We start from the raw sequence: 56,726 nt of genomic DNA on the forward strand, positions 1-56,726 counted from the left end.
GAAAGCGCTTCCGAAAGCTGCTCGAGATAATGAAGACCGGCCACCGCGCCGTTGATCTTGGAAAGAGCCACGGCCCGGTTGAGCGAAACGACCGGGGTCGGTTGAACCTGTTCAAGGGCGGCATAGAGGCGCTCGATTTCACGCCAGTCTGTCTGTTCCGGCTTTGGCGCGGCACAGTGGACCGCCGCAATCGCCGCCTGAATCTGATACGGGCCCGGGCGCCCGCGTCTCAGTGCCTTTTCGATCAGCACCTTCCCTTCTGCCACTTCCTGCCGGTTCCACAGGCTTTGGTCCTGTTCCTCGAGCGGGGTGAGTTGTCCTTCGGGATCCAGGCGCGCGGCCCGGCGGGAATGCTGAAACAGACAAAGCGCAAGCAGGCCCATGACCTCGGCCTGCGACGGGAACAATGCCAGCAGCAATCTTGCGAGCCGGATGGCCTCGTCGCACAATTCGATGCGGATATGCTCCTCGCCGCCGCTTGCCGAATAGCCCTCGTTGAAGAGCAGATAGGTCATGGTGCAGACTGCGTCGAGCCGGGCCGACCGCTCCTGCAGGCTTGGCGTATCAAGACGCTCCGCGACGGAGGCCGCCTTCTTCTTTGCCCGGGTGATGCGCTGCTCCATGGTCTTCGGCTTGACGACGAATGCCCGCGCGATCTTGTCCACGGAGAACCCGCCAACCACTTTCAGCGAAAGCGCCAGTTGATCCTGCAGCGTCAGGTCGGGATGGCAGCACATGAACATGAGCCGCAAAACATCGTCACGCAGTTCCGACATGTCGATCTGGTCCGCGAGCGCCATTTCGGCATCCTCGCCGTCGGCAGGACCATCCGGCAGCTTGTCGCTCAGCACCACGCGCTTGTCCCGCCGCAAGCGATCAATCGTGGCATTGCGCCCGGTCAGGATCAGCCATGCTGTCGGATCGGACGGCACACCCTTCGCCGGCCAGCGCTCAATCGCCCGCATGCAGGCTTCCTGAAAGGCTTCTTCCGCAACGTCCAGATCCGAGAACTGTCGTGTCAGGGCCGCCAGGGCCCGCGGACGCGCTACGGCAAAATGCGCCGCCAACGCGCTGGTTGCCGGCATCGGCTTAATGTGACTCTTCCTCTTCGGCGATTGTACCGCCGCCCCAGCCTACCGGACGCACTTCATAGGCGGCGACACCCTGCGGCAGTTTCTTCGCCTGCTCGATCGCATCATCCATGCTTGCGCATTCGAGAATATAGAGGCCGAGCAGTTGTTCCTTCGTTTCCGCGAAAGGGCCGTCCAGCACCAGGACGCTGTCCCCGCGTTTCCTGACCGTCATCGCGGCCGATGTCTCCATCAGCTTGGCGACAGCACCCAGTGTGCCCTTCTCGCCATGCTCGGCCTGGAGCTGCCTGTGATGGTCCATGGCCGCATCCTGTTCGTCCGGCGGCAGACGTTCGAAAAATCCCTCATTGGCGTAGATCAGAATTGCGTATTGCATGACTTACTCCCGGTTCATCTGTCCTATCCAGAACGAACGCATCTGCACAAATCCGACATCACCCTCAGATTGAACGCGCTATCGGCCAAAAAGCAACCCAGGGAAACACGGCAGATGACATTCCGATCACGCCTTGCTGCCGATTGATAGCAAAGCCGTGAGGGATACTGTCCACGCAAACGCGTTGCCATAGGTAACGTTCCAGACCGCAGGAACGTGACTGCGGCAATACTTCGAGAGCGAGACAAATACGGGAGGATTACCCATGAAACGTATAGTATTGGCACTATGTATTGCGTCAGTCAGTTTTCCGGCCCTGGCCATCAACCGCTATGACGTGCAGACCATGAGCTGCGCGGCGGTTCAGCAGGCAGTCGATCGCGATGGTGCGGCGATCCTTCGATGGCAGTCGAAGCGCAATCCCTCACTTCCCATCTACGACCGCTACGTGCGCAACACCTTGTTCTGCGACAAGGGCAAAGTCCCGAAGCGGGCCTATGTGCCGACGAGGGACACATCCCAGTGCCAGGTCAAGAGATGTGTCGATGGGACCTTCGATCGGTCGTTCGGCGATTGATGAAAACGACGGTACGGCGGAAAATCCTGAGCATCATGCCTTGAATACGCCCCATTCATTCATGGCAATCGGACTCCGCCGTACTTACATACAACTGGCTATTACCGGGCGCGCGGTGATCACAGGGAGAAAACACGATATGAAAAGCGTTCTATTGGCCCTTTGCATCGTTTCGGTCAGCTTTCCCGCGCTGGCAATCAACCGATACAATGTACAGTCGATGAGTTGCGCGGCGGTGCAACAGGCCGTCAAACGGGACGGTGCGGCCATCCTGCGCTGGCAGTCGGCACGAAAGCCGACTCTGCCGATCTACGACCGTTACGTTCGCAACGGTCTATATTGCGATCCGAACGAATATGCCAAACGCGCCTATGTTCCTTCACAGAACCGGGCGAACTGCATGGTCTACAAATGCGCCGACATCAGCGACAACCTTCTGTTTGACGACTGAGGAATGTGATCCGGTCAAACGGAATGAATCGGGCCCGGCGGCTACGTCGGGCCTTTGACGAGCGGCCCGCCGCCTCAGTATGGGTCGCACGCCGAATTTGATTGTGGGAGGATGCCATGAAGAGACTGATCCTGCCTCTGGCGGCTTTGATGGCCGCAACGCCGGCAGGCGCCGTTCAGACCTACGACATTGGCAATATGAGTTGCAGCCAGGTCCAGGCCATTGTGCAGCGGGACGGCGTCGCGCAATTGCGCTACAACTCGAAAAGCAACCCCTCGGTCCCGATCTACAACAGATACGTGGCCGGAAGCACCCATTGCGGCTCCCGCTCGATCGCAAACCTGGCGACCGTACCCACACGCGACAATCCCTCCTGCCGGGTCAAGATCTGTAAACGTTTCGGCGATCGATAGAACAGGTCCGGCCGCCCTTGCGGTTGCAAACAACGGCAAAGCCGGTATCAGTCCTCCGGAACACATGGAATCGGAGGGGCCAATGACATCACCGGACACCGCGACACCGACGGGCGACCTCACTTTGCGTACTTTGGCCATGCCCGGCGATGCGAATGCGGCGGGCGATATTTTCGGCGGCTGGGTGATGGCGCAGATGGATCTTGCCTGCGGCATCCGTGCCGCCGAACACGCAGGCGGCCGTGTTGTCACCGCCGCCGTGAACGAGATGGTATTTGAAAAACCCATGCATGTGGGCGACACGCTGTGCGTCTATACCCACATCGAGAAGATCGGCCGCACCTCCATGACGCTGGTGGTCGAAGCCTGGGCACAGCGTTACTTGCGCCCGCTCCGCGAGAAAGTCATCGTCGGCCGGTTCGTCATGGTCGCCCTCGACAAAGACGGCAAACCGACGCCGATACGCGATATTCAATGAGCGCCGGTAGCAGGAATTGAACCATGTTCATACAAGTCGTCACGATCCTGCTGCCGATATTTGCCATCATGGGGCTCGGATACATATCGGGCAGGCTCGGTATCCTCGGCGACAACAGCGCGCCGGTCCTGAACCGTTTCGTGACGCATTTTTCGCTACCACTCCTGCTGTTCGGCGCTTTGGCCAGTTCACCGCTCGACAAGACCTTCAACCTGGCGTTCGTCGTGTCGTTGGCCACGGCCGCTGTCGTCTGTTTTGTGCTGCCCATTTTGCTCTCGCGGCAGAACCTGAACTTCCAGCAAAGGACGATGCACGGTCTCGGCGCATCCTTTTCCAATGCCAGCTTTGTCGGGATCCCGCTGCTCACGCCCATTGTCGGCACGCTGGCGCTCCCGGCGGTTGGTGTTGCGAATATCATCTTGTTGACGATACTGGCGATCACGGTCCTGGTCCTTGAACTTGCGCGCAGCGGCAATGGCCATCTTCTTGCGGCATTTCAAACGGCGCTTGTGCACACGTTCAAGAACCCCATCATCTTTGCCATGATATGCGGCGTCGCCTATTCGCTGAGCGGATTGCCGCTTCCCGGCTGGCTCCACCGGACCACGCATATCGTCGGTGTGGCGACGCCGGCCGTGGCGCTCTTCGCCATGGGCGAGGCTCTCGTCAAGTCGCGTCTGGCGGGCCTTGGCAAGGTCGGTTTTCTTGCCCTGATCAAACTTGTCGCAATGCCGCTCATCACTATGGGCATTCTGTTGCTGTTCCCGGATGTCGAGCCTGAATGGGCGGTGTCGGCGGTTCTGACAGCAGCGCTTTCAACAGCGATTCTCGATTACATCGTGGCCACCGAGTACCGCGAGAATGCCCGGGAAGCGTCAGACCTCGTCTTGTTGACGACGCTCCTCTCGGCGGTAACGCTGCCGGTCTTCATCATCCTGAGCTTGCGGATCTGGCCGGTCGCATGAAGCGGCCGAACGGCCGGATGTCGAGCCATCCTGCATAACCGCGTGATCCTCGCGGCGTGGGACTGCGGAAGAAAACGGCCAGGATTGCGAGGCCAAAAGTACAGAAGGCCATATATTGCGCGATTTCGAATATGGTCTGCAACTGTGACTGCGTCGTCAGAAGTTCCGCGACATAGGCCATCTTGGTATCATAGCTGACATCGCCCAGATCGTTGAGATACTGCTGCAGCGCGGGGTTCCCGGGGCTGATCTCACCGACATGCCGAGTCCAGTTGGCGAGCTGTCCGTTGTAATAAAGGGTCCCGACTGCGGTTGTTCCGAAGGAAAAGCCAAGGGTCTTGGTCAGATTGAAAAGACCGGCGCCTTCATCGCGTTTCTCGGGAGAAAGGTTTGCGAAGGCACGCGCGGCAAGAACGGGGAAGACCAGCATCATCCCGAACACGATCATCACGCCGGGCGGAACAGCCTCCCATTTGCCGATATTCTCATCCAGCCGGCTGAACCAGTACCATCCCGATCCCATGATGAGGCACGCAAGGATGTAACTTTGCCTGAATGACAGGAACGCCTGCAAGCGGCCGGCAACGAAACTGCCAGTGACCCCACCGGCGCCGTAACAGCCGATCACCACGCCTGCCGTCGATGCCTGCCACCCGAGACCGTCGACAAACAGTTGCGGCGCAAGGATCATCAGAGCCAGGAACGTGCTGCCCATGGCCGTAACCACCAGGCAACACAGTGTGAAATTGAGATCGGCGAACAGCCCGATATCGATGATATGCCGCTGGCCCAGATAAACACCCCGCCCGATGATGACCAATCCCGCAACGAAGGAAATCAGAAACAGGTACACGATCGTTTGCGAACTGAACCAGTCGAGCTTGTCGCCCTGGTTGAGACCGATCTGCAGGGTCGAGAGCATTGCGACCAGAAATCCGAGGCCCAGCCAGTCGGTGCGCATCGGTATGTGCGGCGTGCGCCGCACAAAAGACAGGATGAGGATCACCGCAACGGCGCCGACCGGAACATTGACCCAGAAGTTCCACCGCCAATCAAGGTCCTGGGCCAGATAGCCGCCGAGCATGGGTCCGAGAGCCGGTCCACCCATGACACCGACGACCCAGAACGCCAGGATCTTGGCACGCTCTTCTTCCTCGACGGCGTCGATCAGCATGGCCTGTGACAGCGGGATAAGCGGTCCGGAAAAGAGCCCCTGGATGAAGCGGAAGGCGACGATCATGTCCAGATCCTGCGCAAGACCGCAGGCAACGGACGATACGACGAACCCGACAACCGCCGTCAGGATCAGCACCTTGCGCCCCAGCATGCGCGACAGGTGGCCGGTAATTCCGATGATGATGGCTTGCCCCACCGCGAACATGGTGACCACCCAGGTAACCTCATCAGTGGTGGCGTTCAGATTACCGGCCATATAGGGCAACGCGACCGTCACGATCGTCAGGTCGATGGACGCCATCAGGGAGATGAACAGCGTCGTCACGATGATCATGTTGCGGTGGAAGCCGGGCGGCAGCGGCTTGACCTGATGGGCAGGTTCCTGGGGCATCGGCGCTCCCTGCGGCCCTATTGAGACTGAGCCGGGGGCGGATCGTCGGTATTGACCTCGACCGCGGCGCTGGCGCCGATCCGATACGGGAACTCATCCTCCATTGCCGACAGGGAAATGCGGATCGGTATGCGCTGGGTGACCTTGACCCAATTGCCTGTCGTGTTCTGCGCCGGCAGAAGCGAGAAGGACGCGGACGAACTGAAGCCGATGCTCTCGACGACACCGTCAAAGGTCTTGTCGTCATACATGTCCAGCGTCACGGTCACCAGCTGTCCGGGCCTGATCCGGTCGACATTCGTCTCCTTGAAATTGGCATCGATCCACCACGTGCTGGTTTCGATGAACGGAAACAATTGATCGCCGGTGCTGACGACGTCGCCCTTGCGCAGTGCAAGATTGGTGACGTAACCGTCGGCCGGTGCGGCAATGGTCGACCACTGCTTGTTGAGCTTCGCCTGCGTCACCGCCGCCTCAGCCTGCTGGATCTGGGCCGTGATCGATTCCGGCGTTCCGTATTCCTTCTCGGCCACCGTCAGGTCGGCGAGCAGCGTGTCCAGCTTCGATTTGGCTTCGGCAAGGCTGTTTTCCACCTCAACGCCCTTCAGGACCGGCTCGACGCCGTCCCGGACCAGCGGTTTCGTCGCTTTTGACAATTGCTCTGCCGTTGAAACGAAAGCCCTTTGCTCGCTCACCTGTGCCTTCGCCGCGTCCACCCGCGCCTTTCCGGCCTCGATATCCTGGTGAACCAGCACAAGCGCCGCCTCGGCGGCACTGAGCTCCGCATCGTAGAGGCTCGAATCGATCGCGAACAGCTTGTCGCCTTCTTTCACGAACTGGTTGTCCTCGACGAACACCTCGGCAATCTCCCCGTCCACGCGCGGCGAGATCCACACATAGTTGGCGTTCACATAGGCATTGTCAGTGGCCGGATGATCCCGTTCGAAATTCCAGTAGATGTAGATTCCGAACAGCAGCAGGCCGCCCACGGCAAGCGCGCCGACAACGATAAGCCCCTCACGCAATCTGCTCGGGGATTTGTTCTCTTCGCCAGTCTCCGCCTTCTGACCCGGCTCCGCATTCATGAGCTGTACCCCCTAAAGCACGTGGCGGCCCTGCCCTTGGCCGCCCTGATTCCCGGTTGCGACAGAATTCCACATTATGGGCGCGCCGCATAATTGCAAATTGCGACGCCACAGTCCTGATTTTTCGCAACTGCCGGCTCTCCTGACAGAACACTGTCAGGATGGGCGTTATTCCGTGCGCGCAACCCTTTCCATTTTTGCTTTCACTCGCCATATTCGCTGCATGGCATCGGATGGAAGAAAGAAACCGGCACGCGGCTTCGAAGAAAAGCCGCAGGAGCCGCTAGAGGGCGTTCCCCTTTCGGGCAGTGTCGGCGAATGGGCCCGTGAAATAGCGGAGGAAGCCAGGAAGCCGCCGCAAAGGCAGAAGCGTGCCGGAAAGGCAACCGCCGGACGCACGGCCCGCGGTACGTCGATCGGCGGCAGCACGGATCCCAAGACAAGAGCCGCCGCCGGCCTTAACCCGGTGGCCGGTCTCGACATGTCGCTTGAAGAAGCCCAGAAGCTGAAACCCGGCTCGAAACCGCGAAAAGCGGGTGCATCGGAAGGATCGCCGGGCGTAACGGCAACGGTCGAGGCACTCAGCAAGCTGATCGAATCGGGCGATCCGCATTTCAGGGACGGCAAGGCCTGGGTGCCGCACCGGCCTGCGCGGCCAGAGAAGTCCGAGGGCGGCATCTCCATCCACATGAAGACCGATTTCGAACCGAGCGGGGACCAGCCGACGGCCATCGGCGACCTGGTGTCAGGGCTGACGGATGACGACCGCACACAGGTCCTGCTCGGCGTCACCGGCTCCGGCAAGACCTTCACCATGGCCAAGGTCATCGAGGAGACGCAGCGCCCCGCGCTGATCCTGGCGCCGAACAAGACCCTCGCGGCGCAGCTCTACGGCGAATTCAAGAATTTCTTTCCGGGCAACGCCGTCGAATATTTCGTCTCCTACTACGACTACTACCAGCCGGAAGCCTATGTGCCGCGCTCGGACACCTATATCGAGAAGGAATCCTCGATCAACGAACAGATCGACCGTATGCGCCACTCGGCGACGCGCGCCCTGATGGAGCGCGACGATGCGATCATCGTCGCGTCCGTCTCCTGCATCTACGGTATCGGTTCGGTCGAGACCTATACGGCCATGACCTTCCAGATGCAGATCGGCGACCGCATCGACCAGCGCCAGCTGCTCGCCGACCTCGTTGCGCAGCAATATCGGCGCTCCGACATGAATTTCGTGCGCGGCACGTTTCGCGTGCGTGGCGACACGATCGAAATCTTCCCGGCGCACCTTGAAGACCGCGCCTGGCGCGTGTCGCTGTTCGGCGACGAGATCGACGCCATCACCGAATTCGATCCGCTGACCGGGCATAAGACGGACGAGTTGAAAACCGTCAAGATCTACGCCAACTCGCACTATGTGACACCGCGCCCGACACTCAACCAGGCGATCAAGTCGATACGCCAGGAACTCGTCCAGCGTCTCGACGAACTGGAGCGCGCGGGCCGACTGCTTGAGGCGCAGCGACTCGAACAGCGCACGCGCTACGACCTGGAGATGCTGGAGGCGACCGGTTCCTGCCAGGGCATCGAGAACTACTCCCGCTATCTGACGGGTCGCGCGCCGGGCGAGCCGCCGCCGACCCTGTTCGAGTACATACCGGACAATGCGCTGATCTTCCTCGACGAGAGCCACGTCACGGTGCCTCAGATCGGCGCCATGTATCGCGGCGACTTCAGGCGCAAGGCGACGCTCGCCGAATACGGTTTCCGCCTGCCGTCCTGCATGGACAACCGTCCGCTGCGTTTCGAGGAATGGGACGCCATGCGTCCGCAGACGATTGCCGTCTCTGCAACGCCCGGCGGCTGGGAACTGGAGCAGTCCGGCGGCGTCTTTGCCGAACAGGTGATCCGTCCGACCGGCCTGATCGATCCGCCGGTCGAGGTACGCCCGGCCAAGAACCAGGTCGACGACGTGCTCGACGAGATCCGGCACACGACCCAGAAGAGCTACCGTACGCTGGTTACGGTTCTGACCAAGCGCATGGCCGAGGACCTGACCGAATATCTGCACGAACAGGGCGTGCGTGTGCGCTACATGCACTCCGATATCGACACGCTTGAGCGCATCGAGATCATCCGCGACCTGCGGCTCGGCGCCTTCGACGTGCTCGTCGGCATCAACCTGTTGCGTGAAGGCCTCGATATTCCCGAATGCGGCCTCGTCGCCATCCTCGACGCCGACAAGGAAGGCTTCCTGCGCTCCGAGACCTCGCTGGTGCAGACCATCGGCCGCGCCGCGCGCAATGTCGACGGCAAGGTGGTGCTCTACGCCGACACGGTGACCGGTTCCATGGACCGGGCGATGACCGAGACGAACCGGCGCCGCGAAAAGCAGATGGCCTGGAACGCAGAGCACGGTATCACCCCGGAAAGCGTCAAGGCGCAGATCGCCGATATCCTCGACAGCGTCTACGAACAGGACCACGTGCGCGCCGATATTTCCGGCTTCAAGGAAGACGGCGTGATGATCGGCAACAATCTCGCCGCCCATCTGGAAGACCTTGAGAAGAAGATGCGCGACGCCGCCGCCGATCTCGATTTCGAGGAAGCCGCCCGCTTGCGCGACGAGATCAAGCGCTTGCGCGATACGGAACTTGCCGTCATGGACGATCCGCTCGCCCGGCTGGAAAGCGACATGGACGCAAGCCCCAAGGCCCGGCGCGAGAAACAGAAGCAGCGTGGCCCGCTGCCGCGCAGCGAACGCGACGCGGGTTACTTCAAGAAGCCGACGCTCGACGATATGGGTCCGGGCACCGATATGGCCCGGCCGGTCGGATCGGACGACAAACCGGTCAAGCGCGGCAAGGTCGGTGCCGGTTCCTACGAGGAAGGCGGCGGCAAGCGGCGGCGCCAGATGACCCGCGGCAAGACCGGCAAACCGGGGCACTGAACGCCTATGCCCCAAGTACGCAGGAACGTGGTCATCGTCGGAGCCGGCTTTGGCGGATTGTCAGCCGCCAGGGAGCTGGCGAAAGCCCCGGTCAACATCACCATCATCGACCAGCAGAACCACCACCTGTTCCAGCCGCTCCTGTATCAGGTCGCAACCGCATCGCTGACGCCGGCGGAGATCGCCGTGCCCATTCGCCACGTCCTGCGCAGCCAGAACAACGCCCAGGTCATCATGGACCGGGTCGTCGGCGTCGACACGAAATCGCAGAACGTGACGACCGAGAGCGGCAGGACCGTGCCCTACGATACGCTGGTTGTCGCAACCGGCGCCCGGCACAGCTATTTCGGCAAGGACCAGTGGGCCGATCACGCGCCCGGCCTGAAGACGCTCAGCGACGCGCTGGCTCTGCGCGAGAAGATCCTCACCGCCTTCGAGAAGGCCGAGATCGTCGTCGACAGCGATCCCGAGGCGGCAAAGCGTTTCCAGACCTTCGTCGTGATCGGTGCCGGTCCCACCGGCGTCGAGATGGCCGGCGCCATCGCGGAGTTGGCCCAATCGGTCATGCGCGACTTTCGCAAGATCGACAAGGCAAACAACCGCATCATCCTTCTGGAAGGCGGTCCCCGCGTGCTCCCGTCCTTCGCACAAGACCTGTCGCAAAGGGCGGAAGCCGATCTCCAAGCGCTTGGCGTCGAGGTAAGGACCGGCACGATGGTGACCGACATCGTCGCAGGAAAAGTGACGACGGATCAGGACAGCATCGCCGCCGAAACCGTCATCTGGGCAGCAGGCGTGCAGGCTTCACCCGCGGGCAAATGGCTGTCGCTGCCGGTGACCGGAAGCGGGCATGTCCCTGTCGATGCGACACTGAGGCCGCAAGGTTTCGAGAACGTCTATGTCATCGGCGATACCGCCCGGCACGAGGCGGACGGAACCGCACTGCCCGGCATAGCACCCGTCGCCAAGCAGATGGGCATTTACGTGGGTCGCCGGCTGGCGGCGCTGGCGCGGGGACAAACACCATCGAAGCGCTTTCGCTATTCGGACGCCGGCGCGCTCGCCACGATCGGTCGCAACAGCGCCGTCGCCGATATCTACGGCATGAAGGTCAAGGGCTTTGCCGGCTGGCTCCTGTGGGGCGCTGCCCATGTCTATTTCCTGATCGGTTTCAAGAACCGGCTCTTCGTCATGCTGCACTGGCTGTGGCTTTACGTGACATGGCAGCGCGGCGTTCGCCTGATCATGCATCGCGAGCCCGACAGGCATGCTGAACGAACATCCTGACCGTCGAACTCCGCACCGCCGGCAAAAGCGCCGGCGGCACGGCTGGAGGTCGGGCAGTTAACGCGCCCGCACTTCTTCCGGCAAGAAGAAGAGATAATCGGCGTCCTCAGCGCCGGTGTGGCAGTCGTGGCAGAAGGTCATGGCATCGCTGCCCGCCCCTCCAGTCAGCCCGACGGTCTGACCGCCCGGCATCACCATTGCATAGCGCCAGTCGGCCGTTGCCGCGTTGAAGCCGCGCGTCATCTTTTCCATGATGAAAAGCGGCCCAAGCGAGGCCTGCCCCTTCGCGTCGACGACAAAACTGGCCTTGGCCGAAGTGGTGCCGATCGGAGCGCTGCCGATTTCTTCATATTTGGCATAGGCCTTGGCACCGATATCATTGGTGTAGTTCACCACGAAGCGGTTGCCGTGCGTGGCGCTTGGATACGGATACTTGGAGAAGTGAACGAAATTCTCCCACCGATTGACCGCCCAGTGCCCGCCGCCCTTGTAGCTTTTGACAAGCTCCGATTTCAGGCAGTCATAGAGTGCTGTGACTTCCTCCGGTCCGAGATCGAGGTCGTACGGATCGGCCGCTGCCGCGCTCGCACCGCAGGGATTGCAGGGGTTGCACGGATTGCATGCGGCCGCAGCACAGGGGTTGGCGGCCGCGCACGGGTTCTTGGCAGCGCAGGGATTGCACGCCGCAGCGGTCTTCTTGGCAGCGCAAGGATTGCATGCGCCGCAGGCAGCCTTGGCCGCGCACGGGTTACAAGGATTGCACGCAGCTTTGGCGGCACACGGATTGCAAGGATTGCAGGCCGATGCAGCCTTCGCGGCGCAGGGATTGCACAGCGCTGCCTGCTGCAGCCGCGGGACATAACATTCCGTCGCGGCTGATCCGGCACCTGCCGCGCAGGGATTGCACGGGTTACAGGGATTACAGGCGGCGGCCGCGCAAGGATTGCACGGATTACAGGCCGAAGCCTTTTGGGCTGCACAGGGATTGCAGGGGTTACAGACCGATGCTTTCTTGGCCGCACACGGATTGCACGGGTTGCAGGCGGCCGGCTTCTTTGCTGCGCACGGATTGGCCGCGCATGAAGCGGTGCTCGGTGTCGACAGGCCGGCCGATAAAAGCAGCGTCCCACCCGCCGCTCCCGCCAGCGCCAATGGCACCACGGCAACCGTCGTCAACAATTTGGATTTGATTGTCGCCATAAAACACTCCTCCGCCTTGCCGGTGTACAAGCGCCGGCTGGGTTTCTCCTCATCCGCAACCAAAGCTTAAGATGTGGCCGGTCACCCGCGTGTCACAATCGCTTGATCCCCCCGTCAACTATTCGAGAGGTTGAGTTTACCGCGAAGGCTTGACGTGACGATGAGCGGCGCGCCGGCAGCTCAGTTCCTGGCGATGCGGCGGCGCGCTTTTTTCAGTTCTGTCGTCTGCCGCTCGATGCTGATATCGACGATCGACGTGATCTCCAGTTCGCGGTCCTCGTAGATATCGCGATCCGGATGCTTTTCTTTCCAGGCGCCGAGTGTCACGTCCCGCTGCTTCAACAGGGCAACGACCTGAGGCCGGAAGAGCTGAATCAAGGCAGAGAGCGCCCGGTTTGTCGCAAGGCACGGATAGCTCTGTTCGACATCGAAACGGTCGATCATCTCGATGACGTCATCGCAGGCATAGAAGGTCTCGCCCGTCACCCAGCGATTGGTCGTGAACATGCCGATCGGAAGGCCCGGTCGGTTCATCGAGATCGCCACGATATGCGACAGCGCGTCCTTGCCGGACGGTCGCCCGGCATCGCCGGAATAAGGCGCCGGCCTTGTCTTGCGGGCCATGCCCTTGGCGCGCAGAAACGTATGGAAGTGGCCATGCTCGCCACTTTCGGGCCGGTGGGCGTGGTAATAATACTGCGCGTGCGATTCCGCATCGTAGACATCGCCCTTCGGATAGTGCTCCTCCTCGTAAAAGGTGCCCTGGTGGGCCAGGCACTGGCCGACGAGATTATGCCCCGATTTCTTCAAAAGCCTGAGGTTCTCGCGCACGGTATCGGCGGCCTCGGCCATGCGGTCGAGTTCCTGCGGCGACAGTTCTGAAAGAACCTTTGGCAGGTCGAACTTCAGCGGTGTGCTGTCCATGGGCATTGCGGGTCCGGTCCTTGTGCTGCGCGCAGCACCTGTTTGACCAAACTAGCCGTTCATCATCAAGTGGCAAGCAATAACAAGCGCTTGATCGGTCTCAACCGTCAGGCGACAAGCGGCTCGCGCGGCCGCACGGCGGCAAAGGCTTCCGCAATCACCGCGACACCGGCATCGTCGCGGCGCGCATCGTCGGAAAGGATCTGCCGGTAGCGCCGTGCGCCCGGCATCCCGTGGAAGAGCCCCACCATATGGCGGGTCACATGTATGAGCCGGCCGCCCTGCCCCATGGTGCGTTCGGCATAGGCCATCATGGCGTCCCGAACGGCAATCCAGCCGATTGCCGGTTCCGTGGCTCCGTAGAACAGCCGATCCACGTCGACCAGCAGGCCGGTATTGTGATAGGCGGCGCGCCCCAGCATGACGCCGTCCACCGGCCGCGACAGCTCCAGCGCATGATTCAGATCCTCAATTCCACCGTTTATGCCGATGAAATGATTTGGAAATTCCTGCTTCAATCGAAACACCCGATCATAGTCCAGCGGCGGAATATCACGGTTTTCCTTGGGACTCAGCCCCTGCAGCCAGGCCTTGCGCGCATGCACCCACAACGCATCCGCACCGGCGGCGAAAACACCCGCAGCCATTGTGCTCAGCGCCTCCTCGGGATCCTGATCATCGACGCCGATACGGCATTTGACTGTAACCGGAACCGGCAGAGCCGCCTTCATCGCGGCGACACAATCGGCGACCAGCGCCGGCTCGCGCATCAGGCAGGCGCCGAAACGGCCCGATTTCACCCGGTCCGACGGGCAGCCGACATTCAGATTGATCTCGTCATAGCCCATATCTGCCGCGATGCGGCCGGCGGCGACCAGCTTGTCCGGCTCGGAGCCGCCGAGCTGCAGCGCCACCGGATGCTCGACCGGATCGAAACCGATCAGCTTTTCCCGGTCGCCATGGATCACGGCATCGGCAACCACCATCTCCGTATAAAGCAGCGCCCGCCTGGTCAGCAGCCGGTGAAGGAAACGGCAATGCCTGTCCGTCCAATCCATCATGGGCGCGACGGCGAAGATTTTTTCTTTTTCTTTCAATGTCTTATGATACATTTCAACAAGGTCAAGAAGGAACAGCGTAGCCGATTGTGGTTCAGCTACGGATTAGTACCTGTTTTGATCCGTTAGTGCACGGATTTTGCGCGGAATATAGGCACAGCACAGCCCATGCGACCGCGGCACGCACCAAAGAAGGCAACTGGAGAGACCAAATTTGCTGACCTGGGTTCCGGTAAGCCGTCCACGCTGTCTGTTGGATTCCGGCTTAATTCGAACTCTTGAAGGAGAAGGATTAGAGCTGGAACAGAGACACATCTGAACAGATCATCGGAATGCCGCACGGCACGAGAGTTTAGTGGCTGAGCACCTGGTCCAGGAACTCCTTGGCGCGGTCGTTTTGCGGATTGGTAAAGAAGGTCTCGAGGTCATTCTGCTCGACAACCTGCCCGGCATCCATGAACACCACGCGGTCGGCGACCTTGCGGGCAAAACCCATTTCATGGGTCACGCAAACCATGGTCATGCCCTCGCCCGCCAGCGATACCATGACATCGAGCACCTCGCCGATCATTTCGGGATCGAGCGCCGAAGTCGGTTCATCGAACAGCATGATGTCCGGCTGCATGCAAAGCGACCTGGCAATCGCCACGCGTTGCTGCTGCCCGCCGGAAAGTTGCGCGGGATGCTTGTGCGCCTGATCGGCTATCTGGACCCGTGACAGATAAGCCATGGCCAGATCCACGGCCTCCGACGGCGTCGCCTTCCTGGTGCGGATCGGCGCCAGCGTGCAGTTTTCGAGAACGGTCATATGCGGAAACAGGTTGAAGTGCTGAAACACCATCGAGACCTTGCGGCGGACCGCATCCATGTTCGGAGACTCCGCCCAGATCTCCTCGCCGTCGATCTCGATCGTGCCGGACTGATGTTCCTCAAGCTGGTTGATTGTCCGGATCATGGTCGATTTGCCTGAGCCCGACGGCCCGCACACGACCATTTTTTCGCCTTTGGCCACCGACAATGTGACATCGCGCAGGGCATGGTGATTGCCGTAAAACTTGTTCACTTTGCGCATGGCTATGGCCGGAACGTCACCCATCGCATCGTTTCCTCATTCCTTGATTGCTGCCGTGACGATGATCTCGACCTTCAGCGCCTGCCGGGCGAGCTTCGCTTCGCCGCAGGCGCGGGCCGGAGCGTGCCCCTCCGGTACCCAGGCATCCCAGACAGCATTCATCTCGGCAAAATCCGCCATGTCCGCCAGCCAGACGATGGCCTGCAGAATGTGCTCGCGGTCCGAGCCCGCCTCCAGCAGGAGCGCGTCGACCCGCGCCAGGCAGTCCGCGGTCTGCTCGGCGACCGTCTCGCCGTCGCCGACCTGCCCGCACAGATAGGCAACGCCATTGTGCTTGACGATCTTGCTCATGCGCTGGCCGGTGTGCAGGCGTTCTATCATTTGTTCATCCTATCCTGTAAGACCGCGGGTCTTCAGCGCCGCGGCAATGTCTTCAAGGCTCGCGGGATCGTCGATCGTGGCCGGCATTTGCCAGTCCGCACCATCGGCGATCTTCTGCATGGTCCCGCGCACCACCTTGCCCGATCGTGTCTTTGGCAATCCGGGAACCGCCATTGCCGTTTTGAACGCGGCAACCGGCCCGATCTTTTCGCGCACCAGCGCCACCAGTTCCCGCTCAAGCTCCGATTCGCCGCGATCGACTCCGGCATTGGTAACGAAGAAGCCGATGGGCAACTGTCCTTTCAGCGCATCGGCCCTGCCGATAACGGCGCATTCGGCAATATCGGGATGGCCGGCAATGACTTCCTCCATGGCGCCGGTGGAGAGCCGGTGCCCGGCGACATTGATGATGTCGTCGGTGCGCGCCATGATAAAGACATAGCCGTCTTCGTCCATGATCCCGGCGTCGGATGTCGCATAATAACCGGGGAACTCGTCCAGATAGGCCTGACGGAAGCGCTCCTCGGCATTCCACAACATCGGAAAGCCGGATGGCGGCAGCGGAAGCCGGCAAACGATGTTGCCGAGCGTGCCGCGCGGCACCGGATGACCGGCATCGTCGAGCACGTCGATATCGTAGCCGGGCATGGGCACGCCCGGCGATCCGGGCTTGACCGGCATCAGACCGAGACCGACCGGATTGCCGGACATGGGCCAGCCCGTTTCGGTCTGCCACCAATGATCGACCACCGGCCGGTCCAGATTGGCCTGCGCCCACGCGATGGTCGCCGGATCGGAGCGCTCGCCAGCCAGAAACAGCGTGCGGAATGCGCTCAGGTCATAGTCGGCGATCAGCGCACCCTCCGGATCTTCCTTCTTGATGGCGCGAAAAGCAGTGGGCGCGGTGAAAAGTGCGACAACATTGTGGTCGGCGATAACCCGCCAGAACGCACCCGCATCGGGCGTGCCCACCGGTTTTCCCTCATACAGAACCGTGGCGCAGCCATGCAGCAGCGGCGCATAGCAGATATAGGAGTGGCCCACGACCCAACCCACATCGGACGCCGCCCAGAAGGCTTCGCCGGGCCGGACGCCGTAATGGTGTTCCATGGTCCATTTGAGCGCCACCATGTGGCCGCCATTGTCGCGCACGACACCCTTGGGCTGGCCGGTCGTGCCGGACGTATAAAGGATGTAGAGCGGGTCCGTGGCCAGGACCGGCACGCACTCGGTTCCGGCGCCGGTGGCAAGCGCCGCGCCGACCGCCTCGGCATAGTCGACATCGCGTCCGGGCACCATGTCGCAAGAAAGCGCGGCGCGTTGCAAGATCAGGCAGCCTCGCGGCTTGGCCGAGGCCATGTCGATGGCTTCATCGAGAAGCGGCTTGTAGGCGACAACACGGTTCGGCTCGATGCCGCAGGAGGCCGAGATGATGAATACGGGCGCCGCATCGTCGATGCGCGTCGCCAGTTCACGCGCCGCAAAGCCGCCAAAGACCACGGAATGGATCGCCCCCAGGCGCGCGCAGGCAAGCATGGCGAAGATCGCCTCGGGCACCATGGGCATGTAAATGATCACCCGGTCGCCCTTGCCCACCCCCTGCGCCCGAAGGACATGAGCGAGCGCGCTCACCTGCGCCAGAAGATCGTCATAGGAAAAGGTCGCAACGGTGTCGGTGACGGGGCTGTCGTAGATCAGCGCCGTCCGTGATCCGTGCCCTGCTTCCACATGCCGGTCGACACAGTTGAAGCACGTATTGCATACAGCGCCGGCAAACCAGCGCCCGTAAGCGCCCGCATCCGGGTCGAAGATCTTTTCAGCCGGCTCGATCCAGTCGACCGCCTTTGCCGCCCCGCCCCAGAAGGCAACCGGATCGGCTTTCCAGTCCGCATAGGTTTTCGAATAAAGCGATGTCATGACCGCCTCAGCATGTGTAGTTCATGCCGATGCGGCCGCCATCCACATAGATCGTCTCGCCGGTAACGTAACTGGCCTTCCTGCTGGAGAGGAACGCCACGACATCGCCGATCTCGCGGGGAGTCCCGACGCGCTTGAGCGGCGTACGCGACATGACCATTTTCATCGCTTCCGGGTTGGCGTTGACGCCGGCCATCATCTCGGTGTCGATGGAGCCCGGCCCCACCGCATTGACGCGGATATTGTGCGGCGCGAGCGCGAGCGCCGCAGCCTTGGTCAATTGCATGACCCCGCCCTTGGAGGCGCAATAGGCCGGAATTGCGGGGATTGCCACCTGTGCATTGATCGACGACATGTTGACGATGGCACCTTCGATCCCGGCCGCGATCATGGCGTTGGCCGCCCGCTGGATCGCCAGGAAGACCCCGCGCAGATTGATGTCCAGAACGCGTTGAAACGCGGCTAGATCATAGGAGAGAAAATCGCCCGGCATGGCGACGCCGGCATTGTTGACGAGGATTTCGACCGTCCCGTGCTCGGCCTCGATCCGGTCGAACATGGCGTTGATCTGGTCCATGTCGCCCATGTCGCAGACCATGCCGACGGTTCCGCGGCCGAGTTTTTCGGCGGCTGCCCGAACGCCATCGCCATTGATATCGGCAAGGATGATGCGCGCGCCGTCTTCCGCAAGGGCCTCGGCGCAGGCATAGCCGATGCCCTGTGCGGCGCCGGTGATCAACGCCAGTGGTTTTTCCGTCATCTGCGTCTTCCCCTAATCGTCATAGCCATAGTCGACCTTCGCCTGTTCCGGCGTGATCATGCCCGCTTCCAGATCGGCGGCGACTCGCGCCCGGTCGCGTCTTTTCGGATCGCCATAACCGCCCCCGCCCGGCAGGCTCAGCCGCAGGCGCTTCCCGTTGCGAACCAGTTGCCTGCCCTTGGCGTTCAAAGGCGTGCCGTCGGCCAACTCGACCCGACCCGCGCCGCCCGGCCCGCCGCCCGCGCGACCGCGCGCCGCGTTTTTCACCCGGTCGAACATGGCGTTGAACCAGAAATCATAGTCCGCGCGCGGCTCGATCTCGATCGTCTGCCCGAGCCCGCCGCGCAGCGCCCCTGCCCCGCCGGAGCCCTCGCGCAAATCCTTGCGCCAGACCGTGATGGGGCCGACATGTTCGGTGGCTTCCATGCTCATCGTCGAAACGCCGGAAGGAAACGCAGTGGCCGACAGGCCGTCGGCGCATGGCCGCGCGCCGGTGCCGCCGGAATTGAACATCAGCACCTCCCGGTTGGGCAGGCCGCTATCGGGATCGCTCGGCCGCGCGGATATCTGAATGTTCCAGAGCGCACTGGCGCCTTCAGCCGGCACCGTATCCGGCATCGCCTGATGCAACGCGCCAAGCACCACATCCGGCACAAGATGGCCCAGCACGTGGCGCACCGAAACCGGCGCCGGGCGTTTGGCGGCAAGGATCGAGCCCTCCGGCGCGGTGATCTCGAACGGCTCCAGCGAGCCGGTATTGTTGGGAACCCGTGGCGCGATGGCGCATTTCAACCCGTAGCAGGCATAGGCGCGCGTATAGACTTCCGGCACGTTGACGCCGAAACGGCTCATGCCCGATGTGCCCGCGAAATCGGCTTTCAGCCGGTCGCCCTCGACGGTTAGCGTCACCGCCATGGTCACCGGTGCGTCATAGCCGTCGACGTCCATTGTGTTGCGATAGGTCCCGGCGGGAACCGAGGCGATGGCCGCATGCGTCGCCTTTCGGCTGGTCTCGATGATGAAATCCGAAAGCCCGTCCAGATCGTCAATGCCGAACTCGTCCAGCATGGTCTGCAGCCGGCGGTCTCCGATCTCGTTGCAGGCGGCCAGCGAATACATGTCGCCCACCACCTGGTCGGGCTCGCGCACATTGGCCCGCACGATGCGCAACAGCACATCGCTGACCGTGCCGCGCTCGGCAAACTTCATGATCGGGACCAGCAGGCCTTCCTCATAGACCTCGTTGCCGTCGGGTCCGAATCCGCGCCCGCCAATATCGACCACATGCGCGGTGCAGGCAAAGAAGCCGATATGCAGCCCGCCCCGGAAGACCGGCGTGACCACGGTGAAATCGTGCAGATGGCCGGTTCCAAGCCAGGGATCGTTGGTGATGAAGACATCGCCCTCGAAAATGTTCTGCGCGCCGATCTCGCGCGCAAAATGCGTCACGCTTTCGGCCATCGCATTGACATGGCCGGGCGTGCCGGTCACGGCTTGCGCGATCATGCGGCCCCTGCGGTCGAACAGGCCCGCCGACAGATCGCCCGCCTCACGCACCGACGTTGAGAAGGCGGTGCGGATCAGCGTTGTCGCCTGCTCTTCGACCACGGCGATGAGCCGGTTCCACATGATCTGATAGTCGATGGATGTCGGTGCCATCGCTTCAGCCCTCCTTGCGCGTCAGCAACAGGCTGCCGTCACTCTGCCCGATGGCGCGAAATGCCGCTGTGACGATGGTCGAGGTTTCATCCTCGACGATCACCGCCGGACCCTCGACAACGACACCTGGCGCCATTGCCGAACGCTCAACCTCGCGCGCCTCAACGTCCTTGCGCTGTGCGGCGTCATAGAAACTGCGCTTCCGCCAGGGCGCCTCCGTGCCCGCTTCCGGTGATCGCCCGACCTCGGCCACCGGCGGCAAGACCGAGCCGACCACGAGCGACCAGTTGGTGATCTCGATGGAAAGACCGTCAATGGTCCGCCCGAACAGGGTCCGATAGGCAGCCTCGAACGCATCGGTTATCGGCGCGATATCGGCGGCCGTGAAGCGCCGGTGCTCCAGCGGCACCGGGATCTCCCAGCCCTGGCCGGAATAGCGCATGAAGGCTGTCAGCCGCGTCGCCGTCGCGGCATCGCGCGCACCTGCCTTCACAAAGGTCGTCGCCTCGCCTTCAAGCGCCTCCAGGGCGGCATTGACCGCATCGGCATCGAAAGCGTCAAGGCGCTGAAACAGGCCCTTTGTCGCCTCGTAGCTGAACGGCGCCTTCAAAAAGCCGATGGCCGAGCCGACACCGGCGCCCGGCGGGACGAGAAGCGCATCAATGCCCAGTTTCTCGCACAGGCGGCAGGCGTGCAGCGGCGCCCCGCCGCCGAAGGCAATCATGGTGAAATGCTCGATGTCGCGGCCGTTCTCCACCGTGTGGACCCGCGCCGCGTTGGCCATGTTTTCATCGACCATCTCCGTGATGCCGAAAGCGGCATCGCCGCCTGGCAGGTCGAGCGGCGTGGCGAGCCGGCTATCGACGGCAGCGGTGGCCGATGCGGTCGAAAGTGGAATGGCGCCACCGGCAAAATTGTCCGGATCCAGCCGTCCCAGAAGCAGATTGGCGTCCGTGACCGTCGGCTCCTCGCCGCCGCGCTGATAGCAGGCCGGTCCCGGTTCGGAGGCCGCCGAGCGCGGCCCCACCTGAATGCGGCCCATGGCGTCGATCGAAGCAATGGAGCCGCCGCCCGCGCCGATCTCGACCATTTCGACGACCGGTGTCGAAACCACCATTCCCGAGCCCTTCTTGAACCTGTAGGTCCGCGCCACTTCGAATGTGTTGGCCGTTTTAGGCTCACCGCCCTCGATCAGGCATATCTTGGCGGTGGTACCACCCATGTCGAACGACAACACCTTTTCGAGCCCGTGCATGCGGGCGAAGTCCGCGGCGAAGATCGCACCGCCCGCAGGCCCGGACTCCAGCAGGCGCACGGGTTGCTCGGCCGCCGTTTCCACCGAGATGAGCCCGCCGCCAGAATGCAGCATGAAGACCGGCGCGCCGATGCCGGCATCACGCAGCCGTGCAACCAGACGGCTCAGATAGACGGCGACCTGGGGCCGCACATAGGCGTTCGCAATGACCGTATTGAAGCGCGGCAGTTCGCGCATCTGCGGCGAAACGACCGAAGAGAGCGAAATCGACAGATCCGGCGCGTGCCGGCGCAGCGCCGCTTCCATCAACTGCTCGTGGCCATCGTTCGCGTAGGCATGCAGGAAGCCGATGGCAACGGCCTCGTAACCGGCGGAGGCGATACGCAAGGCCAGCGCTTCCGCCTCCTCCGGATCGAGCGCAAGCAGCACCTCGCCATCATGGCCGACACGTTCTGCGACCGTGAACCGATCCTTGCGGGGCACGAGCGGCTTGGGCAGTTCCAGATTGAGGTCATATTGCTCGAAGCGGTTTTCCGAGCGCATCTCGATCACATCGCGAAAGCCTTCGGTGGTTATGAAGGCCAGTTTCGCACCGCGCCGTTCGATGAGCGCATTTGTAACCAGCGTCGTGCCGTGAATGACCTGCCCGATGTCTTCAACGGCAACGCCTGCCGAAGCAGCGGCCCTCGCAATTCCGTCCAGGATCGCCCGTTCGGGTTCGGCGTAGTCGGTCAGCACCTTGGCGGTGGCAAGGCCGCCGGCATGCTCAAGCGCGACATCGGTGAAGGTGCCGCCGATATCGACACCGACCCGGAGCGAACGATCGACCATCGGCTCAGACGCTCCTGATAATCTGGTTGGCGGTAAATGCCATCTGGTAGAAGCGCGACATGAGCGGACCGTTCGAGACGGTGCTGACACCGCTCATGGGCAATGGAAGCGTGTCCGCTCCCTCGCCTGCCAAAAGGTCGGCCATGGCACGGCCGAAGATGGTGCCGGTGGTGATGCCGCGGCCATTGTAGCCGATCGGCGTATAGAGATTATCGGCCAGTTGATGGACGCGCGGCAAATGATCCGGCGTCATGGCAATGCGTCCGTGCCAGGCCTCCTCGAACGCCACCGGACCAAGCGACGGAAAGATGCGGGCGATCCGTTTCTTCGCCCATCGATGCGACAGGCCCTTGTTGAAACTGCCGATCACGGTACCCATCGAGCCGATGATCAACCGGTCATTGGCGTCCCGGCGCAGGCTGAACATGATCCTGCCCGTATCCCACAGCCCCTGGCGCTGCTGCAGGATATGCGCCGCGTCCGGACCGAGCGGCTTTGTTGCAAGCTGGAAGTAGTGGATCAGCGTGAAACTCCGCTTGAGGCCCGGCCACAATTCGTCGGTATAGGCATTTGTGCCCAAAACCACCGCCCTGGCCGACAGATCGCCGCGATCGGTCGAAACCCGCCAAAGGTCGACATCCCGCGCAAGCTTCGTGACCCTGGTGCCGGTGCTGATTTCGGCACCCGCGCCCCTTGCGGCACGGGCAAGGCCACGACAATAGCCCATCGGGTTGATCGTGCCGGCGCGGTGATCCACCAGGCCGCCGTGAAAGAAGTCCGATCCGATGAGCTTGCTGACCTCCTCGCGCGAGAGAAGATCAACAGGTTCGCCAAGACGGTCCCATTCCGCCTTCCGGCCGCTCAATTCGTTGAAGCCGGCCGGTCCGTGGGCGGCATGGATGGTTCCGGTGCGTGTCGCCTCGCAGCGGATCTGATGTTGCTCGATGAGGGAGAAAACATAGTCGGGCGCGCGGCTGAACTCGCTTACAAAACGACTGCCGTCTTCATCGCCCAGCACCTTGCGCACTTCCTGCGGCGGCAACCAGGCGGCGGCATTGACCAGGCCGACATTGCGTCCCGATCCGCCAAAGCCGACCTGCTCGGCTTCAAGCACATGGGCCGACAAACCCTTCTGCGCGCAATGAAGCGCGGTCGACAGGCCCGTATAACCGCCGCCGACAATGGCCACATCCACTGTACCCGCGGCGGTGAAGTCGCCTTGAAAGTCGCTTTCCTGCGATGATAGATCCCACAATGAGATCGCCCCGTCTCGCGACATGTGACTTGTGCTCCTGTCTCGCATCGGCATTTCGATGTGTCCGCAACTGTTGCCCTAAGGTGCCGTTTGTGTCAATATTCGAAATACATGTTTCATATATCAGAACAGTGACCCATGACCAAATTGAAGACAACGGCCGCCGCCATGGTCGAATCCGCCCGCGCGCGCATTAAGGAAATCGAGACGAAAGACCTCATCGGACGGTTGGACGATCCCGACCTGGTCATTGTCGACATCCGCGACATACGCGAGCGCCAGCGTTCGGGCTTCATCCCCGGCAGCTTCCATGCGCCACGCGGCATGATCGAATTCTGGGTCGACCCCGAAAGTCCCTACTTCAAGGAGGTCTTCGGCCAGGACAAGACCTTCGTCTTCCACTGCGCATCGGGCTGGCGGTCGGCCCTGACGGTCGCAACGCTCAATGACATGGGTTTCAAGGCAGCGCATTTGCGCGAAGGCTTTTCCACCTGGGCCGAACAGGGCGGTCCGGTGACGTTCCCGGAAAAGAAAGACTGACCGGCACCGCGCGCAGGTCAGAGCAGCTTCAGCCGCTGTGACACACTCTGGGCGGCATCGGCGACCAGCCCGCCAAGCCGCTCCTCGGTTCCATCCATCAGCTTGCGGCGGGGAATGGAGATACCGATTGCCGCAACGGCCTCACCCGCGGGCAGCGTGAGCGCAGCGCCGAAACTCAAGCCCCGTTCGCGAAACTCGCCGGTATCGAAGGCATAGCCGCGCTTGCGCGTCAGTGCGATGTCCGCGTCGAGCGCCTCGATATCCGTGATCGTCCGGTCGGTATAGCGCACCAGATTGTGTTTCACCGTATCGCGCAGCGTTCCGTAATTGGCAGCCAGAATGGCCTTGCCGGTCCCGACACAATGGATGGGCGCGCTGCCTCCGATCGGATTCCAGGACCGGATCGGGTCCGAACTGTCGATCTTGTCGATATAGACGATCTGCAGATGTTCGGGGACAGCCAGATAGATCACTTCCCCCGTCTCGTTGGCCAGATGCTGCATTGCGGGCCGGGAGACCTCGCGCAAATTGAGATTTTCGACGCCGGCCCGCCCGATCTGCCATGTTTTGAGCGTGGCCGAATAGGTTTTGTCCCGATTGTTTCTTACATAGCCGAGTGCGCAGAGCGTCTGCAGCAGGCGAAATGTGTTCGACTTGGTCAGGCCGAGTTCCTTGGACAGTTCCGTAACGCCTTTCCCACCGCGGTGCGCGGTGAGCGTTTCCAGGATCATAAGCCCCTTTGAAAGGGTGGAATCCAGTTTCGGCGCATCTGTCTTGCGCCCATCTACACTATCCGCCAAGAAATTCCCTCCCGATTCATCGATCCCCTTTTGCCACAAATGTCGGCGGATCGAAAACCGTCACCTCCGGAACCGGTTCGTCAAACCGGCGCATCTGCACAAGCGCGGAATGCGCGGCCGGTCCCTGCGCCAGGGATGACGTTCGCAAATCGTGGGTCAGAACATTGGGGTTGCCATGGCGATCGCGGTGATGCTCCGCATCGAAATCGGGGTCGTACCAGGCTCCGGTCCACAGAAAGACACAGCCCTTGGCGACATCATCGGTCACCCGCGCGCCGGCAAGACAGCGACCGCGCGCGTTGAACAGTTCGACCACATCACCATCGACGATGTCCCGGGCTGCAGCGTCATCGGGGTGCACCAGCACCGGCTCACGGCCCTCGATCTTCATGCTGCGACTGTAGGCGCCATTGTCGAGTTGGCTGTGCAGCCGCGTGCCCGGCTGACCGGAGATGAGGTACAGCGGATAGGCATCCGCCAGGCCGTCGGCGACATCGCGCGGCGCGCGCCACGTCGCATGACCCGGACAATCATCGAGGCCGAAACCGGCAATGGTCTCGCTGTAGATTTCGATCCGGCCGCTCGGCGTCGGCAGGGGGTTGGCGTCGGGATCGGCACGAAAATCGGCCAGAAAGACCTGCTCTGGCGACGGGTCGGGGACCTGGATCAAATCGCCGGAGATGAATGCGTCCCAGTCCGGCAATTCGACCCCGGTATCGGCACCGTTCCGGCGGGTAACCGCCCACATCGCGCGCAACCAGTCTTCGGTGGATTTGCCTTCGGTAAACGCCGCCCGGGTACCCAGCCGCGCGGCCAACTCGGCAAATGTCTCATATTCGCTGCGCGCCTCGCCCGGCGGCGGCACCAGCGCCGGCATGGGAATGAGCCCGTTGTCGGACTTGCCGCCGCCGAAGTCCAGGCGCTCCTGCGGCGCGGCAACCGGCAGGACGATGTCGGCATGGCGCGCGGTGGCGGTCCAGTTCATCTCGTTGACGATGATCGTCTCGGGCTTCTGGAACGCCGCGCGCAGCCGGTTGAGATCCTGATGGTGGTGGAACGGATTGCCGCCGGCCCACCAGACCATGCGAATGTCGGGAAAGATCCTTTCCGAACCGTCGAACCGGTAGCCGCCACCCGGATTGAGCAGCATCTCGCTTGTCATGGCGACGGGGATGAAGTCGTCCACCGGATTCCGGCCCTGTGGAAAGCTTCCCCAGGCGAACAGACGTTCCATATTGCCGATATTGCCGTTGACGCCGTAGCCGACCGTGTAACCGCCACCTGGCAGGCCGATCTGGCCAAGCATGGCGGCGAGCGTCACCGTCATCCATAGCGGCTGCTCCCCATAATCGGCCCGCTGCAAGCCGGCAGCAGTCGCAATCATCGTCCGGCCGCCCGCCATCCGGCGGGCAAGATCGCGAATGCGGTTGGCTGCAATGCCCGATTTTTGCTCGGCCCAGTCGGCATTTTTGGGCGTGCCGTCGGTCTCGCCGGTCAGGTAAGCGGCAAAGCGGTCGAAGCCGACCGTGTAGCGATCGAGAAACGCCCGGTCGTGCAAACCCTCAGCCAAAAGCGTATGCGCCAGACCCATCATCACGGCGGTATCGGAACCCGGCTGCGGGGACAACCATTCGGCGTTCAACTCCGGCATGCCGTCGCTGCGCAATGGGCTGAGGTTGACGAACCGGACGCCGGCATTCGCACAGGCGCGCAGATTGTCATAGCCCCGGTGGCGCGATAGTCCGCCATCGCTGACCTGCATGTTGCGCGGCGCGACACCGCCGAACATGACGACCAGATCGGCATGTTGTGCGATCACCGGCCATCGCGTCGCCTGAGCCACCTGTTCACGGTAGTTCATGACGATGTGCGGCATCAGAACCAGGGCGGCCTGATAGCTGTAATTGCCTTCTGAGCGCACAAAACCGCCAACGGTGTTCAAAAATCGTTTGAGCTGGCTTTGCGCGTGGTGGAACCGGCCGGCGCTGGCCCAGCCGTAGGAGCCGGCGAAGATGGCCTCGTTGCCGTAGACATTGCGCACCCGTTCGATCTCGACCGCCAGGCGGTCAAGCGCCTCGTCCCAGGACACCTCAACGAAAACATCCCTGCCGCGCTCGCCGCGCGGCGTACCCGGGTCACCTTCGAGCCAACCTTTGCGGATCGCCGGGCGCAGAATCCGCGCCCGCCCATTCAGACTGCCGGCGATATTGCCGTTGATCGCCGAGCCCGACGGATCATCCGGGTGGGCCGCGACGTCGACGATGCGACCGTCGTTCACGGAGACAATGCCCGGCCCCCAATGGCTGGATGTCAGATTCTTGACCATGTTTCCTGAGTTGATTGTATTGATATTCGGCACATTTATTCCGTATATTGACACAAAAGACGATGCCTGTCATCATCGATTCAAACTCGGGAGGGGACGTTGCCCTATGGCAGAAACCGATAGGGAAATCAAAGACTCTCTCGTTCGAGCAGGCCGGCCGGACCGGGTCGAGGGGCGCCACGTCAACATGCCGGTCGAGCTTGGCTCAACCATGGTGTTCGACACTCTGGCGGCATTCGAGGCTGCCCGCGCCGAGCGCTATCGGTCCGGCACACTCTATTACAATCGCTACGGCAACGCGGCCAGTTTCAAGCTGGAAACGGCACTGGCAACGCTTGAGGGCGCATCCGCCGTCACCTTGACCTCATCGGGTGTTGCGGCCATCACGCTGACCCTCATGGCGCTGACGGCGCCCGGCACCCACTTGCTCGTCGCCGACAATGTCTACGGCAACACGCGAGCCTTCTGCGACGGTGTTCTGGCCGGGCAGAATGTCGAGGTCGAATATTTCGATCCGATGATCGGCGGCCGGATTTCCGCGCTGTTCCGGCCCAATACGGCCGCGATCATGTTCGAGGCGCCGGGCTCAGGCACATTCGAGGTCTGCGACGCGCCGGCGATCGCCGAGGCCTGCAGGGCGCATGGCGTGACAAGCGTCTTCGACGGCACCTGGGCGACGCCGGTCTTCTGCCGGCCGCTGTCGCTCGGCGTCGATGTGCTCGTCTATTCCGCATCCAAATATATCAGCGGTCATTCCGACTGCATGCTGGGCGTTGTCGCATGTTCGGACGCCGATCTTGCGATGCGCATCCGCAAACACGTCATGGCCGTCGGCGACAAGACCGGCGGACAGGAGGTCATGCTCGTTCTGCGCGGCCTGCGCACGCTCGATGTACGCATGAAGGCGATCGACGCGGCAGGGCGGCGGATCGCCGACTGGTTCGCCGGACAACCGCAGGTCAAACGATTGCTTCACCCGGCCTTTGAGAGCTGCCCCGGCCACGAATTCTGGAAACGCGACTATAGCGGGGCGGCGGGCCTCTTCGGCGTCATCTTCCACCCCTGCGCGGATGATGATGTGCGGGCCTTTGTCGACGCGCTGCGCCATTTCGGCATCGGCGTGAGCTGGGGCGGTTATGAGAGCCTCGTCCTGCCGGTCAGGCCGGTGCGCACCGCGCAGCGGTGGGACGAGCCTGGGCCCCTGATCCGTTTCAACATCGGGCTTGAGGACACGCAAAGCCTGATCGATGACCTTGACGCGGCGCTGCCGCTGATGAACACCGGACTGGAGGCGTAATCATGCACAACCGGATCGACCACTTCGCCATCGGCGCCGCCAGTTTGGACCAGGGCGTTGCGGCCATGCGCGAGGCCCTGGGCGTCGAGGTGCCCGCAGGCTCGAAACATGACGCGATGAGCACCCATAATTGTGTCATGCAGGCCGGCAATGAGAGTTTCCTCGAGTTGATCGCCATCGACCCCGACGCCCCTGACCCGGGCCGGGTACGCTGGTTCACGCTCGATGATTCGGAGACGCGAACGCGCCTCGAAGAGCGACCGCGCGCGCTATGCTGGGTGGTCAACACCGACGATCTCGACGGCGTGCTGGCGGCCAGCCCGATCGACCTTGGCGAGGTGGTCGACTTCAGGCGCGGCGACCGCACATGGCGTCTGACCGTACCGCGTGACGGGTCGCTCCCCGAGGGCGGATTGGTCCCGGCCTTCATCGAATGGTCGCCCGGGCCGCACCCGTCAGCGGGGCAGCAGGATCTGGGCGTGCGGCTGAAGACCGTCAACCTGACTCACCCCGATCCGGGCAGGTTGCGCACCGTGTTCGAGACGCTTTCGATCGCCCATCTGGCGCAGATCGAGGAAGGCGACCGGGCGCTGGCCTTCACGCTGGAAACGCCGAACGGATTGGTGGTTATCGACTGACACCCTAAATCGTCAGCGGCGATCCACCTTCATGCGGTTTTTCAGATATTCGCCGTACTGGCCGAGCGAGAAGATGAAGACCCAGTAGATGAGGCCGACGAAGGCGTAGACCTCCAGGTAATAGGGCGCCCACTCGCCGGTACCGAAGGCGGCGCCTGCCGAGGCCAGCATCTCGAAGAAGCCGATGATGATGACGATGGCCGTCTCCTTGAAAGTGAGCACGACCATGTTGATGGTCGCCGGCAGCGCGTGACGGAACACCTGCGGCAGGACAATATCGAACAGGACCGTCCATTGGCTGAGGCCGAGCGCCTTTCCCGCCTCCCACTGGCCTTTCGGAATGGCCTGAAACCCGCCCCGGAAGACCTCGGCCTGATAACAGGCGAAGAAGAGCGCGAAGGCGAGGATGACGCGCCAGATCTTGTCGCCCTGCAGCCATTCCGGAAGCAGGATCGGCAGGATGACGGCGGCAGTGAAAAGCGTTGTCAGCAAAGGCAGAGACCGCACGAAATCGATGATCAGCGTCGCCGTCAGCCGCACCACCGGCATCTTCGACCGGCGCATCAGCGCAAGCCCCAAGCCCATCGGCATGCCGAGCAGGACGACGGAGGAGAACAGGAAAAGCGTCAGCGACAGGCCACCCCACTGGTCGGTTGTCACCTGCGGCAGGCCGATCAGGCTGCCTTCCATCAAGAGGTAATAGGCAGCGAAACCGACGATCCACAACGGGATCAGACGACGCGCCGACCAGAAGGCCGGCACGCAAGACAGGACCACGGTGGCGATGATCGAGATGCATGCGGCTGTCGATCGCCAGTGCTCTTCAAAGGGATAGAGGCCGAACAGGATCAGGCGGTGGCGCGCGTCGATCACGGACCAGCACGCCCCTGCCCCGTCGACCTTGCACTGATCCACCGCCTGTGCCGACCAGACCGCGCGCACCAACGCCCAGTCAACGGCAAGCCACAGAATGTAGAGCAGCAAACCGAAAACCATGACGGAAATGGCCGTGTCCGCCGGCGTCGCAAACGCCCGGCGTTGCAGCATCCGGATGAAGCGGCTCATGCGGCTGGGCGCTTTGACCATTTCCGTTGAGGTATCGGAGGCGCTGACGACAGCCATTCAGTGAGCCTTCAATTGCATGCGACGGTTGATAAGGTCGACCAATTGCGCCAAGGCGAAATTGATCAGCAGGAAGCAACCCATGAGAATGGCAATCAGTTCCAGCGTCTGGCCGGTCTGCGTCAACGAGGTCGAGACGATCATGAACAAGTCGCTGAAGCCGATCGCCACGCCGATCGTGGTCGCCTTCATGACGAAGATCCACTGATTGCCCAGGGGCGGCACGATGCTGCGCAGCGCCATCGGCAGCTTGATACGGCTCCATATCGTCCGGCCGCTGAGACCGAGCGCCTGGCCCGCCTCGATCAGGCCTTTCGGAACCTCCGCAAGGCCGCCGCGCACCACCTCGGCAATATAGGCCGAGCTGTAAAGCACGATGGCGACGATCATGGCGACGAGCTCGATGGTCATCTGCATGCCGCCCAAAAAGCGCAACCCCTTCAGGGCGGGCACGGAGACGATCGACTCACCCTGCGGCACGAATATCAGCAGACAAACGGCAATCGCGATCGCGGTTCCGGACGCCCAGATGACAAGCGCCCGCGCCACCGAGATCCGCACCAGCAGCACGATGACACCCAGCAGGATCGAACCGAGCAGCAGGATCAAAGCGATCTCGCCCGAAAGATTCAGCGCCGGCAGCATCAGCCCGCGATTGGAAAAGAAGGCGATGTCGCCCAGCGTGTGGGCCTGCCGCGGCCCCGGCAAATGGATGAACACTGCATACCAGAAGACCAGTTGAAGGATGAGCGGAAGATTGCGGAAAAGCTGCACATAGGCGCTCGCGATGGTCTGCAGCGCCAGGTTGGACGTATCGCGGATGCTGCCGATGACAAAGCCGAGCACGGTCGAAAGCACAATGCACAGGGAGCCAAGAAACAGCGTGTTGATGAAACCGATCGTTAGTGTGCGCAGATAGGTGTCATCGACGGAACGCGGCAGCAGCGAAAACGAATAGCTCCATCCCGTGGCGCGTTCGAGGAAAGCGTAACCGCCGGTGATGCCCAGCGCATTCAGATTGGTCTGCGCGGTCGTATAGGTGCTCCAGATGATCACCATGATGGCAATCACGATCACGGCCTGGATCAGCAAACGCCGGACCTGCGCCGTTTTGCGGGATTGCGCTGTTGCGGCAGCCATCGGCCCCACCGGATCTTGAGTTGGAGAGTGCGGCCCCGCGCCTGCACCAGCGCGGGGCCGTGCGGATCAGTCGATGATCGGCGTATAAAGAACGCCGCCGTCCTTCCACAGCGCGTTCAAGCCTCGATCGAGCTTGTAAGGCGAATCCTTGCCCAGGTTGCGGTCATACATCTGGCCGAAATTGCCGATCTCGGCAATGACCTCGCGCGCCCAGCTATCGCGAAGGCCGAGCCGTTCACCTATGCCGGGATCCGCGCCGAGCAGCCGCGCGACGGTCGTGGATGGCGGATTCGCCGCGATCTCGTCGACGTTCTCGCTGGTAATACCCAACTCCTCCGCCTTGATCAGGGCCGCGATCAGATAGTTGACCAGATCGACGAACTCCTCATCGCCCTGGCGCATGGCGGCAGAGATCGGGTCGGTCGAGAGCTGGTCCGAAAGGATTACATGCGCCTCGGAATCATCGACCTCGGTGGCCCGGATCACCGCCAGATTGGGACCCCAGCCGGCAAATGCGTCACAGCGTTTTGCCAGATAGGCGGCCCGCAGTTCCGCACCCTTCTCGTAGGACACCATCGTGTGCTCGATATTGTTCGAGCTGAGGAAATCACCGGCAATGCGTTCGATGGTCGTACCGGCCTCAACGCAGATCGTGCCGCCATCCAGTTCAGCAGCCTCCGTCACCCCAAGATCGGCATGGGCCATGAATTGGGCGGCGCCAAGAAAATACGGGATCGAGAATTGCAGGCCCAGCTCGGTGTCCCGGCCCATCGTCCAGGTCGTTGCCTTGATGATCAGGTCCACATCGCCCGACTGGAGCGCCGGAAAACGCTGCGCCCAGCTGAGCGGAACGATCTGGGCCTTGTCGGGATCGCCAAGGATCGCCGTGGCAAGACCCCGGCACATATCGATGTCCAGCCCTTTCCACTCATTGCGATCATTGACCTCGACAAATCCGAAGAAGCTGCCGTTGTGACCGGTACACAAGAGCGTGCCCCGATCGATGATCTTCTGTGTTGTCGGCGACGGATCGGCAGCGCCGGCCAGGACGGGTACCGAAGCTGCCAATGCGGCGACGGCGAATTTTCCTATGGTTTTGAGCATCGCATTCTCCCAGTATTTGTTCTGATATTCAGCACACATGTTCCAGTATTGAGAATGGCCGGGTTTTGGTGTTAATGTCAATAGAACAGAGCGAACGAGCTTTTCAGCCCCGCACAAAATGGAGTGTAGCTTTGAGCAGTCATCCCTGTCTTTTGCCCGTTCGGAACCGGCGTCGCCCATGCCGCGCCGCGCCCGCCAGGTGCGGTCTGAAGAGCGGATTGAGATAAGTTGGACACGACACCGGAGCACAGCACGTCCGCGGCCCGTCTGTGGCGGCACGCAGAAGAGCGGCCGGAGGCCCTTGCCGTATGCGACGGGCGCGTGTCGCTGAGCTACCGGGCGCTCTGCACCGAAATCGACCGGCTCGCCGCGCTGCTGTCGCGTTACGGCGTCGGACCAGAAAGCCGTGTGCTGTTTCTGCCCGACGTCTGCGTCGAATCGGTTATCGCCTATTGGGCACTAAGGACCATTGATGCCGTTGTCATTGTCGGCGACCCGGGCAGCCGCACCCAGGAGCGTGCCCACTATATCGAGCGAACGGGCGCGAGCCACGCGCTCGTCGGCTGTCGTGCGGCGGAAACTGACACGCCCTCGGCCTTCTGCTTTCATCTCGCACCCGGTGTCGCCGGTGTGCGCCAGTGGGGGCCGGAACGGACGGAGCCGCCGGTGCCAATGGCGATCAACGACGAAAATGGCAGCCGTCCGGCCGTCATTCTGTTCAGTTCGGGCACGACGGGGCAGCCAAAGGCCATCGTCCACACCGCGGCGACAATTGATGCCTTGCACCGGACTCTGCTCGCCACCTGGCGGCTTTCACCGGCAGACCGTGTTCTTGCCGCGCTGCCTTTTCACACGATCTACGGATTGCTGTTCAGTGCCGGATCGGCGCTCTATGCCGGTGCCGCACTGGTCCTGCTTGAGCGGTTCAAGCCGCGTGATGCGCTGCTCGCGATCGAGACGCATCAAGTGACGACAGCCGCATTTGTTCCGGCCATGGCGCTGATGATCCTCAATCTGGACGACCGGGACGCCTTCGATCTGTCATCGCTGCGCGCGCTCTACACGGCGTCCGCACCGATCAGCGAGCATGACATCGCGCGCTTCGAGGCCTATAGCGGCGCGCCACTGATCAGCAATTATGGCCTGACGGAAATTCCAGGCGCGGCCGTTGAGCGGGCGGATACACTGCATCATCCCGGATCTGTCGGACAATTGTCTCCCGGTTTCGAGGCGGTGGCCCGCGATGGCAATGGCATGCCGTTGCCGTCCGGCAAGACCGGTGAAATCACCTTGCGCGGCCCGACGCTGATGGCGGGTTATCTGGACGATCCAGAGCAAACCGCCCGGCGCGTGCGCGACGGCTGGATTTACACCCAGGATATCGGCCATGTGGATGCCGACGGACGCGTCTTCCTGTCCGGGCGCATGTCCGACATGATCATCCGCGGCGGCCTCAACATCTCGCCGCTCGAGATCGAGGCAGTGCTGTCGAGCCATGACGCGGTCTCCGAGGCCGCCGTGGTCGGAGCGCCCGATCGGGTTCTCGGTCAGGTCGTCGTCGCCTGTATCGTCCCCTCGCCCGCGGCCGACCGGTCGACGATTTTCGACACGTTGATGACCCATTGCCGGCAATTCCTGTCCGCGCCCAAGGTGCCCGTCGCGATCCATCTGTTGGACGCCCTGCCACGCAATGCGGGCGGAAAGGTTTTGCGAAAGGAGTTGGCGCAGCGGTTGGAAGTTCAGCCGGCCGACAGCCAGACGATGAACCGGAGAGAGATGAGGCCCTGATGACCGACGGAAAGATCAAGACCAGCAGCCCTCGGGACGGCGTCCTGATGATCGTCATGGAGCGGCCCGAGAAACGCAACGCGCTGACGCCGGACATGATCACTGCCCTGCATGACGCGTTCGACCGTGCCGATGCCGACCACGATACGCGCGTCATTGTTCTGACCGGAGCAGGCGACACGGCATTTTGTGCCGGCCATGACATCAAGGCGATCGAACCGGGCGATCTCGGCCACCTCTATGAAGAAGAGCATATGCGGGTGTTCCTGCGACCGCGCGACACGATGAAACCGGTGATCGCCGCCATAAACGGTTCGGCCTATGCCGGCGGCTTTTGCCTGGCAATCGCCAGCGACATCCGTCTGGCAACGCCCAAGGCGACATTTGCAGTGCCGGGGGCTCGGCTCGGCATCGTTCCGATTGCAGGGCAATCGTCGCGCCTGCCGCATTTGCTGCCTGCCGCGATCGTCAACGAGATGGTCATGACCGGTGCGCCGCTGACCAGCAGCCGGGCGCATCACTTCGGCTTTGTCAACGAGGTGGTCGCAGGCGACGAACTGGTCGACCGCGCGCTGGCCATGGCGGCCACGATGACCAAGCTGTCGCCGTTCGCCCTTCAATCCTACAAGCGCATCGCGCAGACCACGCTTTACGGCAGCGTGTCCGAGGCCGACGCGATGGAATACTGGCTGGCAATGGCGGCGGGACAGGGCGCGGATGTCCGCGAGGGCCTTGCCGCCTTCGCCGAACGCCGCGAACCGCGGTTCACCGGTGCAAGGAACACGCCTTCATGACGCTGCTCACACCGGACATTCTGGCCTGGGTCGGCCGGGCAATCGAGTTCGAAAGCGATCCCATATCAGTCAGCGAAGCTCGGCGTTTCATTGCCGCCTCGGGAGACGACAATCCGCTCTATGCGATCCCGGACAATCCGGGCGACGGGACAACCGTTGAGGTTCCGCCGATGCTCTACTATGGGGCAACGCGGCCATTCGTTGCGGCCTCGGCCATGGCGGAAGACGGCACCGTCCACGAACACCGGCCGATGATCGGCACCGGTCAGACAATGGGTGGCAGCGTCGAGATGGAATGGCTGCGCCCCTTGCGGGTTGGCGACCGTTTGAGCGGGACCCGCACGCTCAAATCACTGACGGAGAAACAAGGCAGGACACGACACTTTGTCATTGCCGAATGGGTCACCGAATATCGTGATCAGGCGGGTGATCCGGTCGTGCGGGAGCGATATGAACAGCTACTATTCTGAACCCGCGCTATCAGTCGGTACAGCCGCGGCCGGTGATCGGCTGGCGCCGCTCGTCAAGCGGCCGACACAGGTTGACGTGGTGCTGTTTTGTGCGGCGATCCGCAATTTTCACCGCTTCCATTACGATCAGGACTACACGCGCGCGCAAGGCATGAACGACTTGATCGTTCCGGGCTTCATGATGGGCAATTGGTGCCTGGAAGCCGCCTCGCGCGCCTTTGGCGAACCGGTTCACATCCGCCGCCTGACGTTCAAGAACACGGCGGCCGCACCGATTGGCGGCAGCTATGCGATTCATGGACACGTGGTTTCGGTCGAAACGAACGAGGCTGCAGGGCGCATCGTCCATTGTGGCTTTGAGGTGATTGGAGGTGGTGACCGGCCCGTGACGACGGGCACGGCTGCCCTTGTGTCGACGGCATCCGGGCATTCGCGCTGACGGAACACTTGCAGCAAGGACGACGCGGGTTGTTTTGCCGCCCTAAGCGCTTGGCTTCAGGATGATCTTCGGCGCTTGCGCACGACCGGCCAGGATGTCGTCGAAAGCCGATTGCCCCTCACCGAGCGGCCGCTTTTCGGTCCAGTCGAGCGGACCCAGACGGCCATCGCAGATCGCTTGCGCCGTCTCCCTGAAATCCTGTTTTGTGTAGGTGTAGGTGCCGATAAATGTGATTTCCTGAAGCGTCATGCGGCGGAAATCGGCATCGCCCGCGCCACCGCCAAGCCCGATATGCATGATCACGCCGCCCGGACGGACGAGCGCAATCGCCTGTGAACGCGTCGCGGCGTATCCGACAGCATCAATGACCAGATCGAATTGATCGCTGCCGATTTCCTCCGGGGCAATGGCCTTCAGCCCGCACCTGTCGGAGAGATAATCGCGCCTTTCGGCGTTGGGTTCGGACAGGATGATATTGTCCGCTCCGGCGGCTATCAGGCTGAGCGCCACGCCGACACCAATAGCGCCACCCCCGATAACAAGCACGCGCGCCTCTTCCAGCGCGCCGAACATCGCCCGCCGGGCGAGCCGCACCGCGTGCCAGCCGCAGGCGATCGGCTCCGCCAGCACGGCGACGTCAAAGGAAACATGATCGGGAATCTCGAAAAGATTGGAGGGCGGCACGCAGATCATCTGCGCGAACGCGCCCTCGCGCGGTTTCATCGAAAGGATCTGCCGGTCCGGGCAGATATTTTCCCGGCCCGACCGGCAGGCCGCACAGACACCGCAGCTCACCAGCGGATTGACTGTCACCCGTTTGCCGGCCAACGGACCGGTCTTGACGACACCCGCCGGCTCATGGCCGAGGATTAACGGCGGCGGCCGGCGCTCGTCGTGGCCAAGGAAGGCATGCATGTCCGAGCCGCAGATTCCAACGCTTTCAACGGCAACCATGACGTCCCCCTCATGGGGCTCAGGCTGCGCGACATCCATGAATGCCAGGCGTTTTTCACCCTGGTAAACCAGCGCCTTCATTTCGCGGTAAATCCCCCATCGACCATCAGCACCTGACCGGTAACATAGCGGGACGCGTCGGAGCAAAGGAACAGGATCGGACCGTCAATGTCCTCCGGCTCGCCGTTTCTGCCGATACATGTTTGCTGCGCGTTGCGCTCGGCCCGTTGCGGGCCCTCGAACACGGCGGCCGTCAGCTCGGTCCGGAAGAAGCCCGGACCGATTGCATTGACATTGATGCCGTATCGCGACCAGTCCTCGGCCATCGCCCGTGTCAGTTGACCGATGGCGGCCTTCGACGCGCCATAAGCAATCCCGCCCGGGAAGGCCCGCGTCGTCTGCAGCGAAGCAAAATTGACGATCCTTCCCCAGCCTTTTTCTTTCATGGCCGGCGCCAGCGCCTGGCTCAGGAAAAATGGAATCGCCAGATTAAGATCAAGCGTCCTGTCCCAGCCCTCCACCGTAACCTCGTCCGCTGTCTGACGCGTGTTGATCCCGGCGGCATTGATCAGAATATCGGGCGCACCGAACGGTTCGCTCACCGCCTGCGCCAGATCGCCGATCCCGTCGCGCCGCGCAAGGTCGAAGGGCACAATCGCCGTCTCGCCCTGCGCCCGCGCCTTCCAGTCCTCGAGCTGTTCGCGCCGCCGCGCAACACCGACCACATGCGCCCCGGCGGCAGCCAATGTCTCAGCGGCCCGGCGACCCAGTCCCGAACTGGCTCCGGTCACGCAGGCGACCCTGCCCTTCAGGTCAAGGAGTTCCGAAAAACCGCCCGCCATTGCATCATCCATGCGCCGACAGATCGAAATTCTCGTCCGGGAAATATTTCCGCAGGCGAATATCCGCAGTCCGCGCGTGGCCTTCCATGCCCTCAAGGCGCGAGATGCGGGCCGTTGCCTCGGCGACAGGCTTCGCGCCCTCGCGCGTTGCCCTCTGCCAGGTGACGATCTTCATGTATTTGTGCACGGAAAGGCCGCCGGTATAGCTGGCTGCACCCGATGTCGGCAGCACATGGTTTGTGCCCGAGGCCTTGTCACCGAAGGCAACCGTCGTCTCCTCGCCCAGGAAGAGCGAACCATAGCACTGCAGCCGGTCCAGCCACCAGGGCAGATCCTGCGCCTGCACCGTAAGGTGCTCGGGCGCGTATTCGTCCGACGTCTGCGCCATCTCCTCGCGATCGCCGCAAAGGATCACTTCGGCATAGTCCCGCCATGCCGCTTCGGCGTTCCGGCTGTTCGTTTCCGGCAGATCCGCGATCAGTTGCGGTACAAGCTCCATGACCTTGTCGGCCAGACCCTTGTCATCCGTGACCAGCCAGACGGGTGAATTGTAGCCGTGCTCGGCCTGGCCGACGAGATCGGCGGCCACGATGGCGGCATCGGCGGTTCCGTCCGCGATGATCAGGCTGTCCGTCGGACCGGCGAACATGTCGATCCCCACCCGGCCGAACAGGATACGTTTTGCCTCCGCGACAAACTGGTTTCCGGGGCCCACCAGTATATCGGCCTTGGGCAGGCCGAAGAGGCCGAAGGTCATCGCCGCCACGCCCTGTACGCCGCCCATGGCCAGGATCGTGTCGGCGCCGCACAGATCGGCGGTATAGACGATCGCCGGCGCGACACCGATGCCCGGACGCGGCGGGGAGCAGGCAACAATGTGCTTGCAGCCCGCCACCTTGGCGGTCGTCACCGTCATGATCGCCGACGCGATGTGGCTGTAGCGCCCGCCCGGCACGTAGCAGCCGGCCGCGCCGCACGGGATGCTTTTCTGACCGGCAACCAGTCCCGGAACGATCTCGACCTCGATGTCCTTCAGCGTCTCCCGCTGCGCTTCGGCAAAGCGTCGAACATTGTCGTGCGCAAAGCGGATATCGTCCTTGAGCTTTTCCGGAACCTGCGCCGAAACGGCCTCGATCTCGTCACGGCCAAGAACGACATTGCCCTCGTACTTGTCGAACTTTGCCGCATATTCGAGCGCCTTTTCATCCCCGCCCACCTCAATGGCATGGAGGATCTCCTGCACCGTGGCGCGCACGTCCGTGGTGTCGCTGGTCGATGTGAGCGTTGCCTTTTTGAGGTAAGTACGGGGCATGAAAGGGTCCTACTTGTAAATGTCTGGAAGCAAAGTTGTCGAGATCTCGGGAATATAGGCGATAAACAGCACCACGATCAGCATAAAGAATACGAACGGCACGGCCCGCGCCGCGATCTTCAGGATCGATTCCCCTGTGAGACCGGAAACAACGAACAGATTAAGCCCGAGAGGCGGCGTGATAAAGCCGACTCCGAGGGCGGTGATCATCATGATGCAAAACTGAATCTCGTTCATGCCGATATTGTCGGCAAGCGGCTTGAGTATAGGCGCAAGGATCACGATGTTGGGGGTCGTCTCCATCACGCAGCCGGCCGCAATCAGAATCAGGATCATCATCAGGATCAGGACCGCCGGGTTTTCACTGACGCCGGTCGCAGCGGCAACGAAGCCTTGCGGAACGCCCATGATGGCGAGCGCCTGCGCAAGCGGCAGCGAAAACGCGATGATGGGCAGGATGACACCGTTCACCTTTGCCGATCCGATCAGCATCGCCGGAAAGTCCGACAGCTTCAGTGTTCCGAGTATAAAACCCATGACAATGGTGACGATAACCGCTGTTGCGCCGGCTTCCGTCGGCGTCAACCGCCCGGAGAAAATGCCGTAGAAGATGATGCCGGGCACCAGGAAGGCATACCAGCCAGATTTCAGTGTCCGCAGCAGGTTCCCCAACCATTCGCCGAACGTCATCGGATCTCCACCCTCATAGGAATAGATCCGGTTGACGACGACATTGGTGATCAGGATCGATACGAGGATCGCAAGGCCCGGTATCACCGCCGCGAGGAACAGCGTCGATGCCGATATGCCCAGCACCAGCCCGATGATGATATAGGCGATCGACGGCGGAATGAGGATGCCGGTACAGGCACCCGCCGCGACGAGCGCGCAGGCGTAGGGGCGCGGGTAGCCGCTCTCGACAAGACGATCGATCGTCATGCGCCCGACCGCCGCGGCGCCCGCCGCATCCGACCCCGAGATCGCCGCGAACATGCCGCAGACCAGAACGGTCGCCGAACCGAAACCGCCCTTGGTCCAGCAGGTCAGCGCCTCCGCCACATCGAGGAACTTGCGGCTGAGCCCGGTGCGCACCAGGACGTCGCCCGTCAGGATGAAAAGCGGAATGGCCGTCAACGCGAATGCATCGATGCCGTCAAACAGCGACTCGCCGACGAGCGACAGCGGCAACGCGCCAGACATCAGCAGCATCAGCACAGCCGCCGATCCGATAGCAGCCCAGACCGGCACCGCAAGCGCGCACAGTGCCACGAATACGAGGACCGGAAGATAGAATTCCCATCCGAGTTCAACGGTGTTCAATTGCTGGTTCCACAACATGGCGCGCCCCTCAATCGAACATCTTGTTGCCTTCGAAGACCGGCTCGCCGGTCCGCAAGGCATGTATGTCGTCCAGGAAGGACTGGATGAGCCGAATGATCATCAGCGTGAAACCGATGGGGACGGCCATGAGAAACCAAACCATGGATACCCGCAGGCCGTGGCTCACCGAGCCGAATTTCCAGGAAACCGTGACGGTCTCGAACGACCAGTAAAGGGCGATGAGGGCAACGACGAACATGACGAGGTCGCCGAAGATATAGACCAGCGCCTTGGCGCGCGGCCCGAGATAGTGAAGGATGACGTCGATGCGAATATGGGCGCGCTCGCGCACCGCGGAAGCGGCGCCGATCCATGCCAGATAGATGAACGAGTAGCGGACAATCTCCTCGCCCCAGATGGACGAGTAGGCAAAGACCTCGCGGCGGATCACCTCGATCGCCATGGTGACCACGAGCATGACGTAGAAGACGAGCAGCGCCCATCGTTCCGCGTTCTGGTTCAGTGTCTTAAGCATCTTCGATCCCTCACCGGCGCGACGCGAACCCTCGCCGACCCTGCGGCGGGCTCGCTATCGCGGAATGGGGTGGTCGCCGGCGCCACGCGGCGCCGGCAATGGAAGGTCACGATCAGGCGTCGTGGACGTAGTAGCGGCCCTGGGTGCCGGCTGCTTCTTCAAGCTGGGCGAAGGCATCCATCGATCCGGCAAGCTCCGTCTTGAAGCTGTCCCAATCGGAATTCTGATAGCCGCCGACCTCTTTCCACTGTGCCAGTTGATCGTCGGACAGGGAATGGAACTCGACACCGGACTTGCGCAATTCCGCCATGGCGTAGTTGCGCGCCGCGGGAACCTTCGCAAGGTTCTGCTGGGCGGTGATCTCGGAGGCGAACTCGATCCCTTCCTGCACATCCGCCGGCATGGAGTTGAACCATTCGAGATTGCAGGAGTAGACCTGACTGTCGGGAACCGCCTGCGTGAATGTGACGTGGCTCAATATGTCCTTGAAGCCGAAGACGTAGAGCGCCCCGACGGACGGATCGAGCGCATCGGCAACGCCCTGCTTGATCGCGGAAGGTGTCTCGCCCCAGGCCACCGGTGTCGGGTTGGCGCCGACCATGCGGTAATACTGCTGCAGCATCTTGGAACCCGGCACGCGGAATTTCACGCCGTCAAGATCGGCAGGCAGGATCACGGCGCCCGCGCCGCCTTTGCGGACTGCGACAACACGCGGGTCGATAACCACGTAGAACAGTGCCTTGAAGCCCTTTGCTTCCACCTTCGGGTGCACGTCCTTTTTCCAGGCTTCCGATGTCACCAGATTGACGAAGCGTTGGTTCGCGCCGCAGAAATACGGCATGTTGATAAGGTCAACCGAAGGCGCAAAGGGCGCGAAGTTGGACAGCGAATGCTGCGCCGCCTGGATGGTTCCGCCTTGCACCTTCTGGGCAAGCGCACCGCCGGCGCCAAGTTGGCCGCCCGGCGCGAGCTTCACGTAAACCTTGCCGTTCGTGGCGTTCTGGATGTTTTCCTTCAGGTCGAGCTGAAGGATCGGGTAGCTGCGCGAAGCACCCAGAACATAGGCGGTCGCGATCGTCATGACGTGATCCGCGGCACTTTCGCGTTCGCGTTCCTCCTTGGCGGTCTGAGCGGCGGCCTCGGAAGACCAGAGCGTGCCCGCGGCACCCGCGACCACCGCCGCCGTAAACGCGCCGGAGCCTGCCAGTTTGAGAAAATTGCGGCGCTCGGCCGATTTCGGATTGTCGTTCATGGCGTGGTTTCCTCCCTGAAAACTCATTGCTGTGGGTTCTGTTCGCGCTTTTCCCGGATGAGGATCGCGACGACAAAGCAGACGGCCGTTGCCAGGAGCACGAGCATTTCGCTGATATCGTTGAGGAACGACGTCCCGAAAAACGCTCCGCTCAGAACATTTGCGAGAAAGACGGCGAAGAACGCGGCGGCGACAATGAGCATTGGCCTCCTCCCAGGCATAGCTGCTCGAACAGAATGGCTCAATGTAAGCGCTTACATTTTCAATTGCAAGCGCTTGCATTCAATTTATGTAAAGGCTTGCATGGTAGCCTGCCGGACCCTTATTTTAGGATAGCCGCCTTTGCGGCATCCGATTGGAGAGGTCCTTGGAGAAGTTCCAGCCACCGACACTGGAAGATGTCGCCCGCAAGGCGGCGGTTTCGACGGCAACGGTTTCCAGATGCCTGAGCCGTCCCGGCACCGTAAGGCAGGCAACGCGCGAACGGGTGATGCAGGTCGTCAGTGAGCTGGGTTACACCCCCAATTTCGGCGCCCAGGCGATGGCGGCAAGGCGCACCAACACCATCGGCGCCGTCATCCCGACCATGGACAATGCGATCTTCGCAAAGGGACTGCAGGCTTTCCAGGAGGAGATCAGCAGTCGCGGGGCCAGCCTCCTTGTCGCCAGTTCCTCTTACAAAAAGGACCTTGAGGAAAAACAGATACGCGCGCTGATCGCCCGCGGTGTCGATGCCCTGCTGCTGATCGGCGATGACCGCGACGAGGAAATCTACGAATACCTGGCAAAGCGGCATATTCCCTATGTGCTTGCCTGGAATCACCGCAAGGCGGCATCCCACACCTATGTCGGCTTCGACAATTTCCAGGCCGCCTACGCGATGGCCGAGCGCGTGCTGCAACACGGACATCGCAGGATCGCCATGATTGCCGGCATCACGGAAGGCAATGACCGGGCATTCGACCGTCGTGCCGGTGTGCGCAAGGCGCTGTCGGACCATGGCATCGCGGATGCGGACTTCTCGGTCGTCGAATGCGTTTACAGCATCGATGCCGCCGGCGACGCGTTCGAGACGATTTTGGGCACCGGCAGACGCCCGACCGCCGTCATCTGCGGCAATGACGTGCTGGCGGCCGGAGCCATTCTGAGAGCCAAGGCGATGGGCATCAGCGTTCCCGGCGGCATCTCGGTGACCGGATTTGACGACATCGAACTTTCAACCGTCGTCGACCCGGGTGTCACCACCGTTCACGTGCCGCACCGCAGGATGGGCAAAACCGCCGCAACCGTCTTGTTCTCCGCGCTCAAGAACCGCCAGCCAAAAAGCAGAAAACTCGAAACCCACATTATCGAACGTCAGTCGCTCGCGCCGCCGGCAAGCTAGACTGGCAATCGGTCGATTGGAATGCCGGCCGGCATAACAGATCACTGCAACCTGGTAGATTAGCCTCATACAGTCTGAACCGGGCGCAATTCATCCCGAAGCTGCGCAGTTCACCAACCGTTTAAATTTTTGAAGTCACTTGACGGAAGTCAAGGAGAACCGATCCGGAAGCTGACAGTAATTCTCTTGATTTCACGGAGAACTGCTGTGCGCATCGGGTCCTGTCTCAAGGCGATACTCATATTGGTGGCGACCCTTTTCGCGCTGCCGGCGATCGCCGCCGACGCGCAATTGCCGCGTTTCCTCGGCAAGATCGAGCCGGACAGCCTCGTACCCGGCGCGACCGGTTTCGGCACACTGCGTACGGATGTCCCTGTGGCAGCCGTGTTGAACGGCGGTGAAACCGTCGGATGGGCATTCCTGACATCCGATTTCGTCGGCACGACGGGCTATTCCGGAAAGCCGATCCATGTCGTCGCTGCCGTTTCGGACGACGCCGTTCTGACCGGCGTCCAGCTCGTCGAGCACTCCGAACCCATCGTGCTGATCGGCATTCCCGATGCGAAGGTCCAGCGTCTGACCGAAAGCTATGCCGGGCTCGATCTGAAGGCCGAAGCCGCCGCCGGCGGATCGGCGCACGATCTCGATATCATCTCCGGGGCGACCGTCACCATCATGGTCATCGACGATTCAATCGTGCGCGCCGGCTTGAAGGTCGCGCGCGCACTCGGCCTCGGCGGGCTGGCGCCGGAAGCCGCCGCCGGACCGCGGCGGCAGATCAATCCCGACCTTGTTGAAAGCGAGGACTGGATGACCCTGTCCGGTGACGGTTCCGTCCGCGCGCTGACGCTCGATATCGGTCAGATCAATCAGGCCTTCGCCGTGTCCGGCGATGAACGCGCCGCGGCACGTCCCGAAAAAGGCCCGGACACCGACACCTTCATTGACATGAAGGCCACAATGGTCAGCGTTCCCTCAATCGGCCTGAGCCTGCTGGGCGAGGCTGAATACGCCAATCTCCGGAACTGGCTGCAGGAAGGCGAACACGCCATCCTCGTCGCCGGACGCGGGCGTTATTCCTTCAAGGGATCCGGCTATGTCCGGGGCGGCATATTCGACCGCATCCAGCTCATTCAGGGGGACCGTTCCGTGCGCTTTTTCGACCGGCAACATCGCCGCCTCGGAGAGATAGCCGCTCCCGGCGCTCCGAACTTCACCGAGCTTGATCTCTTCAAGATCCCCGCCGATGCGGAATTCGATCCGGCGGCGCCGTGGCGCCTCCAGCTTCTGGCGCAGCGCGCGACCGGCCCCGTCGACAAGAGCTTCCTGACCTTCGATCTCGGTTACCGCCTGCCGGAGCGCTATCTGCTGCCGCTGGCCCCTGCCCCGGACGCAAGCGCCGAGGAGGCCGCCGCCAAGGCGGCGCTATGGCAACGCATATGGCTTGACCGGAAGATCGAAATCGCCGCGCTTGCCGCGATGCTCGCGGTGCTGACCGGCGTCTTTTTCTTCCAGTTCCAGTGGACCCGCAACGAGCGTTTCCTGTTCTGGTTCCGCATGGGCTTCCTGACCGTGACGCTGGTCTTTCTCGGCTGGTACGCCAATGCCCAGCTGTCCGTGGTCAATCTGATGGCGCTTGCCGGCGCGCTGCAGACGGGCTTTACCTGGGACGCCTTCCTGCTCGATCCGATGATCTTCATCCTGTGGTTCTCGGTCGCGGCCGCGCTGGTCTTCTGGGGCCGCGGCGCCTATTGCGGGTGGCTGTGCCCTTTTGGCGCCCTGCAGGAACTGACCAACCAGATCGCACGCGCGTTGAAAGTCCCGCAATGGGAATTGCCCTGGGGGCTGCACGAGCGCCTGTGGCCTGTCAAATATATGATTTTCCTCGGCCTTTTCGGCGTATCCCTGGCCTCAATTCCGCTTGCCGAATCCCTTGCCGAGGTGGAACCGTTCAAGACGGCCATCATCCTGAAATTCGCCCGCGCATGGCCCTTCGTTGTTTTCGCCGTCGGTCTGCTGGTGATCGGACTGTTCGTCGAGCGCTTCTATTGCCGTTACCTGTGCCCGCTTGGCGCGGCCCTGGCGATCCCGGCCCGCATGCGCATGTTCGACTGGCTCAAGCGCTACCACGAATGCGGTCATCCGTGCCGGACCTGCGCCAACGAATGCCCGGTCCAGGCCATCCATCCGACCGGCGAGATCAATCCCAACGAATGCGTCAACTGCCTGCACTGCCAGGTGCTCTACCAGTCCGGAACCAAATGTCCGGTCGTCATGCGCAAGCTCAAGAGCCGTGCGGCCTTCGAAGCGCGCAACAGGAAAAGTTTCACGGCGGCATCACAGGCCGCCGTCCAACCGGCTTCTAAAAAGGAGAAAGCCCATGTCTGAAAAAGGAAAGTCATTGACCATCAATCGGCGTGACCTGCTCGGGGCCACGGCCGGAGGCGCGGTGCTTGCCGCCGCAGGCACCGGTCTCCTGGCCTCGGGTTCCGCACCCGCGCGCGCGGCCGAGGGAGACTTCGCCCTCGCCCCCGGTGAGCTTGACGAATATTACGGCTTCTGGTCGTCCGGCCAGACCGGCGAGATTCGTATCCTCGGGGTGCCGTCCATGCGCGAGCTGATGCGCATTCCGGTCTTCAACCGTTGCTCGGCGACGGGGTGGGGCCAGACGAATGAGTCGCTGAAGGTCCTCACCGAGGGTCTGCTGCCGGAGACCAAGGCCTATCTGGCCGCCCAGGGCAAGGTCACCTATGAAAACGGCGACCTGCACCACCCGCACATGTCCTTCACCGACGGCACCTATGACGGCCGCTACCTGTTCGCCAACGACAAGGCCAACACCCGCGTGGCCCGCATCCGCTGCGACGTGATGAAATGCGACAAGATCATCGAGATCCCCAACGCCAAGGACATCCACGGTCTGCGGCCGCAGAAGTTCCCGCGCACCGGCTATGTCTTCGCCAATGGCGAACACGAGGCACCGCTCGTCAATGACGGCACGATCCTCGACAAGCCCGAGGAATACGTCAACATCTTCACCGCCATCGACGGCGACGAGATGAAGGTGGCCTGGCAGGTCATCGTCAGCGGCAACCTCGATAATTGCGACGCCGACTACCAGGGCAAATACGCCTTTGCCACGAGCTACAATTCGGAGATGGGCACCAACCTTGCCGAGATGACCGAGAGCGAAACCGACCATGCGGTCATCTTCGACATCAAGGCCATCGAGGAAGCGGTTGCCGCCGGCGACTATCAGGAGCTCAATGGCGTTCCGGTCGTCGACGGGCGCAAGGGCTCCCGCCTCACCCGCTACGTGTCGATCCCGAACAGCCCGCACGGCTGCAACGCTGCTCCGGACAAGCGGCACATCGTGATCAACGGCAAATTGTCGCCGACCGTCTCGGTCATCGACGTGGAGAAGGTCCCGGCCCTGTTCGAACAGGATGCGGACCCGCGTTCCTGCATCGTTGCCGAACCGCAGCTGGGCCTCGGACCGTTGCACACCGCGTTCGACGGCAAGGGCAACTGCTTCACCACCCTGTTCCTCGACAGCCAGGTCGTGAAGTGGAACATGGACCGGGCGATCCAGGCCTATGGCGGCGCGGATGTGGACCCGATCATCTCCAAGGTCGATGTGCACTACCAGCCTGGCCATAACTCGACCTCCATGGGCGAGACGGCTGAAGCCGATGGCAAGTGGCTGATCTCGATGAACAAGTTCTCCAAGGACCGCTTCCTCAATGTCGGCCCGCTGAAACCGGAGAACGAGCAACTCATCGACATCTCCGGCGACGAGATGAAGGTGGTGCATGACGGCCCGACCTTTGCCGAGCCGCATGACAGCATCATCGTCCACCGTTCGAAGGTGAACCCGGTCACGATCTGGGAACGCGACGACCCGATGTGGGAGGAGGCCCGTCAACAGGCCGCCGCCGACGGGGTCGATCTCGAGGACGGTGCCGAGGAGCCGATCCGCGATGGCAACAAGGTGCGTGTCTACATGACATCGATCGCGCCGAGCTTCAGCCTTGAGAAATTCACGGTCAAGCAGGGCGACGAGGTCACGATCTACATCACCAACCTCGATGACATCGATGATCTGACCCACGGCTTCTGCCTCTCCAACTTCGGCATCGCCATCGAGGTGGGACCGCAGGCAACCGCGTCGGTGACCTTCGTTGCAGAGCGGCCCGGTGTGCACTGGTTCTATTGCCAGTGGTTCTGCCATGCGCTGCACATGGAAATGCGCGGCCGCATGTTCGTCGAACCTCGGGGCGCCTGACCATGAAGCGCCTCGGTCTCTTCATTGCACTGCTGTTTCTGCCGCTGGCCTGTCTGGCGGCGGAACGGCACGTGCCGGCTGAGCCCGGGGCACTCGCAACTGCTATCGGCGAGGCGAAGGATGGGGAGGTCCTGCGCCTTGCCCCCGGCGTCCACAATGGCCATTTCGCCATTGACCGTCCATTGACACTGGATGGCGGCGGCGAGGCCGTTCTCGAGGGGACCGGCGAAGGAAGCGTGGTAACCGTCAACGCGCCTGACGTTACGATACGCGGCCTGACCATTCGTGGATCGGGATCCTCGCACGACGCCATCGACGCCGGCGTCAGCCTCGGCCGCAAGGCCGATCGCGCCGTCGTCGAAAACAATACGATCACCGGCAACCTCTACGGTGTCGACATCCACGGCGCCAAGGATTCACGCGTCGCCGGCAATGTCATCGTCGGCCGCCGCGATCACCGCATGAACGAACGCGGCAACGGTGTCTATGTCTGGAACGCCCCCGGAGCCGTCGTCGATGGCAACGACATCCGTTGGGGCCGCGACGGCATTTTCGTCAACACCTCGAAAAAGAACAAATTCACCAACAACCGCTTCCGCGATCTGCGCTTTGCCGTGCATTACATGTACGCCAATGACAGCGAGGTCTCGGGCAATATCTCGATCGGCAACGATCTCGGTTACGCCGTGATGTTCTCCAAGCGGGTCAAGGTCACCGACAACATCTCAATCGGCGATGACGAGCACGGCATCATGCTCAACTACGCCAACCAGTCACATGTGTCGGGCAATCTGATCCGCGACGGCAAGAACCGCTGCGTCTTTCTCTACAACGCCCACAAGAACCGGGTCGAAAACAACCGCTTCGAACGCTGCGCCATCGGCATCCACTTCACCGCCGGTTCCGAGCGCAACGCCATCACTGGCAATGCCTTCATCGGCAACCGTACCCAGGTCAAATATGTCGGCTCGCGCTGGCTTGACTGGTCGGCGGAAGAGCGCGGCAACTACTGGAGCGATTTCGCCGGTTACGACATCAATGGCGACGGCATCGCCGACGCACCCTACCGGCCCAATGACCGCATGGACCACATTCTGTGGTCGCAGCCTTCCGCAAAGCTTCTTCTGGGCGCGCCTGCGGTGCAGCTGGTGCGCTGGGCGCAGTCGAGTTTCCCGGCGCTGCTTCCGGGCGGCGTGATCGACAGCCGTCCGCTGATGCGCGCCGTGGATATCACGGTGCCGGAGCTTGGAGATCCGTCATGACAGAACACAAGAACCCCTCCGAAACCGGGGACGCTCTGATCGTCGACGGGCTGTGCAAGCGCCACGGCCGCGTGCAGACGCTCGAAAATGTCAGCCTTGCCCTAAAGCCGGGTGAGCGCATGGCCCTGCTCGGCCATAACGGCGCTGGCAAGACGACGCTGATGAAGCTGATCCTCGGCCTATGGTCGCCAAGCGCGGGTCAAATCAGCGTAGCCGGCGCGGTCCCCGGCAGTTCCGAGGCACGCAGGGCATCCGCCTATCTGCCGGAAGCCGTTGCCTTCCACCGGGCATTGACGGGACGCGAGCAACTGACGCTCTTTGCCCGCCTCGCCGGCGCACCGGTCAAATCCGTCGACGGGCTTCTCGAGCGTGTCGGTGTCGCAGATGCCGCCGACCGGCGCATCGGAACCTGGTCGAAGGGCATGCGCCAACGGCTCGGCCTCGCGCAGGTTCTGCTCGGCAAGCCCCGCATCGCATTGCTGGACGAGCCGACCAGCGGTCTGGACCCCATATCGCGGCACGATCTTTACGCCATTATCGACGAAATGGCGCAGCATGGCACCGCCGTACTGATCGCCTCCCACGCGCTGACGGAAGTCGAAGCCAGAACCGACAGGATCGCAATCATGCGCAAGGGTCGCGTCGTCGCCGACGACACGCTCGCCAGGCTCAGCGCCCGCGCCGAACTGCCGATCCGGCTGAAGCTGACGGCCCAGAACGACGATGCGAGCGAAGTTCACGCCCGGCTCGGCGGCAAGCGCATCAACGGTGCTTCCGTCGAACTGCTGTGCAGCCCGGAAAACAAGATGGAGCGCCTCGCCCATATCGCGGCGCTCGGCGATCTCGTCGTCGACGTGGAGATGGCGCCGCCAAGCCTTGAAGACCTTTACCGCCACTATTCCGGGGAGGATCGCACATGATCGCCCGTGTTCTTGCCGTTGCCGCCGCCGAGATCCACATTGCCCGGCGCAATCTCTGGGTGCTCATGGCGACCGTGATCATGACACTGTTCGCCCTGGCGCTGACCTTCGCCGGCGCGGCGCCGACCGGCGCGCTCGGCGTCGATCTGCTGACCGTATCGGTCGCGTCGATGACCACGCTTTCGGTCTATCTGGCACCGCTGCTGGCGCTGATGATGTCCTTCGATGCGATCGCCGGAGAGAGCGAGCGCGGCGGGCTGGCCCTGCTCCTCACCTATCCGGTGTCGCGCGGCGAGATCCTGTTCGGCAAGTTCCTTGCCCATATCGGAACCATCGCCCTTGCCATGGTTGTCGGCTTCGGCGCTGCGGGCATCGCCGCAGCCCTGAGTGGCGGAGCGGGGACGGAGAGTATCCTGGCCTTGCTGCGGCTGATCGGAACTTCAATCCTGCTTGGCGCCGTCTTCCTCGCGCTCGGATACGCTTTGTCGGCCGCCGTTTCCTCGCCCACGGCAGCAGCAGGCCTTGCAGCCGGCCTCTGGCTCGTCTTCGTGGTGCTCTACGATCTGGGGCTTCTCGGCGCCGTGGTCTATGACAATGACGGTTTCTTCACCCGCAATGTCTTTCCCTGGCTGCTGGTTCTCAACCCGGCCGATGCCTTCCGTCTCTGGAATGTCAGCGCTTCGGAGAATGTGGCGCTTGCCAACGGAATGACGGGCGTCGCCGGCGCCCTTCCGGCCTGGTCCGCTCCGACCTCGCTCATCGTCTGGCCGCTGGCGGCATTTCTTCTCGCACGTCAAGTATTCAGGAGGGTCCAACCATGAAGCACCACCTGCCCTTCACTGCCCTTGCGCTGCTTGTCCTCCTCTCCGCCTGCAGCGAACAGAAGGCCGCCGCGCCCGACCCGGTACCACTCACCGAAGCCGCACTCAGCCACTACTGCCAGATGTATGTCGCCGAGCACAGCGGCCCCAAGGCGCAAATCCACCTGGAAGGCTATCCCGCGCCGCTTTTCTTCGCCCAGGTCCGCGATGCCGTCGCCTATCTGCGCAGCCCAGAACGGGAGGCGCCTGTGACGGCGGTCTATGTCAGCAACATGTCCGTGGCCAAGAGCTGGGACGAGCCGGGGGCGTCGAACTGGATCAAGGCCGGCGAGGCCTCATTCGTCATCGATTCCGACGCAAAGGGCGGCATGGGCGCACCGGAAGTCGTCCCGTTTGAGAACCGCGAGGATGCCGAACGGTTTGCCGCCGAACGCGGCGGCACGACCGCCTCGCTCGACGAAATTCCCGACGAGACTGTTCTGAGCGCCGTCGAGTTTGAACTGCCGGGCGAGGAATCCACCCAATGAGCACGGCCCTTACCCGAAGGCGTTTTATCGCGCTGACGGCAGCGACGATATCCCTGTCAGGCAATGCCCTTGCGGGCGTTCCGGTTGCGCGCTGGCGCGGCACCGCGCTTGGCGCAGCCGCCCGCATGACATTTGTCGGGATGGAACCGAAGCGGGCTGCGCCGATTTTTGCCGCTGTTGAAGCCGAGATCGGCCGGCTGGAACGTATCTTCAGCCTGTACCGGGAAAACTCCGAGCTTTCGCGCCTGAACGCGGAGGGTCATCTTGCAGTCGCGTCCATGGAACTGGTTGAACTCCTGAGCCTCTGCGATGCGCTCAATGAGATGACGGCAGGCGCCTTCGATCCCACCGTTCAGCCTCTGTGGCAGCTCTATGCGGAACGCTCGGCATCCGGCAAACGGCCCTCAGACATCGAAATCGATGCAGCGCTCGAAAAATGCGGCTGGCGGCATGTCAGGCGCAGGGACCGCGAACTCTCTTTCGGAAGGCCGGGCATGGCGATAACTCTGAACGGCATCGCACAGGGCTATGTCACGGACAGGATCGCCGCCCTGCTCAGATCGTTCGGCCTCAAGGACGTGGCCATCGATATCGGAGAGGTCGCCGCTCTTGGCCGCGCCCCCTCGGGCGCGCCCTGGAATGCCGGGATCGCAGCACCGGACGGAACCATCCTCCGCGAGACACCCCTGACCGACCGGGCGCTCGCGACTTCGGCGCCGCTGGCAACGGTGCTCGATCGGGAGGGCCGTCTGGGGCATATACTGGATCCGCGCACCGGCCGCCCCGGCGCACTCTGGCAGCTTGTTTCCGTTTCAGCGCAAAGCGCGGCGCTTGCCGACGGGCTGTCCACCGCCTTTTGCCTCAATGCGCGCGGGGCGATCGATGCGGTTGTCGCGGCGCTGCCGGATGTGAAGCTGGAATATCTCGCCTGACGGGTCAGGACTAAGCGCGGCGCAGAACCTCAGACCGGTCCGATTCCACATAACTGTGCAGCCGCGCAACGTCTGATATCGCCGCCTGGTTCTGGTTGATCCTGATCCCGACGGACCGCAACCGGGAGAAGGCCCGCGACAGGCTTTCCGGCTTCATGCCCAGCCTTCCGGCAATAAGCGCCTTGTCATAGGGAAGCGTCACCGCGCAGGGTCCCTCGTCCACCGGACACAATTCCAGAAGAAACTCCACCACCCTTTGCGTGGCGGTCTGCGCCGCGAGCCGTTCAACCTGGGACACCAGGCCGTGCAGATGCTGGTAGGTGGATGCAAGCATGGCCAGGCAGATTTCCGGCCGCGATTTCATCAATTCCAGCATGAGACTGGCGCGAACCTGCAAAAGACGGCAATCGGTCGCCGCTTCGGCCGTGACGGGATAGACATCGCTTCGGAATGCCGCCGCCTCGCCGAAGCTCTGGCCGCGTGTCGGCACGTGGACAACGGCCTCGGAACCGTTCGGCGAAACGCGATACAGCTTGACCCACCCTTCCAGCACCACAAAAACGCTGTGCGCATGTTCTTCTTGCGGAAAGATTGTTTGTCCGCGATCGAAATTCCGCACGCTCGATTTGGCAAGCAGTTCGCCGGCCACATCTTCCGGGGCCGTCGAGAACAGAATGGACTCCATGGCGACCCTGCGGTCGCCATCGCTCAGTGTCGATAATCCGTGCGCCATGTATCCCCCATAAGCGCGCCAATAGAAGCAGCCTTGCGATCAAGAGCCAAGCGTTTTTGGCGTCGGCGATTATTCGTTGAAGCATGGAAAATAGAGCAACAGCTTAAAAAGGAACTGGCTTTACCGTTGAATCGGCATGTGTTCACGCTTCCCACCTGTTGCAATCTGAAACCGTGACACTATCGTCTGCGCGAGCCGGCTTGGAGCAAGATTGGGAGTTCGAGAATGCCAAAGGATGCAAACGTCCTGCAAGACTCTGGAAAACCGTTATTTTTCGAGGTTTCGAATCCGCAGGAAATCGGCTTCGAACCACCGGTCATCCGTGACGGCCGTGGCGAGGCGGTTCGTCTTGCCGTGCGTTCGCTCACCGTCATGCAGAAAGAGGCCCTCGTTGCTTCGGCGAGAACCGGCAAAGTGTGGCGGCTCGCATCCGACGAGGGTGCCTATCTCGACGGCCACGATTATGCCCCCTGCCCGCTGTCCTTTCTTTCGACCGGCATGGTCAGCAGCTACATGAACGAGATCCTGGCATTGGCGGAAGCACGCGGAATCGCGATCAACGATATCACGCTCATTCAGGACAATTACTACACGATGAAGGGGTCCGCGCTGAAAGGCACCATGACGGGCGGCGCCGAGAACATCGATCTGGAGGTGGTGATCGACTCCGATGCCGACAAGGCAAGCCTGACCAGCCTCATCTATGACGCCGTCGCGGCCTCGCCGCTCAACGGCCTGATGCGCGGTAAGAAGGAGAGCCTTTTCACCCTGGTCCACAATGGCAGTGATATCGGCACCGGCAAGGCATTGCCTGTCGACGGGCCCACCCTGCGCGATGCCGGCGACAAATTCGACGCGACCGATGTTGCCGATGGTGATTGGACGGAACTGATCCGCCACACCGGCCGCATGACGCCGAAAACCGAAGAAACGACGACCCTTGCCGGCGGCTCCCTGACGGACCACCAGGACCGCAGGCTGCACGTCAAGGTCATCTGCCATCTGCGCCCGGACGGGATCAAGGAGATCGAACAGCACCTCTACAATCCGCACGGCTCGATCTTCCGCTACCTGAGCGAAGAGGCGCCGGAAAATGGCGGCAAGGGACGCGCGCCCGACGCCATGTCCTACATCGCCGCCGGGATCGGGTTCTGCTTCATGACGCAGTTCGGCCGCTACGCCAAGATCGTCAAGAAACCGCTGGATGAATATCGTATCCTCCAGGACTTCCACGCCACCCTTGGCGGCGCGTCGGGCGGCACGGGCATGCCCGGCGAGGCCGATCCGCTGGAAACACATTGTTATCTTTCCTCCGGGGAGGATGACGACTATGCGCGCCTGTGTCTCGACATGGCGGAACAGACCTGCTTCCTGCATGCTTTCTGCCGGACCGATCTCAAGGCGAAGGTGAAGGTGACGCCGAAAAGCAAGGCCGCGTGAGACACGGCCATCGACGTCGCAGCGCCTGATTATGTGGGGGTCGTCACCGCCGACGGGCCCGGCCAGCCCTCCTCGCCGATGAGGGGGACAAATCGGACATCCGCCAGTTTCTTCTGTTCGAAACGCCCGTCTGCCAGCCTTGTAACGCGGATGAGTTCCTGATCCTGACGGCTGTCTCCGACCGGAACCACCAGCCGCCCGCCCGGAGCCAATTGTCTCTTCAGCATGTCGGGCATGGCCGGCGCGCCGGCGGAAACAAGAATGGCATCGAAAGGCTCTGCGTCTTCCCAGCCGCGCGTGCCGTCCGCGAGGTGCACATGGACATTCCGATAGCCCTGGCCGTCCAGATTGGACGCGGCCTTGTGCGCCAGCGGGCCGATACGTTCGACGGCATAGACCTCACCGGCAATCTGCGCCAGCACGGCGGCGGCATAGCCGGACCCGGCGCCGATCTCCAACACCCTTTCGCCGCCCTTCAATGCCAGCGCCTCGATCATGAAGGCAACCACGTAGGGCTGCGATATCGTCTGCCCCTCACCGATGGGAAGCGGACCATCCTCATAGGCAAGAAAGCTGAATTGGGCCGCCACAAAGGCTTCGCGACAGACCTTCTCCATGGCCGACAGAACCAGTTCGTCAGAAATGCCGCGGCCACGGATGTGATCCGCGACCATACGTTTTCGCTGGGCCTCAAAATCGGTCATCGACAAGTTTGCGGGACGCAACCATTGCGTCGGCTGGATCATGGACTTGAAAAGGACCGTTACAGCTTAGCCGCCGCAATCCGGCAGGCATAGGCCTAGATTCCGCTTCTCCAGGCCTGCTTTGACTTGCACTTCTTGCAGATGCGGTTGCCGGGGCCGAGACTGTCGAACTTCTCGCCGCACACCAGGCAGCGGCGCCGCTTGCGCTCCACCTTGATGTGATCGTTGACGATTTCTGGTTCCGTGTTCACTCTTGCATTCATAAGCGAACATATAGAGAACGGCCTATGTTTTTCAATGGTTTTCGGTTCGAAAGACGTTACAAAATCCCAGCAGACCGGGGTTTACCGGCCGATTTCCGCGATCAGTGACCTTGTGTCCACCTGCCTGCAATAGCCCGCAATGGCGCGCAATGAATTGTCGTGCCGCTCCTGGCTGTAGGTCGCGCAGGCGTCCGTGACGAGCGTAACCAGATAGCCGAGATCGCAAGCATCGCGCACGGCGCTTTCAACGCACTGATCGGTGATCAACCCGCTGATGACAAGCTGGCGCACACCAAGATTGCGCAAGATGTAGTCGATATGGGTGGACACAAAGACGCTGGAGGATGATTTCGGCAATACGATCTCATCCTCGCCCGGCGCGATTTCATCAATCACCTGTCCGTCCCAGGACCCTTTCGGGACATTGAAGCCGGTGATCTTGTAATCCAGGCTTCGGTCCCGCCCGTCCTTGGTCAGGCTCTCGATCGTCGTATAGAGCACCTCGATGCCGGCCTCCCTGAAGGCGCTCTGAAGCCTTTGCATATTCGGTATCGCGCTGCCGTGCAGCCGGTCGAAATAATAGCCGTATTTCCCGGAGAGGTCGCTGTCGGCAACATCCTTGAACTCGCCGCCCTCGCGGCGCACGCAAAAATTCTGCACATCGATGAACAACAGCGCCGACTGTCGGGCTTCGAGTGGCACATCACGGCTGAGCGAAACTGAGGAACTCATGTGTCGAACCTTCCGCCTCCCGATGCCGCAACGGCGCGGCACATTCGAGATAGGGTCTAAAATTTCGATCAATGTCAACTGAATTGAGCATATTGACAAATTTTTTTCAAACCCGATTATGCGATGAAGACAATAATCCTGTTTGAAGAATGAGCAATCTCCGCGACACAATAGAAGAAATCGGGCCGGCCCTGACATCGAGCGAACGCAAGGTCGCCGGAGTCGTGCTCTCCGATTATCCTTTCGCCGGCCTGCAAACGATCCAGGAACTGGCCAAGGCAACCGGCGTCAGCGCGCCCTCGATCACGCGCTTCGTGTCAAAGGTCGGCTGCAGCGGTTACCAGGAATTCCAGCGCCGGCTGATCGCGGAACTGAAAGAGAGCCACCGCTCCCCGGTCGATCTCAAGCTGACTGAAAACCCGACGCATCCCGGCCGGTTCCTTTTCGATTATGCCGAGCGGATCGCAACACAGGTCAAGGAGATGGCCGCCGGCGTTT

General features: G+C 62.1%; 54 protein-coding genes (2 of these 54 running past the window's edge). 24 read left to right on the forward strand and 30 right to left on the reverse strand.

Features of this window, described 5'->3' with window-relative positions; all coding sequences use genetic code 11:
- Together OOZ53_RS03325 and OOZ53_RS03330 are read right to left on the reverse strand one after the other, a co-directional pair.
- Window positions 1-1,085: the 5' portion of an RNA polymerase sigma factor gene (locus OOZ53_RS03325; protein ID WP_271087893.1), read on the reverse strand. The gene continues 172 nt to the left of window position 1, outside the view; the window shows 1,085 of its 1,257 coding nt (coding positions 1-1,085); the start codon lies at window positions 1,083-1,085; the stop codon falls past the left edge of the window.
- 4 nt (window positions 1,086-1,089) lie between these two features.
- Entirely contained in the window at window positions 1,090-1,467 is a 378-nt protein-coding gene (locus tag OOZ53_RS03330; RefSeq protein WP_271087894.1) for a YciI family protein, read from the reverse strand.
- 265 nt (window positions 1,468-1,732) lie between these two features.
- On the opposite strand from OOZ53_RS03330, the gene OOZ53_RS03335 reads away from it, so the two are divergent.
- The 5 genes from OOZ53_RS03335 (at window position 1,733) to OOZ53_RS03355 (ending at window position 4,351) form a co-directional block, all read left to right on the forward strand.
- A complete protein-coding gene (locus OOZ53_RS03335) occupies window positions 1,733-2,044 on the forward strand; it encodes a hypothetical protein (RefSeq protein WP_271087895.1) in 312 nt (103 codons plus the stop codon).
- Window positions 2,013-2,495 (forward strand): hypothetical protein, encoded by a 483-nt coding sequence (locus OOZ53_RS03340; protein WP_271087896.1) that lies wholly within the window; start codon window positions 2,013-2,015, stop codon window positions 2,493-2,495. Before OOZ53_RS03335 ends, OOZ53_RS03340 begins: the two co-directional genes overlap by 32 nt.
- Before the next feature lie 116 nt (window positions 2,496-2,611).
- Window positions 2,612-2,908 (forward strand): hypothetical protein, encoded by a 297-nt coding sequence (locus OOZ53_RS03345; RefSeq protein WP_271087897.1) that lies wholly within the window; start codon window positions 2,612-2,614, stop codon window positions 2,906-2,908.
- Window positions 2,909-2,990: 82 nt separating this feature from the next.
- Window positions 2,991-3,386 carry an acyl-CoA thioesterase gene (locus OOZ53_RS03350; RefSeq protein WP_271087898.1) on the forward strand — a complete coding sequence of 132 codons (396 nt, stop codon included), beginning with the start codon at window positions 2,991-2,993 and terminating at the stop codon, window positions 3,384-3,386.
- Window positions 3,387-3,409: 23 nt separating this feature from the next.
- A complete protein-coding gene (locus OOZ53_RS03355) occupies window positions 3,410-4,351 on the forward strand; it encodes an AEC family transporter (RefSeq protein ID WP_271087899.1) in 942 nt (313 codons plus the stop codon).
- Here the strand turns inward: OOZ53_RS03355 and OOZ53_RS03360 are convergent.
- Complete coding sequence (locus tag OOZ53_RS03360; RefSeq protein WP_271087900.1) at window positions 4,317-5,918, reverse strand: DHA2 family efflux MFS transporter permease subunit; 1,602 nt, start codon at window positions 5,916-5,918, stop codon at window positions 4,317-4,319. The two genes, OOZ53_RS03355 and OOZ53_RS03360, sit on opposite strands and share 35 nt — an antisense overlap.
- A gap of 17 nt (window positions 5,919-5,935) precedes the next feature.
- Window positions 5,936-7,003, reverse strand: coding sequence for an HlyD family secretion protein (locus OOZ53_RS03365; RefSeq protein ID WP_271087901.1), 1,068 nt, complete (start codon window positions 7,001-7,003; stop codon window positions 5,936-5,938).
- A gap of 223 nt (window positions 7,004-7,226) precedes the next feature.
- Here OOZ53_RS03365 and uvrB point away from each other — a divergent pair, with 223 nt between their 5' ends.
- Both uvrB and OOZ53_RS03375 read left to right on the forward strand, forming a co-directional pair.
- Window positions 7,227-9,953, forward strand: coding sequence for an excinuclease ABC subunit UvrB (gene uvrB, locus OOZ53_RS03370; protein WP_271087902.1), 2,727 nt, complete (start codon window positions 7,227-7,229; stop codon window positions 9,951-9,953).
- Window positions 9,954-9,959: 6 nt separating this feature from the next.
- Complete coding sequence (locus tag OOZ53_RS03375) at window positions 9,960-11,240, forward strand: NAD(P)/FAD-dependent oxidoreductase (protein WP_271087903.1); 1,281 nt, start codon at window positions 9,960-9,962, stop codon at window positions 11,238-11,240.
- Between the two features lie 57 nt (window positions 11,241-11,297).
- Here the strand turns inward: OOZ53_RS03375 and OOZ53_RS03380 are convergent, their stop codons facing one another.
- From OOZ53_RS03380 to OOZ53_RS03425, 10 genes are all read right to left on the reverse strand, one after another.
- Window positions 11,298-12,440, reverse strand: a complete 1,143-nt coding sequence (locus OOZ53_RS03380; RefSeq protein WP_271087904.1) for a cytochrome P460 family protein — start codon at window positions 12,438-12,440, stop codon at window positions 11,298-11,300.
- A 180-nt stretch (window positions 12,441-12,620) separates the two neighbouring features.
- Window positions 12,621-13,364, reverse strand: a complete 744-nt coding sequence (locus OOZ53_RS03385; protein WP_271087905.1) for a DUF6969 family protein — start codon at window positions 13,362-13,364, stop codon at window positions 12,621-12,623.
- Between the two features lie 107 nt (window positions 13,365-13,471).
- A complete protein-coding gene (gene dusA, locus OOZ53_RS03390) occupies window positions 13,472-14,476 on the reverse strand; it encodes a tRNA dihydrouridine(20/20a) synthase DusA (protein ID WP_271087906.1) in 1,005 nt (334 codons plus the stop codon).
- 298 nt (window positions 14,477-14,774) lie between these two features.
- Window positions 14,775-15,518: an amino acid ABC transporter ATP-binding protein gene (locus tag OOZ53_RS03395; protein ID WP_271087907.1), complete on the reverse strand. Its 744-nt coding sequence runs from the start codon at window positions 15,516-15,518 to the stop codon at window positions 14,775-14,777.
- A 12-nt stretch (window positions 15,519-15,530) separates the two neighbouring features.
- Complete coding sequence (locus OOZ53_RS03400; protein ID WP_271087908.1) at window positions 15,531-15,875, reverse strand: RidA family protein; 345 nt, start codon at window positions 15,873-15,875, stop codon at window positions 15,531-15,533.
- A gap of 9 nt (window positions 15,876-15,884) precedes the next feature.
- Window positions 15,885-17,792, reverse strand: a complete 1,908-nt coding sequence (locus tag OOZ53_RS03405) for a propionyl-CoA synthetase (RefSeq protein WP_271087909.1) — start codon at window positions 17,790-17,792, stop codon at window positions 15,885-15,887.
- A gap of 7 nt (window positions 17,793-17,799) precedes the next feature.
- The gene (locus OOZ53_RS03410) at window positions 17,800-18,552 is read right to left on the reverse strand and encodes an SDR family NAD(P)-dependent oxidoreductase (protein ID WP_271087910.1); all 753 of its coding nucleotides are present in this window, start codon (window positions 18,550-18,552) and stop codon (window positions 17,800-17,802) included.
- A gap of 12 nt (window positions 18,553-18,564) precedes the next feature.
- Complete coding sequence (locus OOZ53_RS03415; protein WP_271087911.1) at window positions 18,565-20,211, reverse strand: hydantoinase B/oxoprolinase family protein; 1,647 nt, start codon at window positions 20,209-20,211, stop codon at window positions 18,565-18,567.
- Between the two features lie 4 nt (window positions 20,212-20,215).
- Window positions 20,216-22,297: a hydantoinase/oxoprolinase family protein gene (locus OOZ53_RS03420; protein ID WP_271087912.1), complete on the reverse strand. Its 2,082-nt coding sequence runs from the start codon at window positions 22,295-22,297 to the stop codon at window positions 20,216-20,218.
- A gap of 4 nt (window positions 22,298-22,301) precedes the next feature.
- A complete protein-coding gene (locus tag OOZ53_RS03425) occupies window positions 22,302-23,576 on the reverse strand; it encodes an NAD(P)/FAD-dependent oxidoreductase (protein ID WP_271087913.1) in 1,275 nt (424 codons plus the stop codon).
- A gap of 114 nt (window positions 23,577-23,690) precedes the next feature.
- Here OOZ53_RS03425 and OOZ53_RS03430 point away from each other — a divergent pair, with 114 nt between their 5' ends.
- A complete protein-coding gene (locus tag OOZ53_RS03430) occupies window positions 23,691-24,092 on the forward strand; it encodes a rhodanese-like domain-containing protein (protein WP_271087914.1) in 402 nt (133 codons plus the stop codon).
- 17 nt (window positions 24,093-24,109) lie between these two features.
- Here the strand turns inward: OOZ53_RS03430 and OOZ53_RS03435 are convergent, their stop codons facing one another.
- Together OOZ53_RS03435 and OOZ53_RS03440 are read right to left on the reverse strand one after the other, a co-directional pair.
- The gene (locus tag OOZ53_RS03435) at window positions 24,110-24,892 is read right to left on the reverse strand and encodes an IclR family transcriptional regulator (RefSeq protein ID WP_271087915.1); all 783 of its coding nucleotides are present in this window, start codon (window positions 24,890-24,892) and stop codon (window positions 24,110-24,112) included.
- A 16-nt stretch (window positions 24,893-24,908) separates the two neighbouring features.
- Window positions 24,909-27,218 (reverse strand): molybdopterin-dependent oxidoreductase, encoded by a 2,310-nt coding sequence (locus OOZ53_RS03440; RefSeq protein ID WP_271087916.1) that lies wholly within the window; start codon window positions 27,216-27,218, stop codon window positions 24,909-24,911.
- Window positions 27,219-27,324: 106 nt separating this feature from the next.
- Between OOZ53_RS03440 and metC the strand changes: the two genes are divergently transcribed.
- Window positions 27,325-28,515 carry a cystathionine beta-lyase gene (gene metC, locus OOZ53_RS03445; protein WP_271087917.1) on the forward strand — a complete coding sequence of 397 codons (1,191 nt, stop codon included), beginning with the start codon at window positions 27,325-27,327 and terminating at the stop codon, window positions 28,513-28,515.
- A gap of 2 nt (window positions 28,516-28,517) precedes the next feature.
- Window positions 28,518-29,153: a VOC family protein gene (locus OOZ53_RS03450; protein ID WP_271087918.1), complete on the forward strand. Its 636-nt coding sequence runs from the start codon at window positions 28,518-28,520 to the stop codon at window positions 29,151-29,153.
- 12 nt (window positions 29,154-29,165) lie between these two features.
- Here the strand turns inward: OOZ53_RS03450 and OOZ53_RS03455 are convergent, their stop codons facing one another.
- From OOZ53_RS03455 to OOZ53_RS03465, 3 genes are all read right to left on the reverse strand, one after another.
- Window positions 29,166-30,275 carry an amino acid ABC transporter permease gene (locus tag OOZ53_RS03455; RefSeq protein WP_271087919.1) on the reverse strand — a complete coding sequence of 370 codons (1,110 nt, stop codon included), beginning with the start codon at window positions 30,273-30,275 and terminating at the stop codon, window positions 29,166-29,168.
- Window positions 30,276-31,415, reverse strand: a complete 1,140-nt coding sequence (locus OOZ53_RS03460; protein WP_271087920.1) for an ABC transporter permease subunit — start codon at window positions 31,413-31,415, stop codon at window positions 30,276-30,278.
- Window positions 31,416-31,481: 66 nt separating this feature from the next.
- The gene (locus tag OOZ53_RS03465; RefSeq protein ID WP_271087921.1) at window positions 31,482-32,519 is read right to left on the reverse strand and encodes a transporter substrate-binding domain-containing protein; all 1,038 of its coding nucleotides are present in this window, start codon (window positions 32,517-32,519) and stop codon (window positions 31,482-31,484) included.
- Between the two features lie 228 nt (window positions 32,520-32,747).
- Here OOZ53_RS03465 and OOZ53_RS03470 point away from each other — a divergent pair, with 228 nt between their 5' ends.
- The 4 genes from OOZ53_RS03470 to OOZ53_RS03485 are packed head-to-tail and all read left to right on the forward strand — an operon-like array spanning window position 32,748 to window position 36,010.
- Window positions 32,748-34,307, forward strand: a complete 1,560-nt coding sequence (locus OOZ53_RS03470; RefSeq protein WP_271087922.1) for a class I adenylate-forming enzyme family protein — start codon at window positions 32,748-32,750, stop codon at window positions 34,305-34,307.
- Complete coding sequence (locus OOZ53_RS03475) at window positions 34,307-35,101, forward strand: enoyl-CoA hydratase/isomerase family protein (RefSeq protein WP_271087923.1); 795 nt, start codon at window positions 34,307-34,309, stop codon at window positions 35,099-35,101. Before OOZ53_RS03470 ends, OOZ53_RS03475 begins: the two co-directional genes overlap by 1 nt.
- Window positions 35,098-35,571, forward strand: coding sequence for an FAS1-like dehydratase domain-containing protein (locus OOZ53_RS03480; RefSeq protein WP_271087924.1), 474 nt, complete (start codon window positions 35,098-35,100; stop codon window positions 35,569-35,571). Before OOZ53_RS03475 ends, OOZ53_RS03480 begins: the two co-directional genes overlap by 4 nt.
- Window positions 35,552-36,010, forward strand: a complete 459-nt coding sequence (locus tag OOZ53_RS03485; RefSeq protein WP_271087925.1) for a hotdog family protein — start codon at window positions 35,552-35,554, stop codon at window positions 36,008-36,010. Before OOZ53_RS03480 ends, OOZ53_RS03485 begins: the two co-directional genes overlap by 20 nt.
- 42 nt (window positions 36,011-36,052) lie before the next feature.
- On the opposite strand, the gene OOZ53_RS03490 is transcribed toward OOZ53_RS03485, so the two are convergent.
- The 7 genes from OOZ53_RS03490 to OOZ53_RS03520 form a co-directional block, all read right to left on the reverse strand.
- Window positions 36,053-37,045: a zinc-dependent alcohol dehydrogenase gene (locus OOZ53_RS03490; protein WP_271087926.1), complete on the reverse strand. Its 993-nt coding sequence runs from the start codon at window positions 37,043-37,045 to the stop codon at window positions 36,053-36,055.
- Window positions 37,042-37,806: an SDR family NAD(P)-dependent oxidoreductase gene (locus OOZ53_RS03495; protein WP_271087927.1), complete on the reverse strand. Its 765-nt coding sequence runs from the start codon at window positions 37,804-37,806 to the stop codon at window positions 37,042-37,044. The genes OOZ53_RS03490 and OOZ53_RS03495 overlap by 4 nt, the downstream gene beginning before the upstream one ends.
- Before the next feature lie 4 nt (window positions 37,807-37,810).
- Complete coding sequence (gene hisD / locus OOZ53_RS03500) at window positions 37,811-39,118, reverse strand: histidinol dehydrogenase (protein ID WP_271087928.1); 1,308 nt, start codon at window positions 39,116-39,118, stop codon at window positions 37,811-37,813.
- Window positions 39,119-39,127: 9 nt separating this feature from the next.
- Window positions 39,128-40,456, reverse strand: a complete 1,329-nt coding sequence (locus tag OOZ53_RS03505; RefSeq protein WP_271087929.1) for a TRAP transporter large permease — start codon at window positions 40,454-40,456, stop codon at window positions 39,128-39,130.
- A 10-nt stretch (window positions 40,457-40,466) separates the two neighbouring features.
- Entirely contained in the window at window positions 40,467-40,973 is a 507-nt protein-coding gene (locus OOZ53_RS03510) for a TRAP transporter small permease (RefSeq protein WP_271087930.1), read from the reverse strand.
- Window positions 40,974-41,085: 112 nt separating this feature from the next.
- On the reverse strand, window positions 41,086-42,225 hold the full coding sequence (locus tag OOZ53_RS03515) for a TRAP transporter substrate-binding protein (protein WP_271087931.1): 1,140 nt from the start codon (window positions 42,223-42,225) through the stop codon (window positions 41,086-41,088).
- Between the two features lie 23 nt (window positions 42,226-42,248).
- Complete coding sequence (locus OOZ53_RS03520) at window positions 42,249-42,428, reverse strand: hypothetical protein (protein WP_271087932.1); 180 nt, start codon at window positions 42,426-42,428, stop codon at window positions 42,249-42,251.
- 164 nt (window positions 42,429-42,592) lie between these two features.
- Here OOZ53_RS03520 and OOZ53_RS03525 point away from each other — a divergent pair, with 164 nt between their 5' ends.
- The 8 genes from OOZ53_RS03525 (at window position 42,593) to OOZ53_RS03560 (ending at window position 52,356) form a co-directional block, all read left to right on the forward strand.
- Window positions 42,593-43,609, forward strand: coding sequence for a LacI family DNA-binding transcriptional regulator (locus tag OOZ53_RS03525; protein WP_271087933.1), 1,017 nt, complete (start codon window positions 42,593-42,595; stop codon window positions 43,607-43,609).
- A 207-nt stretch (window positions 43,610-43,816) separates the two neighbouring features.
- Window positions 43,817-45,997: a NosR/NirI family protein gene (locus OOZ53_RS03530; RefSeq protein ID WP_271087934.1), complete on the forward strand. Its 2,181-nt coding sequence runs from the start codon at window positions 43,817-43,819 to the stop codon at window positions 45,995-45,997.
- On the forward strand, window positions 45,990-47,894 hold the full coding sequence (gene nosZ, locus OOZ53_RS03535; protein ID WP_271087935.1) for a TAT-dependent nitrous-oxide reductase: 1,905 nt from the start codon (window positions 45,990-45,992) through the stop codon (window positions 47,892-47,894). The genes OOZ53_RS03530 and nosZ overlap by 8 nt, the downstream gene beginning before the upstream one ends.
- A 2-nt stretch (window positions 47,895-47,896) precedes the next feature.
- Entirely contained in the window at window positions 47,897-49,156 is a 1,260-nt protein-coding gene (locus OOZ53_RS03540) for a nitrous oxide reductase family maturation protein NosD (RefSeq protein WP_271087936.1), read from the forward strand.
- Window positions 49,153-50,076: an ABC transporter ATP-binding protein gene (locus OOZ53_RS03545; RefSeq protein WP_271087937.1), complete on the forward strand. Its 924-nt coding sequence runs from the start codon at window positions 49,153-49,155 to the stop codon at window positions 50,074-50,076. Before OOZ53_RS03540 ends, OOZ53_RS03545 begins: the two co-directional genes overlap by 4 nt.
- Entirely contained in the window at window positions 50,073-50,897 is an 825-nt protein-coding gene (locus OOZ53_RS03550) for an ABC transporter permease (RefSeq protein ID WP_271087938.1), read from the forward strand. The genes OOZ53_RS03545 and OOZ53_RS03550 overlap by 4 nt, the downstream gene beginning before the upstream one ends.
- Window positions 50,894-51,424: a nitrous oxide reductase accessory protein NosL gene (locus OOZ53_RS03555; RefSeq protein WP_271087939.1), complete on the forward strand. Its 531-nt coding sequence runs from the start codon at window positions 50,894-50,896 to the stop codon at window positions 51,422-51,424. Before OOZ53_RS03550 ends, OOZ53_RS03555 begins: the two co-directional genes overlap by 4 nt.
- Complete coding sequence (locus OOZ53_RS03560; RefSeq protein ID WP_271087940.1) at window positions 51,421-52,356, forward strand: FAD:protein FMN transferase; 936 nt, start codon at window positions 51,421-51,423, stop codon at window positions 52,354-52,356. The genes OOZ53_RS03555 and OOZ53_RS03560 overlap by 4 nt, the downstream gene beginning before the upstream one ends.
- Before the next feature lie 10 nt (window positions 52,357-52,366).
- On the opposite strand, the gene OOZ53_RS03565 is transcribed toward OOZ53_RS03560, so the two are convergent.
- On the reverse strand, window positions 52,367-53,089 hold the full coding sequence (locus OOZ53_RS03565; protein ID WP_271087941.1) for a Crp/Fnr family transcriptional regulator: 723 nt from the start codon (window positions 53,087-53,089) through the stop codon (window positions 52,367-52,369).
- 225 nt (window positions 53,090-53,314) lie between these two features.
- On the opposite strand from OOZ53_RS03565, the gene OOZ53_RS03570 reads away from it, so the two are divergent.
- On the forward strand, window positions 53,315-54,529 hold the full coding sequence (locus OOZ53_RS03570) for an OsmC family protein (RefSeq protein WP_271087942.1): 1,215 nt from the start codon (window positions 53,315-53,317) through the stop codon (window positions 54,527-54,529).
- Between the two features lie 29 nt (window positions 54,530-54,558).
- On the opposite strand, the gene OOZ53_RS03575 is transcribed toward OOZ53_RS03570, so the two are convergent.
- The 3 genes from OOZ53_RS03575 to OOZ53_RS03585 form a co-directional block, all read right to left on the reverse strand.
- Entirely contained in the window at window positions 54,559-55,233 is a 675-nt protein-coding gene (locus OOZ53_RS03575; RefSeq protein ID WP_271087943.1) for a protein-L-isoaspartate(D-aspartate) O-methyltransferase, read from the reverse strand.
- A 95-nt stretch (window positions 55,234-55,328) separates the two neighbouring features.
- Window positions 55,329-55,484: a hypothetical protein gene (locus OOZ53_RS03580; protein ID WP_271087944.1), complete on the reverse strand. Its 156-nt coding sequence runs from the start codon at window positions 55,482-55,484 to the stop codon at window positions 55,329-55,331.
- Between the two features lie 93 nt (window positions 55,485-55,577).
- Window positions 55,578-56,228 carry a cysteine hydrolase family protein gene (locus tag OOZ53_RS03585; protein ID WP_271087945.1) on the reverse strand — a complete coding sequence of 217 codons (651 nt, stop codon included), beginning with the start codon at window positions 56,226-56,228 and terminating at the stop codon, window positions 55,578-55,580.
- Window positions 56,229-56,377: 149 nt separating this feature from the next.
- On the opposite strand from OOZ53_RS03585, the gene OOZ53_RS03590 reads away from it, so the two are divergent.
- Window positions 56,378-56,726, forward strand: partial view of a MurR/RpiR family transcriptional regulator gene (locus OOZ53_RS03590; RefSeq protein ID WP_271087946.1) — the 5' portion only. 530 nt of this gene lie beyond the right edge of the window; 349 of the gene's 879 nt are visible here — the first part of the coding sequence; the start codon lies at window positions 56,378-56,380; its stop codon lies off the right edge, out of view.

It is taken from the genome of Allohoeflea poritis (assembly GCF_027889715.1).
Taxonomy (GTDB): Bacteria; Pseudomonadota; Alphaproteobacteria; order Rhizobiales; family Rhizobiaceae; genus Hoeflea_A; species Hoeflea_A poritis.

What these genes read in the sequence shown, in the direction of transcription:
- OOZ53_RS03455 (WP_271087919.1), bottom strand. Translation starts at nt 30,275, where the DNA reads ATGGCTGTCGTCAGCGCCTCCGATACCTCAACGGAAATGGTCAAAGCG.
- OOZ53_RS03330 (WP_271087894.1), bottom strand. Translation starts at nt 1,467, where the DNA reads ATGCAATACGCAATTCTGATCTACGCCAATGAGGGATTTTTCGAACGT.
- OOZ53_RS03395 (WP_271087907.1), bottom strand. Translation starts at nt 15,518, where the DNA reads ATGGGTGACGTTCCGGCCATAGCCATGCGCAAAGTGAACAAGTTTTAC.
- OOZ53_RS03575 (WP_271087943.1), bottom strand. Translation starts at nt 55,233, where the DNA reads ATGACCGATTTTGAGGCCCAGCGAAAACGTATGGTCGCGGATCACATC.
- OOZ53_RS03355 (WP_271087899.1), top strand. Translation starts at nt 3,410, where the DNA reads ATGTTCATACAAGTCGTCACGATCCTGCTGCCGATATTTGCCATCATG.
- OOZ53_RS03450 (WP_271087918.1), top strand. Translation starts at nt 28,518, where the DNA reads ATGCACAACCGGATCGACCACTTCGCCATCGGCGCCGCCAGTTTGGAC.
- OOZ53_RS03560 (WP_271087940.1), top strand. Translation starts at nt 51,421, where the DNA reads ATGAGCACGGCCCTTACCCGAAGGCGTTTTATCGCGCTGACGGCAGCG.
- dusA (WP_271087906.1), bottom strand. Translation starts at nt 14,476, where the DNA reads ATGTATCATAAGACATTGAAAGAAAAAGAAAAAATCTTCGCCGTCGCG.
- OOZ53_RS03485 (WP_271087925.1), top strand. Translation starts at nt 35,552, where the DNA reads ATGAACAGCTACTATTCTGAACCCGCGCTATCAGTCGGTACAGCCGCG.
- OOZ53_RS03340 (WP_271087896.1), top strand. Translation starts at nt 2,013, where the DNA reads ATGGGACCTTCGATCGGTCGTTCGGCGATTGATGAAAACGACGGTACG.
- metC (WP_271087917.1), top strand. Translation starts at nt 27,325, where the DNA reads ATGGCAGAAACCGATAGGGAAATCAAAGACTCTCTCGTTCGAGCAGGC.
- OOZ53_RS03495 (WP_271087927.1), bottom strand. Translation starts at nt 37,806, where the DNA reads ATGGCGGGCGGTTTTTCGGAACTCCTTGACCTGAAGGGCAGGGTCGCC.
- OOZ53_RS03400 (WP_271087908.1), bottom strand. Translation starts at nt 15,875, where the DNA reads ATGATAGAACGCCTGCACACCGGCCAGCGCATGAGCAAGATCGTCAAG.
- OOZ53_RS03545 (WP_271087937.1), top strand. Translation starts at nt 49,153, where the DNA reads ATGACAGAACACAAGAACCCCTCCGAAACCGGGGACGCTCTGATCGTC.
- OOZ53_RS03350 (WP_271087898.1), top strand. Translation starts at nt 2,991, where the DNA reads ATGACATCACCGGACACCGCGACACCGACGGGCGACCTCACTTTGCGT.
- OOZ53_RS03460 (WP_271087920.1), bottom strand. Translation starts at nt 31,415, where the DNA reads ATGGCTGCCGCAACAGCGCAATCCCGCAAAACGGCGCAGGTCCGGCGT.
- OOZ53_RS03345 (WP_271087897.1), top strand. Translation starts at nt 2,612, where the DNA reads ATGAAGAGACTGATCCTGCCTCTGGCGGCTTTGATGGCCGCAACGCCG.
- OOZ53_RS03510 (WP_271087930.1), bottom strand. Translation starts at nt 40,973, where the DNA reads ATGCTTAAGACACTGAACCAGAACGCGGAACGATGGGCGCTGCTCGTC.
- OOZ53_RS03540 (WP_271087936.1), top strand. Translation starts at nt 47,897, where the DNA reads ATGAAGCGCCTCGGTCTCTTCATTGCACTGCTGTTTCTGCCGCTGGCC.
- OOZ53_RS03385 (WP_271087905.1), bottom strand. Translation starts at nt 13,364, where the DNA reads ATGGACAGCACACCGCTGAAGTTCGACCTGCCAAAGGTTCTTTCAGAA.
- OOZ53_RS03585 (WP_271087945.1), bottom strand. Translation starts at nt 56,228, where the DNA reads ATGAGTTCCTCAGTTTCGCTCAGCCGTGATGTGCCACTCGAAGCCCGA.
- OOZ53_RS03490 (WP_271087926.1), bottom strand. Translation starts at nt 37,045, where the DNA reads ATGAAGGCGCTGGTTTACCAGGGTGAAAAACGCCTGGCATTCATGGAT.
- hisD (WP_271087928.1), bottom strand. Translation starts at nt 39,118, where the DNA reads ATGCCCCGTACTTACCTCAAAAAGGCAACGCTCACATCGACCAGCGAC.
- OOZ53_RS03335 (WP_271087895.1), top strand. Translation starts at nt 1,733, where the DNA reads ATGAAACGTATAGTATTGGCACTATGTATTGCGTCAGTCAGTTTTCCG.
- OOZ53_RS03415 (WP_271087911.1), bottom strand. Translation starts at nt 20,211, where the DNA reads ATGGCACCGACATCCATCGACTATCAGATCATGTGGAACCGGCTCATC.
- OOZ53_RS03365 (WP_271087901.1), bottom strand. Translation starts at nt 7,003, where the DNA reads ATGAATGCGGAGCCGGGTCAGAAGGCGGAGACTGGCGAAGAGAACAAA.
- OOZ53_RS03405 (WP_271087909.1), bottom strand. Translation starts at nt 17,792, where the DNA reads ATGACATCGCTTTATTCGAAAACCTATGCGGACTGGAAAGCCGATCCG.
- OOZ53_RS03410 (WP_271087910.1), bottom strand. Translation starts at nt 18,552, where the DNA reads ATGACGGAAAAACCACTGGCGTTGATCACCGGCGCCGCACAGGGCATC.
- OOZ53_RS03480 (WP_271087924.1), top strand. Translation starts at nt 35,098, where the DNA reads ATGACGCTGCTCACACCGGACATTCTGGCCTGGGTCGGCCGGGCAATC.
- OOZ53_RS03425 (WP_271087913.1), bottom strand. Translation starts at nt 23,576, where the DNA reads ATGTCGCGAGACGGGGCGATCTCATTGTGGGATCTATCATCGCAGGAA.
- OOZ53_RS03375 (WP_271087903.1), top strand. Translation starts at nt 9,960, where the DNA reads ATGCCCCAAGTACGCAGGAACGTGGTCATCGTCGGAGCCGGCTTTGGC.
- OOZ53_RS03565 (WP_271087941.1), bottom strand. Translation starts at nt 53,089, where the DNA reads ATGGCGCACGGATTATCGACACTGAGCGATGGCGACCGCAGGGTCGCC.
- OOZ53_RS03440 (WP_271087916.1), bottom strand. Translation starts at nt 27,218, where the DNA reads ATGGTCAAGAATCTGACATCCAGCCATTGGGGGCCGGGCATTGTCTCC.
- OOZ53_RS03555 (WP_271087939.1), top strand. Translation starts at nt 50,894, where the DNA reads ATGAAGCACCACCTGCCCTTCACTGCCCTTGCGCTGCTTGTCCTCCTC.
- OOZ53_RS03550 (WP_271087938.1), top strand. Translation starts at nt 50,073, where the DNA reads ATGATCGCCCGTGTTCTTGCCGTTGCCGCCGCCGAGATCCACATTGCC.
- OOZ53_RS03475 (WP_271087923.1), top strand. Translation starts at nt 34,307, where the DNA reads ATGACCGACGGAAAGATCAAGACCAGCAGCCCTCGGGACGGCGTCCTG.
- nosZ (WP_271087935.1), top strand. Translation starts at nt 45,990, where the DNA reads ATGTCTGAAAAAGGAAAGTCATTGACCATCAATCGGCGTGACCTGCTC.
- OOZ53_RS03570 (WP_271087942.1), top strand. Translation starts at nt 53,315, where the DNA reads ATGCCAAAGGATGCAAACGTCCTGCAAGACTCTGGAAAACCGTTATTT.
- OOZ53_RS03430 (WP_271087914.1), top strand. Translation starts at nt 23,691, where the DNA reads ATGACCAAATTGAAGACAACGGCCGCCGCCATGGTCGAATCCGCCCGC.
- OOZ53_RS03380 (WP_271087904.1), bottom strand. Translation starts at nt 12,440, where the DNA reads ATGGCGACAATCAAATCCAAATTGTTGACGACGGTTGCCGTGGTGCCA.
- OOZ53_RS03465 (WP_271087921.1), bottom strand. Translation starts at nt 32,519, where the DNA reads ATGCTCAAAACCATAGGAAAATTCGCCGTCGCCGCATTGGCAGCTTCG.
- OOZ53_RS03360 (WP_271087900.1), bottom strand. Translation starts at nt 5,918, where the DNA reads ATGCCCCAGGAACCTGCCCATCAGGTCAAGCCGCTGCCGCCCGGCTTC.
- OOZ53_RS03505 (WP_271087929.1), bottom strand. Translation starts at nt 40,456, where the DNA reads ATGTTGTGGAACCAGCAATTGAACACCGTTGAACTCGGATGGGAATTC.
- OOZ53_RS03520 (WP_271087932.1), bottom strand. Translation starts at nt 42,428, where the DNA reads ATGCTCATTGTCGCCGCCGCGTTCTTCGCCGTCTTTCTCGCAAATGTT.
- OOZ53_RS03420 (WP_271087912.1), bottom strand. Translation starts at nt 22,297, where the DNA reads ATGGTCGATCGTTCGCTCCGGGTCGGTGTCGATATCGGCGGCACCTTC.
- OOZ53_RS03515 (WP_271087931.1), bottom strand. Translation starts at nt 42,225, where the DNA reads ATGAACGACAATCCGAAATCGGCCGAGCGCCGCAATTTTCTCAAACTG.
- uvrB (WP_271087902.1), top strand. Translation starts at nt 7,227, where the DNA reads ATGGCATCGGATGGAAGAAAGAAACCGGCACGCGGCTTCGAAGAAAAG.